50 protein-coding genes and 1 pseudogene (1 of these 51 running past the window's edge) are annotated in these 57,671 nt (G+C 45.3%); 25 read left to right on the plus strand and 26 right to left on the minus strand.

Annotation, left to right across the window (positions count from 1 at the left end; all coding sequences use genetic code 11):
- Positions 1-721: 721 nt before the first annotated feature.
- Complete coding sequence (gene mioC / locus OCU60_RS00005; RefSeq protein WP_074373992.1) at positions 722-1,177, minus strand: FMN-binding protein MioC; 456 nt, start codon at positions 1,175-1,177, stop codon at positions 722-724.
- 733 nt (positions 1,178-1,910) lie between these two features.
- Here mioC and OCU60_RS00010 point away from each other — a divergent pair.
- Positions 1,911-2,087, plus strand: a complete 177-nt coding sequence (locus tag OCU60_RS00010) for a hypothetical protein (protein WP_021021415.1) — start codon at positions 1,911-1,913, stop codon at positions 2,085-2,087.
- Between the two features lie 210 nt (positions 2,088-2,297).
- On the plus strand, positions 2,298-2,483 hold the full coding sequence (locus OCU60_RS00015) for an Hcp family type VI secretion system effector (protein WP_074373993.1): 186 nt from the start codon (positions 2,298-2,300) through the stop codon (positions 2,481-2,483).
- Positions 2,484-2,549: 66 nt separating this feature from the next.
- Here the strand turns inward: OCU60_RS00015 and OCU60_RS00020 are convergent, their stop codons facing one another.
- Positions 2,550-3,044, minus strand: coding sequence for a hypothetical protein (locus OCU60_RS00020; protein WP_074373994.1), 495 nt, complete (start codon positions 3,042-3,044; stop codon positions 2,550-2,552).
- Between the two features lie 220 nt (positions 3,045-3,264).
- On the minus strand, positions 3,265-4,179 hold the full coding sequence (locus OCU60_RS00025; protein WP_074373995.1) for a LysR family transcriptional regulator: 915 nt from the start codon (positions 4,177-4,179) through the stop codon (positions 3,265-3,267).
- 93 nt (positions 4,180-4,272) lie between these two features.
- On the opposite strand from OCU60_RS00025, the gene OCU60_RS00030 reads away from it, so the two are divergent.
- Positions 4,273-4,548, plus strand: coding sequence for a DUF1330 domain-containing protein (locus tag OCU60_RS00030; protein ID WP_074373996.1), 276 nt, complete (start codon positions 4,273-4,275; stop codon positions 4,546-4,548).
- Positions 4,549-4,627: 79 nt separating this feature from the next.
- Positions 4,628-4,777, plus strand: coding sequence for a hypothetical protein (locus OCU60_RS00035; protein ID WP_159439481.1), 150 nt, complete (start codon positions 4,628-4,630; stop codon positions 4,775-4,777).
- 26 nt (positions 4,778-4,803) lie between these two features.
- On the opposite strand, the pseudogene OCU60_RS00040 reads toward OCU60_RS00035, so the two are convergent.
- The 3 genes and pseudogenes from OCU60_RS00040 to OCU60_RS00050 form a co-directional block, all read right to left on the minus strand.
- Positions 4,804-5,825, minus strand: a pseudogene (locus OCU60_RS00040) (virulence RhuM family protein).
- A 290-nt stretch (positions 5,826-6,115) separates the two neighbouring features.
- Positions 6,116-6,973, minus strand: a complete 858-nt coding sequence (locus OCU60_RS00045; protein WP_074373997.1) for a hypothetical protein — start codon at positions 6,971-6,973, stop codon at positions 6,116-6,118.
- A 203-nt stretch (positions 6,974-7,176) separates the two neighbouring features.
- Positions 7,177-7,560, minus strand: coding sequence for a hypothetical protein (locus OCU60_RS00050; RefSeq protein WP_074373998.1), 384 nt, complete (start codon positions 7,558-7,560; stop codon positions 7,177-7,179).
- Positions 7,561-7,653: 93 nt separating this feature from the next.
- On the opposite strand from OCU60_RS00050, the gene OCU60_RS00055 reads away from it, so the two are divergent.
- A complete protein-coding gene (locus OCU60_RS00055) occupies positions 7,654-7,980 on the plus strand; it encodes a helix-turn-helix domain-containing protein (RefSeq protein ID WP_074373999.1) in 327 nt (108 codons plus the stop codon).
- Between the two features lie 224 nt (positions 7,981-8,204).
- On the opposite strand, the gene OCU60_RS00060 is transcribed toward OCU60_RS00055, so the two are convergent.
- Both OCU60_RS00060 and mobI read right to left on the minus strand, forming a co-directional pair.
- Positions 8,205-8,708 (minus strand): hypothetical protein, encoded by a 504-nt coding sequence (locus tag OCU60_RS00060; RefSeq protein WP_074374000.1) that lies wholly within the window; start codon positions 8,706-8,708, stop codon positions 8,205-8,207.
- The gene (gene mobI, locus OCU60_RS00065; RefSeq protein ID WP_074374001.1) at positions 8,701-9,273 is read right to left on the minus strand and encodes a conjugative transfer protein MobI(A/C); all 573 of its coding nucleotides are present in this window, start codon (positions 9,271-9,273) and stop codon (positions 8,701-8,703) included. The genes OCU60_RS00060 and mobI overlap by 8 nt, the downstream gene beginning before the upstream one ends.
- A 608-nt stretch (positions 9,274-9,881) precedes the next feature.
- Between mobI and dptF the strand changes: the two genes are divergently transcribed.
- The 6 genes from dptF (at position 9,882) to OCU60_RS00095 (ending at position 20,538) form a co-directional block, all read left to right on the plus strand.
- Complete coding sequence (gene dptF, locus OCU60_RS00070) at positions 9,882-11,480, plus strand: DNA phosphorothioation-dependent restriction protein DptF (RefSeq protein ID WP_074374002.1); 1,599 nt, start codon at positions 9,882-9,884, stop codon at positions 11,478-11,480.
- Positions 11,480-12,829 (plus strand): DNA phosphorothioation-dependent restriction protein DptG, encoded by a 1,350-nt coding sequence (dptG, locus tag OCU60_RS00075; protein ID WP_053304050.1) that lies wholly within the window; start codon positions 11,480-11,482, stop codon positions 12,827-12,829. The genes dptF and dptG overlap by 1 nt, the downstream gene beginning before the upstream one ends.
- Complete coding sequence (gene dptH / locus OCU60_RS00080; RefSeq protein WP_074374003.1) at positions 12,810-17,858, plus strand: DNA phosphorothioation-dependent restriction protein DptH; 5,049 nt, start codon at positions 12,810-12,812, stop codon at positions 17,856-17,858. Before dptG ends, dptH begins: the two co-directional genes overlap by 20 nt.
- Before the next feature lie 14 nt (positions 17,859-17,872).
- Positions 17,873-18,742 (plus strand): phosphorothioated DNA-binding restriction endonuclease, encoded by an 870-nt coding sequence (locus tag OCU60_RS00085; RefSeq protein WP_074374004.1) that lies wholly within the window; start codon positions 17,873-17,875, stop codon positions 18,740-18,742.
- A gap of 69 nt (positions 18,743-18,811) precedes the next feature.
- Positions 18,812-19,312, plus strand: coding sequence for a hypothetical protein (locus OCU60_RS00090; RefSeq protein WP_074374005.1), 501 nt, complete (start codon positions 18,812-18,814; stop codon positions 19,310-19,312).
- Entirely contained in the window at positions 19,312-20,538 is a 1,227-nt protein-coding gene (locus tag OCU60_RS00095; RefSeq protein ID WP_074374006.1) for a DGQHR domain-containing protein, read from the plus strand. Before OCU60_RS00090 ends, OCU60_RS00095 begins: the two co-directional genes overlap by 1 nt.
- A 59-nt stretch (positions 20,539-20,597) precedes the next feature.
- Here OCU60_RS00095 and dndE read toward each other — a convergent pair whose 3' ends face one another.
- The 5 genes from dndE to OCU60_RS00120 form a co-directional block, all read right to left on the minus strand.
- Entirely contained in the window at positions 20,598-20,957 is a 360-nt protein-coding gene (gene dndE, locus OCU60_RS00100; RefSeq protein WP_074374007.1) for a DNA sulfur modification protein DndE, read from the minus strand.
- Positions 20,957-22,975 carry a DNA sulfur modification protein DndD gene (gene dndD / locus OCU60_RS00105; protein ID WP_074374008.1) on the minus strand — a complete coding sequence of 673 codons (2,019 nt, stop codon included), beginning with the start codon at positions 22,973-22,975 and terminating at the stop codon, positions 20,957-20,959. The genes dndE and dndD overlap by 1 nt, the downstream gene beginning before the upstream one ends.
- Positions 22,976-22,983: 8 nt before the next feature.
- Entirely contained in the window at positions 22,984-24,615 is a 1,632-nt protein-coding gene (locus OCU60_RS00110; RefSeq protein WP_005491667.1) for a DNA phosphorothioation system sulfurtransferase DndC, read from the minus strand.
- A complete protein-coding gene (dndB, locus tag OCU60_RS00115; RefSeq protein WP_022591085.1) occupies positions 24,612-25,691 on the minus strand; it encodes a DNA sulfur modification protein DndB in 1,080 nt (359 codons plus the stop codon). The genes OCU60_RS00110 and dndB overlap by 4 nt, the downstream gene beginning before the upstream one ends.
- 197 nt (positions 25,692-25,888) lie before the next feature.
- A complete protein-coding gene (locus OCU60_RS00120; RefSeq protein WP_074374009.1) occupies positions 25,889-27,925 on the minus strand; it encodes a DNA phosphorothioation-associated putative methyltransferase in 2,037 nt (678 codons plus the stop codon).
- Between the two features lie 396 nt (positions 27,926-28,321).
- On the opposite strand from OCU60_RS00120, the gene OCU60_RS00125 reads away from it, so the two are divergent.
- From OCU60_RS00125 to OCU60_RS00145, 5 genes are all read left to right on the plus strand, one after another.
- Positions 28,322-28,513: a helix-turn-helix transcriptional regulator gene (locus OCU60_RS00125; RefSeq protein ID WP_074374010.1), complete on the plus strand. Its 192-nt coding sequence runs from the start codon at positions 28,322-28,324 to the stop codon at positions 28,511-28,513.
- A gap of 12 nt (positions 28,514-28,525) precedes the next feature.
- Positions 28,526-30,199 (plus strand): DUF927 domain-containing protein, encoded by a 1,674-nt coding sequence (locus tag OCU60_RS00130; RefSeq protein WP_074374011.1) that lies wholly within the window; start codon positions 28,526-28,528, stop codon positions 30,197-30,199.
- 60 nt (positions 30,200-30,259) lie between these two features.
- Complete coding sequence (locus tag OCU60_RS00135) at positions 30,260-30,595, plus strand: helix-turn-helix domain-containing protein (RefSeq protein ID WP_074374012.1); 336 nt, start codon at positions 30,260-30,262, stop codon at positions 30,593-30,595.
- Between the two features lie 163 nt (positions 30,596-30,758).
- On the plus strand, positions 30,759-30,884 hold the full coding sequence (locus OCU60_RS00140) for a hypothetical protein (protein ID WP_017055473.1): 126 nt from the start codon (positions 30,759-30,761) through the stop codon (positions 30,882-30,884).
- 153 nt (positions 30,885-31,037) lie between these two features.
- Complete coding sequence (locus OCU60_RS00145; protein WP_074374076.1) at positions 31,038-32,621, plus strand: hypothetical protein; 1,584 nt, start codon at positions 31,038-31,040, stop codon at positions 32,619-32,621.
- A gap of 53 nt (positions 32,622-32,674) precedes the next feature.
- Here OCU60_RS00145 and OCU60_RS00150 read toward each other — a convergent pair whose 3' ends face one another.
- From OCU60_RS00150 to OCU60_RS00190, 9 genes are all read right to left on the minus strand, one after another.
- Positions 32,675-33,859, minus strand: coding sequence for a site-specific integrase (locus OCU60_RS00150; protein ID WP_074374013.1), 1,185 nt, complete (start codon positions 33,857-33,859; stop codon positions 32,675-32,677).
- Between the two features lie 172 nt (positions 33,860-34,031).
- Positions 34,032-35,393, minus strand: coding sequence for a tRNA uridine-5-carboxymethylaminomethyl(34) synthesis GTPase MnmE (gene mnmE, locus OCU60_RS00155; protein ID WP_074374014.1), 1,362 nt, complete (start codon positions 35,391-35,393; stop codon positions 34,032-34,034).
- 139 nt (positions 35,394-35,532) lie between these two features.
- Positions 35,533-37,164, minus strand: a complete 1,632-nt coding sequence (gene yidC / locus OCU60_RS00160; RefSeq protein ID WP_074374015.1) for a membrane protein insertase YidC — start codon at positions 37,162-37,164, stop codon at positions 35,533-35,535.
- Between the two features lie 2 nt (positions 37,165-37,166).
- Positions 37,167-37,424 carry a membrane protein insertion efficiency factor YidD gene (gene yidD / locus OCU60_RS00165; RefSeq protein ID WP_074374016.1) on the minus strand — a complete coding sequence of 86 codons (258 nt, stop codon included), beginning with the start codon at positions 37,422-37,424 and terminating at the stop codon, positions 37,167-37,169.
- Entirely contained in the window at positions 37,391-37,747 is a 357-nt protein-coding gene (gene rnpA, locus OCU60_RS00170; RefSeq protein WP_074374017.1) for a ribonuclease P protein component, read from the minus strand. The genes yidD and rnpA overlap by 34 nt, the downstream gene beginning before the upstream one ends.
- A gap of 13 nt (positions 37,748-37,760) precedes the next feature.
- Positions 37,761-37,895, minus strand: a complete 135-nt coding sequence (gene rpmH, locus OCU60_RS00175; protein ID WP_005378825.1) for a 50S ribosomal protein L34 — start codon at positions 37,893-37,895, stop codon at positions 37,761-37,763.
- 295 nt (positions 37,896-38,190) lie between these two features.
- Complete coding sequence (locus OCU60_RS00180; protein WP_074374018.1) at positions 38,191-38,928, minus strand: amino acid ABC transporter ATP-binding protein; 738 nt, start codon at positions 38,926-38,928, stop codon at positions 38,191-38,193.
- Entirely contained in the window at positions 38,925-39,596 is a 672-nt protein-coding gene (locus OCU60_RS00185) for an amino acid ABC transporter permease (RefSeq protein ID WP_074374019.1), read from the minus strand. The genes OCU60_RS00180 and OCU60_RS00185 overlap by 4 nt, the downstream gene beginning before the upstream one ends.
- A gap of 165 nt (positions 39,597-39,761) precedes the next feature.
- On the minus strand, positions 39,762-40,511 hold the full coding sequence (locus tag OCU60_RS00190; RefSeq protein ID WP_074374020.1) for an amino acid ABC transporter substrate-binding protein: 750 nt from the start codon (positions 40,509-40,511) through the stop codon (positions 39,762-39,764).
- Between the two features lie 393 nt (positions 40,512-40,904).
- On the opposite strand from OCU60_RS00190, the gene dnaA reads away from it, so the two are divergent.
- The 4 genes from dnaA to gyrB all read left to right on the plus strand — a co-directional run bounded on the left by dnaA (position 40,905) and on the right by gyrB (position 47,061).
- On the plus strand, positions 40,905-42,308 hold the full coding sequence (gene dnaA, locus OCU60_RS00195) for a chromosomal replication initiator protein DnaA (RefSeq protein ID WP_182287973.1): 1,404 nt from the start codon (positions 40,905-40,907) through the stop codon (positions 42,306-42,308).
- A 96-nt stretch (positions 42,309-42,404) separates the two neighbouring features.
- Complete coding sequence (dnaN, locus tag OCU60_RS00200; protein WP_074374021.1) at positions 42,405-43,505, plus strand: DNA polymerase III subunit beta; 1,101 nt, start codon at positions 42,405-42,407, stop codon at positions 43,503-43,505.
- 42 nt (positions 43,506-43,547) lie between these two features.
- Entirely contained in the window at positions 43,548-44,627 is a 1,080-nt protein-coding gene (recF, locus tag OCU60_RS00205) for a DNA replication/repair protein RecF (protein ID WP_074374022.1), read from the plus strand.
- Between the two features lie 19 nt (positions 44,628-44,646).
- The gene (gyrB, locus tag OCU60_RS00210) at positions 44,647-47,061 is read left to right on the plus strand and encodes a DNA topoisomerase (ATP-hydrolyzing) subunit B (RefSeq protein WP_074374023.1); all 2,415 of its coding nucleotides are present in this window, start codon (positions 44,647-44,649) and stop codon (positions 47,059-47,061) included.
- A 57-nt stretch (positions 47,062-47,118) separates the two neighbouring features.
- Here the strand turns inward: gyrB and OCU60_RS00215 are convergent, their stop codons facing one another.
- On the minus strand, positions 47,119-47,478 hold the full coding sequence (locus OCU60_RS00215) for a hypothetical protein (protein WP_074374024.1): 360 nt from the start codon (positions 47,476-47,478) through the stop codon (positions 47,119-47,121).
- Positions 47,479-47,795: 317 nt separating this feature from the next.
- Here OCU60_RS00215 and OCU60_RS00220 point away from each other — a divergent pair, with 317 nt between their 5' ends.
- The 4 genes from OCU60_RS00220 (at position 47,796) to OCU60_RS00235 (ending at position 50,905) form a co-directional block, all read left to right on the plus strand.
- The gene (locus OCU60_RS00220; RefSeq protein ID WP_074374025.1) at positions 47,796-48,239 is read left to right on the plus strand and encodes an Hsp20 family protein; all 444 of its coding nucleotides are present in this window, start codon (positions 47,796-47,798) and stop codon (positions 48,237-48,239) included.
- A 297-nt stretch (positions 48,240-48,536) separates the two neighbouring features.
- Positions 48,537-49,538, plus strand: a complete 1,002-nt coding sequence (gene msrP / locus OCU60_RS00225) for a protein-methionine-sulfoxide reductase catalytic subunit MsrP (protein ID WP_074374026.1) — start codon at positions 48,537-48,539, stop codon at positions 49,536-49,538.
- 61 nt (positions 49,539-49,599) lie between these two features.
- Positions 49,600-50,223, plus strand: a complete 624-nt coding sequence (locus OCU60_RS00230; RefSeq protein ID WP_074374027.1) for a protein-methionine-sulfoxide reductase heme-binding subunit MsrQ — start codon at positions 49,600-49,602, stop codon at positions 50,221-50,223.
- 175 nt (positions 50,224-50,398) lie between these two features.
- The gene (locus tag OCU60_RS00235; RefSeq protein ID WP_074374028.1) at positions 50,399-50,905 is read left to right on the plus strand and encodes a GNAT family N-acetyltransferase; all 507 of its coding nucleotides are present in this window, start codon (positions 50,399-50,401) and stop codon (positions 50,903-50,905) included.
- A 91-nt stretch (positions 50,906-50,996) separates the two neighbouring features.
- Here the strand turns inward: OCU60_RS00235 and OCU60_RS00240 are convergent, their stop codons facing one another.
- Positions 50,997-52,271, minus strand: a complete 1,275-nt coding sequence (locus OCU60_RS00240) for a valine--pyruvate transaminase (RefSeq protein ID WP_074374029.1) — start codon at positions 52,269-52,271, stop codon at positions 50,997-50,999.
- Here OCU60_RS00240 and OCU60_RS00245 point away from each other — a divergent pair.
- On the plus strand, positions 52,270-52,443 hold the full coding sequence (locus OCU60_RS00245; protein WP_159439482.1) for a hypothetical protein: 174 nt from the start codon (positions 52,270-52,272) through the stop codon (positions 52,441-52,443). The genes OCU60_RS00240 and OCU60_RS00245 overlap by 2 nt on opposite strands.
- Before the next feature lie 82 nt (positions 52,444-52,525).
- Here the strand turns inward: OCU60_RS00245 and atzF are convergent, their stop codons facing one another.
- Together atzF and uca are read right to left on the minus strand one after the other, a co-directional pair.
- A complete protein-coding gene (atzF, locus tag OCU60_RS00250; protein ID WP_074374030.1) occupies positions 52,526-54,307 on the minus strand; it encodes an allophanate hydrolase in 1,782 nt (593 codons plus the stop codon).
- Positions 54,307-57,671, minus strand: the 3' portion of a protein-coding gene (gene uca / locus OCU60_RS00255) for an urea carboxylase (RefSeq protein WP_074374031.1). The gene runs 289 nt beyond the window's last position; 3,365 of the gene's 3,654 nt are visible here — the last part of the coding sequence; the start codon falls outside the window, past its right edge; its stop codon occupies positions 54,307-54,309. The genes atzF and uca overlap by 1 nt, the downstream gene beginning before the upstream one ends.

Consider the following 57,671-nt stretch of genomic DNA (forward strand, 5'->3'; position numbering starts at 1 on the left):
GAACCGACCTCAGATATTCAGATCTGTGTAAGAAATAAAAGAGCCGCATTCTACCTTTTTTATCTCCGATAGAAAATTGATTTTGTGCTTTTACACATGATCCTTGAACCTTATAAATATATAAGATCTTTATATAGATCTTTTTATTAGATCTACTATTAAGGAAGCGGATCTTTGTGGATAACGTCAAAATGATCAACATGATCATCAGCTTCAGAACGATCACTTACTGTGATCAAGCATTGATCAACCCAAGGATTAGCTGGGATCAAAAATGGTACTTATGCACAGGGTGCGGGGAGGTACTTAGTTATTATTGGGATAACTATAGCTTCTCCACTGGATCTTTCTATATTTATCCACAGATTTTTTGAAGTGAAAAGAGGTAAGAAGCGTGCGATTAACGTTTCAACCCGAAGATGCTGCTAATGTTGTTGAGCTGAACATATTGACTCTCCTTCTCGCTTTCAGGAAAAGATATCAATCGTGGTCTCACTCAACCTGCTCCCAGAGAAAATACCCTTGTTTGATATATATCAGCGGATAAAAAATAATTTAAATGAATAAAATCAATTCGTTATTTCAATAAAAGACAGCGCTACTCCTTGTGAACAATACAAAGGCTATTCCCGTCAATTTTAACGCAATTGGCTGTTATTGATGGTGTGGAAAGCTTGGGAGTTATTTCACAGGGCAGTTTGACCACCCTGTGGGTAACTACTTATGCACAATCTGATGACGAATTGAACTGTTCAATATGCTGGGTGAGCCACTCCCCGGCGGCATCTTCCGGAACCGGATGCTCAGTAATATCAATCGTATAACAGTCAGTCAGAGGCGTTGCACCGATATCAAGCAGCAGTTCGTAAGCATGTTTTCCTGCGGCGCAGAATGTGTCATAGCTGGAATCACCAATTGCGATGACAGCAAATGATAATTGGTCGGTTCTGGGAGGAGTATCCTGAATTGCCCGAATAAACGGCTGAATATTATCAGGATATTCTCCGGCACCGTGTGTCGATGTAATGATCAGCCAGATGCCTTCTGCCGGGATATCCGCTAAATCCGGTTGGTTATGGATCTCGGTTTCATGTCCTTGTTGTTGGAGTCGCTCATCAAGATGATCACCGACATATTCAGCGCTGCCTAGCGTGCTTCCCGTAATGATATGGATCATATTCATCCTCTTCACAATGGCATTTCACAAATGGAATGCTTTGATTACTTTAGATAAAGCGTATTGACACCAAATTTCATCAGAAACATGTGTCGAGATGCAAATTTTCAGCATAAGAGTAATCAAACCGAAGCGGGAAAGAAAGACACAACTTGTATATTGTGTGGATAGAATGAGACTAACCCGTGTATGAACGTGATATCCGATCATGATCATCATTTGTATACTTGTGTGTGTTTGATGTGGGTAACAATCAAAGATCACTTTGCTCAGGTTTAGTCGATCAATATCATGATCCGTTTGTCTGTATATGTTCTTATCGGATCGAATGTTCGTCGCTTTGATTTGTCCCTTATGGGCGCCAAAACCGTGAAGTCACTCGTAAGATTCGGTAACAAACCAGTTACGAAAGAATGGTTTGCTTCGATTCAATTCGGATTTTTTGTTGCTGTGACTCGTGGTAAAGGCTGGTGTCATTTAGTCTGCACGGGTGCCGGTGATTTCCGGCGTCGGGATTCGAACCCCGTATATAAGATCATAAAGGTGCATAGACGACAGCAGTAGCTGGCTTTATTATGTGGGCTTCATCATATTGAATTATGGTGGGCTGGATGAGGCTGGCTTCGGTCAGGCCGTTTCCTTTGTGGCGGCAGTTCGAACCCGTTCAGCTCACCACCTGCCGAGATTCGAACCTCTTTGGTGGTGGTATTTAACAGTCACAAAGGAGAGGAATATGTCCGATTTGAATCAATTTACGCCCTATCTGCCGCTGGTTGCCCGTGGTTATCTGATCGATCTGCTTGGCTTGTGTACCGATGCACAGACCAATCAACATGAGCTGCGCGAAGTGCTGTTGTATCTCAATAATCTGATTACCTATGATGAAATGCAGTTGCAGCAAGAGGACTAATATCGGTGGGCAAATCAAAGGAGAGCGAAGCTCTCCTTTATTATCGCTGCCCAATGGACATGTAAACATCAGAAAATATTGTTGATATTAAAGTAGTTTTATCTGAGTGGGATTTTAGTACAGAATCAAATTGCAATTAATTTTATAAGGAAGTTATAGACAGAACATCCGTTAGTTATCATATTCGATCATTTACATGGTAATGGGCACATGGCACATATAGCGTATATGACGATTAAAGGTGAGAAGCAAGGGATTATTTCCAGTGGTTGTAACACCAAAGATTCTATGGGAAATAAATATCAGGAAACTCATACTGATGAAATTACCTGGCGTCATAATGTAAGCGGAACAATGGGCTATGATAACTGGGATCAAGGTGGTTGGTTGAAATAGACAAGTTTTTGCGCCTGTTTGTTTACGTTACGGACAGATGCAAAATATGTAGCTTTAAAGGTATTATTATTGATTGGTTTCGGCTGAGCAGGTCTCTTCTGAATCATAGCCAAGATAGTAATATCCTTGCCAGAAGCTGTTTCCCTTCAGTGTCATCGAGTATTGAATTCCTTCGCTGGTTGTACAGTAATGATAACGATACTTTTTGGGCTCAGGCATATGAATAAGTCCGATTGCCAAGCCAATATCACTTTTTGAACTGACTTGATAAAAACTATAGCCATTGTCGATATTCATTTGTTTTCTGTCTTCAGTCAATGCATAACAGTTGTCAGCCGAGGTGGTTTTATTGATGACATCGCCTTGAGTGATTTGGTTGCTGTTTTCTAAGTGAATGACCGTGACTTTAACAGGTAATCTCAGTTTTGAATTTTTGATTGCCAGACATTTACCATGCATCCAGCCAATATCACGAAAATCAGAGCGATGACTGTTTTCAGATAGCATTAGATGACAGGATGTTAGTAACAAAACAGTACTGAAGCGTAATAATTGTTTCATTTTATCTTCCATTATATGACCAGTGTGGGGCATCACTTTTCAGCTTTTTAACACCATAAGATGCACCAACATCGTGTAATATTTTATTATTATTGACATTTTTCAATATAATCTGCTTCTTTTTGGGATTAAGGTTCACCTCATCTAGCCGCTTGTTTATATAGCAATACTGAACCGTGGCGGCTAAATCGGCCTCACCAAGATTTTCGCTCTAGGCCATTCAATCGATCGTTGATGTACTCGCCTTTAAAAAATAATGGCGATAAAGCTGATAGAACCGAGAAATATGAAGCGGCTTCTCGCCTTTATACTGATGTAAAAAGTAGAAATGCCACTCCCGGCCTTTGATGTCAGGCAGTACGCGGAGTAACCCATGATCAATAAAGTGAGTTCGCACAAGAAATTCAGGTAATAGAGCGATCCCCATATCATGCAATACCGCTTCAAGCCCTGTGGTTAGGGTATTTACTTTGACACAATGTTTAACTGATATGAGTTTTTTGTTCGTGCCTTGATTGTCGAAAATTTCTAATTTTTTCCGGTGCCAAGCCGTCGCAATAAATTGATGTGCCGAAAGATCCTCGATTTGTTTCGGGGAGCTATGTTGTGCAATGTAGCGGGGAGAAGCACAGAATATTTCGGATACTTTACCGACGGATAGGGCGCGGTAGTCACAGTCTTTAATATCCCCGCCAAAAATAGCAGCATCCAGCTTGTGCTCAATCAGGTCATGCCACTTCTCTGTCACGACGACTTCCGGTATTAGCTGTGGAAACTCCAAGCACAGCTGCTTGATTGCTGGCATAACGATCTCTTTTTCAGAAAAAGGCGGTACGGATACTTTAAAGTGGCCACTGGGCTGCTCTTTTTTACTGTTGATTTCGGTAAATGCCATATTCAATTGTTCACTCAACAGCTCGCTACGGATTAGCAAGGCTTCGCCTACAGCGGTGAGCACGACACCTCTGGTATTGCGTATGAGTAGTTGCTGACCAATGGCTTCCTCTAACCGTTTGATTTGCTGACTGGCAGCCGACTTGCTGATACCAAGCTTCTTTGCTGCTGCGGTATAGGAACGTTTACCTGCCACCTCGGCAAAAATGAGCAGCAAAGGGGCTAGTTTTACATTGTTCATATATATAAACACTTCGTTAAATAATTGGGTATTGTTTGATATTCGACATAAAACTAAGCTAAGTCAATCCATTCACCGTAGGAAATAAACCATATGACAAGCTTAGTGATTGTTGATTCAACCGTTATAGATAGAACAAAACTTGCAGAGTACAGCGCGCTCGCAGGGGAAACATTGGCCCCGTTCAATGGGCGATTCATCGTCAAGGGAGAAGCTGAAACATTGCATGGTGAGCCCGGGCATGTGATGAAAGCGATTATAGAATTCCCCGATAAAGAAAGTGCGAAAAACTGGTATTTCAGCGCCGCTTATCAAGCATTGATTCCACTGCGTGAGCAAGGTATTCGCAGCTGTTTTCAGCTGGTATAAAGGGCTTCAGGGGAAGCTTGAAGGAAAATAGTAACTTCATCGGAAGGGACTGTTCCAGAAGAGCAAACAGTGATGAGTTATGGAAAAACAACGACAAATAAACGCAGTTGGTTATTTGTCGTTGTTTCTTGCGATTTATCCACTTTATTTTACCGATGCAGAAAGTGACATTTCCCACAATCGCTGGTCTCGCGGGACTTATCGGAGAGCAATTTATGGTCAATTATAGAGGCGTAGCGCTATTCTTCGTTGCTGCTATTGGTCTTTTTTAAGTATTGCCTTGAGTGCAGTTATATTGGCTTGTTCACCCTCTGCTTCTTTCAAGCGGCGACGTTGCTCTGCAAAGTTATCAAACACCTGTTTGGCTTTATCATCTGCCGCTTTTCTGGAGATTTTTCCAGCGCCATTCAGAATATCCCGATCATTAAAACTTAAAAACTGGTCTAGCTTATCGGCCCAGTCTTGCAAGAACACTTGTTTGCGGCGTAGTGCCTGGTCCTCGGCAAAGTCGAGCCACATATTGACGATGCGGTTAAGCTCTTTGATTTCGTCTTCACGCAGATAGTTTTTGGCGATGGTGACACTTCATCGCCTTTATAGCTGGTTAGCCCCATATCTGGCTTACTGGCATCCACACGGCTAGCAATCAGCTCAGCGGCCGTCATATGTGTACAGGCATAATGTAGCTTGTTCTGAATGATCTGAAAGAAGCGGTTAGTTTCTTGGTTGGATGGCTCGTAATCGGCAGCCATGGTAAAGATTTCTTTGACTCGCAGATAAACACGACGCTCACTCGCCCGGATATCGCGAATGCGTTCCAGCATTTCATCAAAGTAATCTGGCACCGCAGAGTGACCAACGGGCGGATTTTTCAAGTGCTCGTCGTCCATTACAAAGCCTTTGATCAAATACTCTTGTAACATTCGAGTTGCCCATTGGCGAAACTGGGTACCACGTGTCGAGCGAACTCGGTATCCTACAGCAAGAATCACCGGGAGACTGTAGTGACGAATGTTGCGTTTTACTTCTCTACCGCCCTCTAGTTGAACTTGTAAGTAATTCTTACAAGTTGAAATTTGCTCAAGCTCCCCTTCAGAATAGACAGCCTTGATGTGCTGAGTTATTGCTTGTGAGCTCACTTGGTACAGCTCAGCCATCGCAGCTTGTGACAGCCACAAGGTGTCAGACTCAAAACGACACTCAACGCGAGTTTGACCATCAGCAGTGGTAAAGAGAACAAACTCTCCTTGAGGGGCTTGGGGAATATTATCTGTCATTCAATCAACCTATTTTCATTATCGGATACGTGATTCAATATTAACGTTGATAAAGTTAGAGACAACACAGATGATAAATAATAAATTAATAAAATCAGTTGGTTATTTGTCGTTGCGTGCCTCTTTCACTTCCCGATACAGAAAGTGAAGTTTCCCATAATAGCTGGCCTCGCGCGACGTCTTGGGGACCGATTGGGGACCAAATTGCAATTTATGGTCAAATACTTACTTCCCAAGATGACTTCCATCATAGATCAGGATGGGAAAAGTGGGAATGGTGGGAAACCGGATCAGCTTTCACCTTCTTTCTCCTCAGCAACGATAAACAAGAGTGGTTTTCCACTCTCTAGCAGGTAAGGTGCGGTGATCGTCTGTTTACCAAAGTGAATGTTCCCTTCTGCTATATAGATGAAGATCCAATCGGGTAACTTACTACTAATAGCAGCGTAAAGTGCATCAGTGGGGATGTCACTATTCTTGTCTGGCGAAATTCTAAATCTCTGGTAGTAGACGTGATGGTTGGATTCAAATGCAAAACTTTCCTGTCCATCGTTGACGAAAGATGGTGACATCGTTCTTCTCGGTTCGAAAACTTCAGCGGTGATGTAGCATAGGTCCTGGTTTGTCATACCTGCTTGGTATTTTGAACATTGGTAGTCTGCACTATGGAAGTAGAACTCTATCTTTTGTTCTGAATTGCCATTCGTGCGCTCATAGTGAATAGATTGTTCTTGAAGCACGGTTTCGATGGCTGTGTTGAAGTGGTAGAGCAACTTTTGCTGTGCGTCTCGAGCGGATGTCGCTTCTTGTATAGGCATCCAAGCAATAATGCTGTTTCGCGAAGCGGTATCAGGCTGTTCCAGTAATGACGTTAGCAAACCAAGGCCCAGTCCTTCACTTAACTCAAGTCCCACACCTACTGAAGACGTGAGCAACAATGTATTTCCTGCGGCAGCTTTCGCGAGCTTAAATGCTTCAAAGTCTCTCATTGGAATGACTTTGTCTTCTGTTTGGTAGAGCCCACCTGCATGAGCAATGTTATGAGCACGGCTGTGGCTGTTGTCATATTGGATAGGACTTGATGTAGAGGCACATCCAGTGAGCAAAATTAGTAACGATAACTGAGTGAACCTAGCCTTCGGTTTCATGAGAAATTTCCTTTTCAAAACAATCTGATTTTGCAGTTATTTATCGGTTGGTCACCAAGTTGACTCATTGTGGATAAGCAGGAGATATCTTTTGATCATTAAACTCATCAGTTATTGATCGGAGGCTTTTGCTATGGATCGTGGATCATTTTGTTATTACGATCCTTTCCTGTCGGGGCGAGGGTGATCATCACCTACCCATATCAATCATTCTTCCAGCCATAAGCATTACCTGCGATATCAAAGTGCCTGTTCTTCATCAACAAACCAGTGCTTGGGTTGATGCGTCGAGGAGTTCGCTTGGTGCAGGACGAGTCATTGAGCGGAATGTTCTGTTGGTGCAAATGCCAGACATGAATGAAGAAATAGGTGAGGGCGGCGGCAGTGGCGAATAGCCAGTTTATATAAAAGAGTACAAACCAAAATAACAACGCGATGTACTTATTTTTGTGGATAACATCCAGTGGCTTATGTAGCCAAATAATGCTTGGGAAGGCCATCAACATCACTCCCCAGCTTTGATATACAGTCACTAACGCACCAAGACAAAAAACGCAAAATAGTGCGAACTTTTTTAGTGTTTTCATCTTAGTCTCCATTTCGTGCTTAGTTTTCCTAAGTATACAGGTATAATTAAAACTTAGAAAATCTAAGCATCGTAGGTTGATGATGATTCTCACTTGTCTAAAACAAATCCATTTCCACAGCGCCTTAAACAGGCAAGAAATCGCGTTGGTATCAGCCAGAGGGAGCTTGGTATCCGTTTGGGTATGGACCCAAGTTCAGCGAGTGGCCGTATGAATCATTATGAAAAAGGGCGTCATATGCCCGATATCGGTACGCTACAAAAGCTTGCTCAGGAGCTCGGTGTGCCTGTTGCGTATTTCTTTTCAGATTCCGACAGCTCAGCAGAACTGGCATGTTTGATTGAAAAGCTCAGTGAAACTAAAAAGCAGGCGCTTATTGAGCAGCTCAGGCAGGAGCTCGATAACATCGACCAGCAATAAAGTTATCGCTCTCGTCCGGAATACCAAAATACTCCACCGACTGCGGCGACTGTCAGTAATAAACCACCCAGCCAAATCCAAAGCTCCATAAAACCTCCATTAATTTTGTTTCTCTTTAGCTTAGTATTGCTAAGCCTCTACTACCTTAATTTTACCACCTATTTTGCAAATGCAAGCCCAAGCGACAAAGCTCCACACCAAGCGATGTGGAGCAAGCAAATACATTAAGTGTTGTATTTCTTAGTGGCTTTAGTGAGTTCTTTAATGGCTTCGGCCAGTGTGGTTATACGGATGACACGTTGATCCAGCTTTTCTAACTCATCGAGCAAATGCAAATACAGCGGGATCTCCCAGGGCATTGCGTTTGAAAAACGTCTCAATACCCCTTCGGATACTTCTTTTTCTTCAAGCTCTTCGTCTGGATAGCGATGAAGAATGAGGCGATACCATGTGATCTCTGGTAAGCCTTTTGATTTTTTGACTTTGAATTTGTAGCGTATTGGATATTTCACTTTGTACTTAGCTGTCAGAGCTTTGCACAGCTTTTCCAATCGTGCTTCAAGGTCTTTGGCCGCAACCATTAGTATCTTTGATTCATCGGCGACAAATAGAGGTAAATCTTTTATTACTTCTGGCTGTGGTGATTGTTCTGGCAGTGCAATATCAAAATCTGACAGGTCTAGCTCTTCGCAATAGTTTGTGATGCCAACGGCAGGTTCTTTAGTCATGTAGCACCTCCATTTTTTTGAAGTGTTTATGTAGCTTGTGAAGTCGTTTTGTACAGGTTTGGGCCTTCTTCTTGATGGCTAGAATTTCATGGCGTATTTCACGGACGAGAGCAAAGCCATCTTCGGTGTAGTCGATAAGATCCGACTCCCACTCCTTATTGGCCTTTGAAAACCGTCCCTTTGGGTAGCGAAAACCTTTGCCTTTGCGGATATGTGTAGAGCGAACGCGGTACTTTTTATTGTGTCGCTGCGCCATTTGGTTCTCACTCATATACCAGTTATGGTGCCATGCGGCCTCGAACGCGTTGTCACGGTTGCGGACTCGACAGGCGAAATGACCGGGGTTTATGTCTCTATAAGAGCGGTGGATGTGCCAGAAATTGTTGGCGTAGCAACTTGCTAAAAACTCCAGCAGATAAGGCTCTTGATCAGTAAAGCGTTCGACTTGTGCCAGAGCATTGAGTGATTGTGAAAGTGCTAGCTCGAAAGCTTGCTTCTCTTCGGTTGGTTTGCACTGCTGTGCCATTTTATGCCAGCGATAAGCTGCACTGTTCTCATCTAACATCGTTAGGTTACTCCATGGTTTTGCTTGTTCGTCACCAATTACCGTAACCCAGACGTCCTTTAGCTATAGCACGCGAAGCTGCCCATTTTGGGCGCTAGTATTTGCCCTATATCCCAGCAGCTAAAGCTGCAATAGCAGCGTATCCTTCCCTGGGAGCCAAGCACCTCCTTTCCAGATCTCTATCTTTGTGGGAGGTCTAAGCTAATAATCCATGACTTGTTAATGACGGTTGTTGGGATGCTGTTACTCACAGTCCAGTATTTGTGGGAGATGGCTTAAGATTGTTGTTTGTTCTGGGATTTGATGAGTGGTAATCCAATTATTGTGGGGTGTTGGAGGATTTTATTGCTGATGCCCCATGGACTTTCACATGTGAAAGCCCATGGGGCTGCACGCGGTGTGCTGTTAGCAAGAGTGCTTTTGGGTTGCTTTTCGGTAAGTAAAGAGAAGTGGTACATGAAAAAATAGATTGAAAAGCTATCCTTAGATAGCATTTCATCGGTTTTTGTCCATTATGAAGGCACTCTATATTCGTATTGAAATCACAGTAATACAGTACATTTTTTAGTAATATGTAACCTATTGATTATTTGAAGGAATAATGACCGTTGAAATTTGCACAAGCTCTCAGCATTCTCTCAAAGTCTTCACCGTATGCGGTCAGTACTGAGAGAGAGCAGAATCAAGATTACCTCGCTGAATACAAGCGCTACATCTACATCAAGACAGATATAGAAGCGGATTTTAAGAAAGCTCTCTTATCGGCCAAGCCCAATCAAATCATCTTCCTATGCGGAAGTAGCGGTGATGGCAAATCCGAGATCTTGACGCAGTACAGCCAAAAGCACAAAGTGACTCATGACTTCCATTTGGATGCAACGCACAGCTTTAATCCGAGTCAGACTGCCATTCAAGCTCTCGATCAGCGCTTCTCCGAGTTCAAGCAAAGCAACAAACCACTCGTTGTGGGTATCAATGTGGGTATGTTGGGTAACTACGCAGAAGAAGGCTCTGAAGGACATAGCGACATCAAAAAGGTGGTTAGAGACTTTCTCTCCCGCAAGCTTTCGAAAATTCCAGAGCAGTACGTGTTCTTGGATTTTGAAGACTATCCAAAATTCACCTTCGATGCAGAGGGTAGTGCATCAGACTTTGCTGAGCAGTTTCTGAAAAGACTGACTGCGCAGACGCTTGATAACCCGTTTTATGTGCTTTACGACAATGAGCGTAAATCTGGAGGACATAATCGCCTGACCGCTAATTATGCGCTGCTGAGTCGGCCAGCAGTTCAGGAATCCCTGATTGGATTACTACTCAAAGCTCGCCTTATCAAAGATCAGTTCCTCACGGCTCGAGCGTTACTGGATTTCACTTTCCAGTTGCTTGCAGCTGATGGCTACTTGTTCGACAACTTGTTTTCAGGCAGCGATAACGAGCTGCTATCCCGCATTCAGGGTTTTGACCCAAGTAATCTGCACACGCGTAAAGTCGATGAGTTTGTGCTTCAGCATGGGCTGGGCATTGAAGATGAGCGGTTCAGTGCATTTAGGTCAAAAATTAACGAGCTTGGTTTTTACGAGTTAACCGAAGCAACGTCTTTCCTTCGCCTTTTCTATTTGCTTCGGGGTGACAACGAGCTCAGCAATGAGTTTGTAACGCCTATCCAAAACGAGTTTACAAACAATCTGGTAGAAACATATGCATCTGTTTGGATGTTACATCGTGATTTCGATGGTTCAGGAAAGATGCGTAAAGAGCTTGGTAGTTTCTATAAGGAAACCCTGATCTCAGCGCTTCACCGCTATTGCAACCGTCATGCACCAACACTCGATAAAGACGAGTATTTAGTCTCTGAGCTTAATGGCTACAAAACGGCGGTGTCTCTTGAAGTTAAGCCAGATTTTTCAGCAATACAAAACAACGTACTCGAAAAAATAGGCACCTTCAATGCGTATTTGAAAGTCGGTGATAAGTCGCTTAAGCCAATGCCGATTAGTGTCAGGCTGCTAGAGCTGCTCGTGAAAATTGGTCAAGGGTACCGCCCTAACAAGCATGACAAAAATGCAGTGCTTTTACTTGATGAAGCACTGGAGCAGATGCTGACAGTCGCTAAGCAAAAAGAGACCTTGTTTATCCTGAAGGGTGATAAGCGCTACAAAATCGTGAAAGAAGAAAGTGACTATTTTGAAGTGAGTGGTATGCGCTAATGACGACCGATAATTTTACATTACCGATAAAGGCTGGTTTGCCACAAACTGCTGCCGACAAGTTCCAAAACAAGAACATCTTGAACAGTTACATCCCCATTCGAACCAAAGGCAACGACTTTGATTGGTCTTCTGTTGTGGGGTTGGTGCTTCGCGGATTACTTCGTAAAAAAATCGAAAAGTATACCTACCTAGATTTCGCAGCGGATTGTAAAGCCAACTTACAAAGCAAACTGGGCGAGGAAGATTTTTGGGAAGTACTGGAAGATATGTATTTTGCCAACCGAGACATCTTCTCGGTAAGCCCAGAATTTTTGTTGTTTAAGAGTCAGAAAAGTGAGTGCAAAGCAGGCGATCTACGTGTGGCATCTCTCTTTATCAACCTGTTAAATGGTCGACAAATTGAGCAGTTTGATGCCAACTTGAACTTCATCGAACAAGAGCTGTTAGAAACCCTGCGTTCCAAAACCAAACCAGATACCGACAAATCACTACGTGCTTCGGAAGCGCCCTATTTGCCATACATGGCCGAGGCATTTAAACGTGATCTCGAATTTTTAACCACGTATCCCAAATACCTGCTGGATGAGTTTGAACAATTCTTGGCATTTTACGGGTTTGCTTACACGGCTCAGCTCAGTCTATCGCTATCTGATTGGAAAACCGGTGAAGCCCCCAAAGCAAAACCGCTCTATTTCATCATGGATCATGAACGCGCCAGCGGTGAGCGAATTCATGTGAAAAAGCACGGCTACAAGCTCTTTAGTGAGTCTTCTTTCAAGCTGTTTCCTGTCCTTTCTATGTTGGAAAACATCCAGCCCAATCCGGACGAAACGAAGAAGCCTTTATGGCAGCTGGCGAGAGATATCGAAAACTCGCAAAGAAGCGACCTGGCTGATCAAATTAAAAACTATGCGCTGATGTTCCGAGCCAACCGCAAACTGGACACTGATATTCCTAGGGACGCAGTAACGGCCATTGATTGGCTGGAATACGCGTTAAAGCTAGCAGAAGAGCAGTTCCGGGACCCGAAAACAGACCGACCAGCCATTATCAAAAAGTACATGACTGAGGTTGAGAAGAATATGGCCGCTGACTTTGTGCAAGCCCGCGGTCGCTCAGGCCGAGTGCTTGTCCTTACGCAGGACCATATTATTTTGCTGACCAACCTGGTGGTGGGCAAAGAAGAGAAGCTCCGCTTCCATGAGCTAGTTCTCGGCTTTCAGGATAGGGGAATATTTGTTGATAAGCAGACAGAGCAAGAGCTTATCAAGTTCTATGAACGAATTGGTAACGTTGAACGCATGAGTGATAGTGGAGATGCAGTGTATGTGCGCAAAACAATTTGAATCGTTTCTGGTTGAGCAGTTTTTACTGCATGCGGAAGGAAACATACGCGCAGGCTATCGCTACCAGTTTAACTCACCTGATCACGGTAACAGCCAGCGTTTGTTTGATGCGTTACTCCGTCGTAAGGACGGTGAGATTATAGTTAGTAACAAGGTGGCGTTGAGCTACGTGAGCGTCCAAGGCTGCAAAGTGGTTCCTGTGCTTCATGGCGAAGAAGACGGAGAAAGCGGGTTTACCGAGAACTATATTTCTCACCTGCGTGATGAAATCGCAAGCCAAGAAGGTGCTCTGAAGGGCTGTGCGCTGGTGGTCATTCACAACAGCCGCCTTGATACCCTTATCAACTCAGCGGAAGACTTGGGGCAGCCTGGGCAAGTTTGGAGCCCTGAGAACATCAAAGTCGCACTTAGCGGTTTTATTGAACAAACTGACAAATCCCGAGATGTATCACTTTGCCTGCTGGATGACCAGTTTGACGCGATCCTAGAAGATGGCGCTACCATGTTTGGCTTCGAATCGCTGTACAAAGCGGTCGAAGATGGCGAGCTTTGTTTTAGCGAACTCGGGATGTTCGATGATCCTTTTGTCGCGGAGCTATCTGGTAATCGAAAGCAGATCAAACAACGGCTGGAAGAGAACCGCGCGCTTTACCAAGAGTTGTCGTTTGAAGTCGAGCACTTTGGTCAGCAACTCGAAGAAAGACTGAAAGGCTTTAGCAGCAAGTTTATCAAAGAACATTTTTCTGACGATGGTTGGAAAGATGTGGAGTTTGAAACTTATCGAGAAGAGATCAAAAAGAACAAGATTCAGCACCTTAAGCATGAAGGTGAAGAAGAGACCAATGATGCGCAAGTCATTGGTCGCTACCCAAAAGAAACCAAAGCGGGCTTGCGTGACCGTCACCTGATCATTGCCCTTGAGGAAGGACAAAGTGAGTTTGAACTTAAACTGAGCTTTTCTGGCACCAGCGATTTAAGCAAAGAACAGTTTAAAGTCTCGCCAGCGAATGCACTAGGCAAGCAAGAGGTCATCAGTACGCGCCTAACCAGTAAAGGAGCAAACGCCACTCTAGCGGCCAGTTATGCTAATGAGCCTCTGTTTTTCACGCTAGCATTGAAGCGTGACAATACCTCTGAAAATCATAACTTCCGTTGCTTGGTCGTCAGAAAAGGCGAGTTTGACCTCGAGGCATTTAAAAACATTTTCGTCGTTGAGCCTTCGAAAAAACGCCTTACCTTAAAAACAGAAGAGAACAGCCTGGTTATCAACCCCGCGCTAACTGTAAGCCGAAGCCTAGATGATGTTGGTGAAGTGGTTGACCGCGCAGAATTTGGTGTTGTCGATTTTGAATCTTTGGCTAACGAGTCAGAAGATATCGGTTTTGCGGTGAAATCAGGTGATAACGCACTGGCATTTCGCATAGAGGGTGAGACGGTAGAAAGCAGCTTGTCCTTTCCACTGCTGCTTAACCAATCGCGCTTCCATAAGTTGTTTGATGATGACGTGTTTGGCGAGCTTTACCCGAGTAAAGATGTTGTCGCGATTGATAATAGCGAATTTCGCGTTATGGAGCCGCGCATTAGCTTAATTCGTTGGGAAGAACGTTTCGTTCAGCAAAAGCAAGTCTATCTGGCTGAATCCAAAAGCATATCGTTGGAAGAGTTAAGGTCTATTGATGACAATCTCCACTCTGCATACCAAGCACTGTTTGACTATCTAGCAAGCCGAAAGACAACGATTTCGCTGGTGTCGTGGGGGCCTCAATTTACCGCACTCGTGAAAGCGACCGTGGATGCATTCCTTGATTATTTCAATGCGATCCCAACTGGCGGCATGCTCACCAAAGAGCAAAAGCTGGTGACGCAAATCGGTTTGGTTCGCGAGAATGGCGAAGAATACTACTCGCCTTTTCATCCACTAGTGCTGGCGTACTACTTAAATCTTTGCAATGAGATGCAAAAAGATGACAGCTTTGCTGACTTGCCAACGGTCACATTCAATCGCTTGGGTCCAAGCGGCTTGCTGCCGTATGTCTATCACCCCAAGCATGAATTTGCTTACAACCAGCAAGTGACCGAAAACGGATTCTGGGTTAAAAGTGTTCCGCATCAGAAAAGTTGTCTGAAGTTCGTTCGCAAGCTTGTTAAAGAGAAGATCAACGAGTTCCAGAAAGCGTTTCGCCACTTGTTTACCGGCTCAGAGAAGAGTGTGCTGGTGAATGCCGTAAATCAAGATCGTGCAGAGGAGCTATTCCTCGGTTTGGTCGACTATGTAAAAGACAACCTAGATAAAGCGGCGTCAATCCATGTCAACCTCTACGATGATGCGCTGGTTTTTAACGCATTTGATCAGTTTGCAGAAACGTCTAACTACGAAGAGCTAAAGTCTTGGCTGGAGTTGGACCGCGGAAAAGTGCGTGAAAACGCCGACACCATTATCGATATTCTTCGTACCCGCCTAACTTACAGCAAATTCACTAATGCCCACAGCGAACGCGAAGGGCAAGCTTACTCGCACCTGTCATTTTTCAGAAACAACGACAACGTGAAGTTAACGACCTTGAGCGTTGACGACATGCCGAGCGGTATTGCGTGTGATGGTCTGTTAACGGGCGACGCCTCCAAGAGTGATGAAGGCTCATACTTCACTGCATTTGGTTTGCAAAACGTTCAATACCGTAACCAACCGCACCTAGAAATGGCGAAGTATGTTGGTTCGTTAATGGAGCCAGCATTAAAGCCAAGCACGCAATACACGGGTGCCAATGCTCCTGCGCTTGCGGTCAGTGAAGACTTTAAATCGCTGCTAGAGCGCTCTTATGACAGCTCCATTTGGACCACCATCATCGACCCTAAAGTGACGCTGGACTTCTTCCACGCCAATCAAGATGTCGTGCTTATCCATTATTCCGATCAGTACACCAGCTCTGCCAGTTACGATGCCATTACGGTAACCGCTCAGCGTGGATTGTTCGAAAGGGTGGTGGCGCAAAGTGGCGGTGGTCAAATCAACGAGTTCAATGCCTTCAACGGTGATTGGCTGCTGAAGATGATGACCTGCAACGACACCATTCGCAAAGAGCGCACTGGCATTATCGGTGCCTATAAATTTGCGACGTGTCTGGTGCACCAATCTGATATCACCTGGGTGCCGCTCTCTGTGGGTGAGATGATTCGTGTTGCTGGGAACATCGGTCTTAAAATGAACGACAGTGATTTCTCGCGCAACGTGCAGGGATATAAAAAAGGCGCGATTTCAGATGATGTATTGCTGGTGGGCTTTAAAGAAGGCAACCTTTATCTGCTTCCTGTTGAAGTGAAAGCAGGCTCCACGCCAGACTACAACAAAGCAGTACAGCAAGCCAATGAGCTTCGCCGCTATCTAACAGAGCTTTTGAGTGACGAGACACTGGCTTCGAAGCTATACCGAGGCTTGTTTATCCGCCAGGTGTTGATGCAAATCGACAAATACCGTCTCTACAACGTATTCAGCAATGACTATTTTGAAGATCTGTTGGCTGAGAAAGAAGTTTGGCTACGCGGAAACTACACCATCGCAGAACTTGAAAACTATCCAACCGGTTTAGTGGTGAGTCACCTTGAAAGTGGCAGCTGTTTTGAACCTGACTACAACATGCAAGATGGTGTGTTGAAGGTCGATCTTCCGATGTCGTTACTGCCTTCACTGGTGCAACACCCGCTTCAAGTGTTAATGAGCGAGAAGGACATTGCCAAGATCTGCCATGTGCCGGCGGAGTATATGTTGGTGGGGCAGACAGCTTTAAAAAAAGGAGAGTCGCCCGTCCCATTAGACGTTATGGTCGATAAGCCAGAGAATTTAAAACCGAACCTCCAAACTGAGGTTCCGTCAAAGTTAGCTGCAGAGCCAACCGCAGATTATGCGAGCGAATGCCGAGTGGAGATTGGCCAGAATACACTTACTGGCCAAAAAGTTTTCTGGGAGTACGGGCATAAAGATCTAGCAAACCGCCACCTGATCATTTTTGGTAGCTCAGGGCAGGGTAAGACCTACTGTATCCAAGGCTTGTTGATGAGCTTGGCAGATGCTCAAATTCGATCGCTGGTGATTGATTATACAAACGGCTTCTTGCCGAATCACCTTGAGCCGGAGTTTATTGAACGAACAAATCCTAAATCCAATATTCTTTGTAATGAGCCATTCGGCATGTCGCCATTCAGAGCTCAAAAGCAAGATTTTGGTGGGATTTTCATCGAAGAGAAGCCTCACATGGTTGCTGGAAGGGTTGCCTCTGTTTTTAACAAGGTATATTCGACTATTGGTGAGCGCCAGATTGCGGTACTTAATGAAGTGATAGAATTTGGTGTTCAGCGGTATGGCAGTGCTTACAGTTTGCAAAACATGTTGGATGACCTAAACGAGGAAGAAACCGCTGGCCCTGCGCTTGCAAGCAAGCTGGCTCCTTTGGTCAAATCCAACTTGTTTTCATCTGACAGTGATAAAAGTTGGAAAGAGGTGTTCGAGAGCGAAGCACACAACTCAACAATCATGCAGCTTGCGTCGCTTAACCACGATATTTCAATGCTCTGTACTGAGTTTTTGCTTTGGGATTTATATTCCTACGCTTGTAGCTACGGTAGTAAGGAAAACCCGTTACCTATCGTATTAGATGAAGTGCAGAACCTCGATCATCGCCTTGAGAGCCCTTTAGGTAAAATGTTAACGGAAGGGCGCAAGTTTGGGGTATCTCTGATTCTGGCGACTCAAACGCTAAGTATGTTGCGTAAAGATGAGCAAGATCGTTTGTTCCAGGCGTCTCACAAGCTGTTTTTTGCACCAGCAAAAACAGAGACAAAAACGTACGCGAAAATTCTTGAACTGAGCATGCCAGGTACAAAGCAGGCTGAGTGGGAAAAGCAACTAGGAGACCTATCCAAAGGACAGTGTTTATCAGTTGGCTACCATTTGGATAACGGTCAGTTGAAGATGAGTGTTAAGAAAGTGAAGGTTTCTTCCATGTCATCCCGTCTGAACCGCTCTGAAGCTTGAAACGAGGTAAGTCAATGGAGCTTTCTGAAAAAATTCAGTTAATTTCACGCTGGCGGCGAGGGGACCAAAGGGCCCCTCATAAGCCTTTGATGTTGTTATACGCACTGTCTCAATATAAGCAAGGTCACGAGCGCTTGTTCCAGTTTGAGAGTGAAGTAGATAACCAGGTTAAAGAGCTGCTGGTTCAGTACGGTCCTTCACGAAAGGCTTATCACCCTGAGTACCCTTTTTGGCGATTAGCCAACGAGCAAGCTCCATTCTGGGAAATCAAAAATGGTGAAGAGTGTATTCCCCGTAAGAGTAATACCGATCCTAAAAAGTCAGAACTCATTAAATATAACGTAATGGCAGGCTTTGACGCTTCCTCATATCAGAGCTTAATTTCTAATCCAGAAATGATAGAAAAGATTGCTTCTAAGCTAATTCAAGACAACTTCCCTGATACGTTGCAAGAAGAGTTGTTTGTTCGTTTTGGTTTTGAGGTTGATACTTCAACTAAGCAACGAGACCCCAATTTCCGGACAAATGTTCTTCGCGCTTACAACTATCGATGTGCAGTGTGTGGTTTTGATTTGGCTCTTGATACTATTCCAGTGGGCATTGAAGCAGCGCATATAAAGTGGAAGCAGTTTTTTGGTCCATGCGAAGTTTCAAATGGTATTGCTCTATGTAGCATTCATCATAAAGCCCTCGATCGAGGGGTTATTACTTTTAATAGTGATCTCAAAGTACAGGTATCTCCAGCTGCTACTGGTGGAACTATGGTTGAACGATTGATTTGGGACTATGAAAGTAAGCAAATAGTTTTACCGAGGGATGCTTCCCTATATCCATCTGAAGATGCTATTAGTTGGCATCTTCGGGAAGTATTTAAACAAATTTAATACGGGCAACATGTATAGATTAGTTTTCTGCAATATGATTAGTGTTAATAAAAATTTTGGGTGTATCTAATGGTTAAGGTTCGGAAAAACTCGTGGCCTAGAATAGTTAAGGATTTATATTCTCGGTTGGGTAATGCGCTAAAGAGTATTACTTTTATTGCTTTTTTTCTTATTGGTGTGATTGTTATAGGTGGTATAGGAGTGTGGCTTCCGTACGGCCTTGATGGTACTTCAGATAAGGTGTTCTTTGAGGCTCAGAATGTTCTTACCTTTTACTTGGCTATATTAGGGACGCTTTCTATTGAAGGGGTTATATCAAAAAGTAAAAATACTGATTTGGCAGCTCTAGGTCTTATTATTGGTGTTATATCACTTATCTTGGGTATTTATGGTTATTACAATTATCCTACAGGCTCTGTTTGGCAGATAAATTTAGGTGCATTTATAACGTTAACGATATTTCTTTTTTCGACGGTAAATGATGAAAAGTTTGATGTACAAGAGGAAATAATTTCTGATGCAACTGGCTATGAAGAAGCAGATAAAGATTTGATTAAGGATAAAAAGTAATGAAGTTACCAATTAAAGTACCGGCTATAAAAGTAAGTCAACCTTTAGGTGACTTTTTTGTTGTATCTCTTAGTGCTGAATTTTTGTTGAAAACTTGTTACACAATCAAGGCGGAGATACTTCAAGACAACGATGAAAGTAACTCTGTTACTCATTTTGGGAAGTTTGTGAGTGGTTTAGTGGGTAATCAGCGAGATAGAGCACCTTCTCGGTTAAAAGAAATTAAGCGTTATACTGAAACTGTTGATGCTAGCTTCCCTAACTCAATAATTCTTGGTGCAAATTATGATCCGGATGGGCGTTTAATAACAAATGTTGATGAGCGCTGGGAGGTAGAAAAGATTTCTGATGAATTCTACTATCTCGTAATACCATCCATGAATAAGATAGCTTCAATTATTGATGGGCAGCATCGAGTATTTGGATTTGAGGAATCAAGCGCTAAGAGTACAGAACTAGTATGTTCTGTATACTTAGATCTTCCACTTGCATATCATGCAAGGATTTTCACTAATATAAATATGAATCAAAGAAGAGTGGATAAGAACTTAGCATACAATTTATTCCAGTTTGATATGGAACAAGGTGAACCTAATAGTTGGTCTCCTGAAACGCTGGCTGTATACTTTGTACGAGTTCTTTCTAGTGATAATGGTTCACCACTGAAAGGAAAAATTAAATTAGGTACATTAAATAGTAGCGCTAGTACAACCATATCAATGGCATCGATAATTGATGGGATCCTTTCTTTAATTACTAGTAACCCCAAAAATGATAGAGAATTACTGCATACCAAATCAATTAAAGACGGACGAGATAGAAGTATGCTCCTAAATATTAATTCTAAATCCCCTTTACGGAACTTATACTTGAGTGAAAAAGATAAAACTCTTTATGAAATTATTTTTAACTATTTATCAGCGTTAACAGAGACTCATTGGCACTATGAGTCATTTAAAAAAACACTAGGTATTAGTGCAAGTTTTGATTTTCTTAAGGAGCTTTGCGAAGTTGAATCAGTTGATAACTTGACGAGGGAGTATTTTAATCGTGTTTTATATAAATCTAAGAATATAGATTTCGATAGCGAATTTTTTGGTGTACAGACTAAGTTACGGACAAGGATGAGAAATACTTTACTACTAGCTTCAGGCGTTAAAACTATAAATCAGCTACCAATCAAACCTAGCGATCGTAAAAAATATGAAGAATTATTATTAGGTTAAGCGCGAAGAACAAACAATACAAATGACGTATTGTTTGTTCCCTTACTTTTTAGGAAAGTTTAGTCGTTGTTATGTAAAGAAGAAGAAAGCTGTGTCAGTTGCCTATAATTACGCAAAGATGCGGCTCCATCTTCAACGTGTGCTGCCCAAGCTTGCTGATATGCTTTGGTATCAAGCTCTGGGTAGTACATTTTCAATACTAACTCAGTAACATCACTAGTCTCACCAAGCCAAGTGTACTTATCTAGTACAAGTGAGCCATCTAACTTGGCTTCCTGACCTTGGTATCGAAAATCACTTTCAATTGAACGGAAGAAAGCAATACGTGCCGATACGTTTGGAGTGATGCCAGTATAGCCCTTCAACTTTTTAAGCTGCTCTTCAGTCGATCGGGTCAGGTTCATACGATTAGGTAGCATTACACGGCCTCCTTAGTTGTTTCTCTCCAGAAGTAACCTTCCTTCAAGGTTGAAGACTTAGTTGTACCGTCAAAACAGATTTCGTAAGTGCGAGCAATATCGTCTTGAATAAGGCTGGTGTAGTTTCTATCGATCTCGGTATCCGTTGATAGAATCACAACTTGGTGGCTGGCGGTAGGGAAGTAATTTTCTACCAGTTTATCACGGTGGTGCGAGTCTAAGCGCCCTAGTGGTGTATCAATAATAACTGGCAGCTTACGACCAGATGTACGGCCTAGTGCTTCCAGAATCGAGATTGCGTAGATCTGTTTTTCGCCCGCAGACATTGCTTTGCGATTGATCTTGCTACCGTGTTCATCGACTAGTTCAACATCAAATGACGCAGGGTTAATTGAAGCGGATAGCTGCAAATCTTCTTTACGAGCTAGCTTCTTGTAGGACTTGACGAACTCGTTTTCTAACTGCTTGACGCGAGCTTTAGTTAGTTGCTCACCAAATTTCTCAAGCAACAAGATTGAGTTTTGGGCATTGCTAATACTCTGATCTTTATTGGATTGATCTTTATTCTTATCGTGTAGCTTCTGAATTTGACGAGCTGTCTCTAGTGCTTGGCGCAATTCACGTTTTGCTTCTTCGAGCAAAGCATGGTATTCGATAATCAGCTTTTCTTTTTTCTTATCTAATGCGCGGACGTCCGCAAAAAGCTCTTGCACCTGCTCTTGCTCAGGAGCTCGTGCAATATTGTTTGAGGCGTTATCGATCTCTTCTTCTACTTTTTTAAGTCGTGTTCTTGCATTCTCAAAGCGGGTGAAAGAAGCGGAGGACAGGTGAGTTACTTGATATTCTATCGTTGTGGCCTGTCGGTCAGAGATATCAAGGAGTACTTCTTTGTTGTGAACGTCTCCAAGATGTTCTTCAAGACTGTCAGTAATCGCTTCTAATGCGGCTGGCGCTGAACTGCTAAGGTTAAACGATAATTTTGCTCGGAGAGTTTCAAGGAACGAATCCAGTTCATGGCCAAAGTTTTGCTTTTGCTTAACACTTTGTTCTTGTTTAATTAATCCTAGGAGAGAGCTCATTGCATTAGGTGCTAGTGCGAATGGAAGACTTGTCTCCATCTCCATGCGGATTTGCTTTTCAAGCTCTACTTTTTCTTTAAGTAAGCTATCTACTTTTTGTTGCTCATCTTCTCGAGTTTTAGCCCAAGCGCCGCCGTTTTGAGATAACTTATTCTCTAGACTAAGAATATCGCGTGATACGAGCTCAATTTGTGCATCAACGATGTCCGCTTCACCACGAAGTTTCTCTGCATTGCGCTCGTGACTGATACGTTGCTCATCAAGAGAATCCATTTCCTCTTTTAGAGATTGGCTTAGTGCACTAGACCCCTGTTTCTTCAAGAAGATATTTAAGTCACTCTTGAGCTTTGCGATAACATCTAAGCCCAATAGTCGACGGACTGCGGTCTTTAGCACTGTGCCTGACTCATCTTCCGCAAGCTCAGCGATTTTTTCACCGTCGAAGAAGAATAGGTCAGCGATGCCTGTTGGGATCAATTCGTTGAGGAAACCCTGACACTGCTCGTAGTTGAGCTCTGGGATTTGGATGCCATCTTTCTCAAGACACAGGCTATCTTTCTTACCGCGTTTCCAGCCGCGAATCACTTTATAAGTGTTTTCTTCGCCGTTTTGGCTGTATTTAAACTCAAGCTCAATCGATGCGTTATCTTGCACACCACCATGACCTACACCCTTGTGAATAAGCTCAGATAGAGCTTCAACATATTCGCCATTGGAAAGGACTTGGCTAAAAGATTGACGCCCAAATAGAGCTAAACGTACAGCGGTTAGGATCGACGTTTTACCAGCACCGTTAAGGCCACCAAACAGAATAATTGGTCGTTCGGTTCCTTCAATAGGGCCATTTTTACTCAGACGAGCAGGAGCAGGGCGCAAGTCGATTTCATGTACGCCACGGAACACTCGAAAGTTGTTTAGAGTTAGTTTTGTAATTAACATTTCAGTATTTAAAACTCTTTTTGAAGCTGCTTATCTAGCTCTGCAAGTTGGTCGTTGTAGCGCTCGATCTCTTTTTGGTGAATATCAAACTCAGCTTTACTCTGTAGTGAAGCATGTTTTTGTTTGATTTCTTCTAAGCTTCCCCAATCTCGTTTTAATAGCGATGCGATTTTATTGGAAATGCCACTACGACGGCTTAAGCCTTCCATCGAGACTTCTAGCTCGATAAGCTTCATGATCATCTCTGGTGCAATATCAAAGTTGTCACAAAGCTCATGGATAAGTTGAGCGTCATCTTTACCAAAGCTTGCGTTATCGTCATATACCCAATCAAGGTCGTAACCGTAAACTTCTTTGAAAATTTTAGGTAGAGAATCGTCCCAATCTGGCTCATTTGGATCGTGAATCCACTCTTGGCGAATAGCATGAAGTTCAGGTACTGTGATCAGCTCAATCTCTCTTCCTTCAGCTTTAAACTTCTTATCCAGCTCAAGTAACTCGCGCAACCATTGTCGACGATACTTGAGCCAGTAAGGTCCGGGGACGTGCTTACGCTCTGTTGCAATGTCTTCGCCTTCTTTTGCGTATTGGTAGCTAACTTTACCTGTGCGACGTTTATGGTTTCGGTACTCTTCTTTGTTCGCTGGGTCGGTTGTCATGGATAACTTATTGCGGAACTCAAGAAGAGGAGCCATCCACTCTTCACCGTTTTGGATAAGGCTTTCCATTGCACGGTCTTTGGTTACGACAGTACATGTCCAGCAACCAAAGCGAGAGTTACCACAAGACGGTGTTGTCTCATCAATGACCATTGGACATTCGCCTTGACCAGAGGAGTCTTTGTAGAGGTTCCACAGCACAAGATTTTTGCCGCCCCATGGGTTTTCCCATTCAAGATCATATTTATCGATCCAAATGTTTTTAGGCCCGTAAGGTGTTTGTTTCGTTTCTAAATGACAAAGACGCAGTAATTTCCATACATCGTCAACACCCCATGTATCGATGGGAGTAAAAATGAACGCATTCGCAAGTGTTGTATGGCGGGCTAATCGTGAGCCGTCAATTTTGTGTTTCGCGATGACCTGCGCGCGTGATGCACTCTCTTGGCTACGAGAGCCAAGTACAACAATCACTTCGTCAAACTGTGAGACTTTAGACTTGATAAAGTCACTCACAGGGTCAATCTTCATTCGCTCTGTACACCAACGGAAAGAGCGTGTTGGCGCTGGGTAGCCTTTACCAAGCAAGTTGGCCCAAAACGTTTGATTGTCTTTAGGGACGACTTTATGGCAAGTGATTGGTAGGTTATCGCGCTTTGCGCCTTTCTCTATAGCGGCTAACGAGTCTTTGATGTGGTTAACGACGACGGGTGTTTCAACTAGTGTGTCTGAAGATACAACAAAGACAGGCTTGTGGCGGTCTTTGGGTTCCAAACCAAGCAGTGCCAAGTAAACCAACGACATAACTGCTGATGAGTCTTTACCACCACTGTAACCAATTACCCATGGACGTTTATCCGCACAGTAAACACGCTGAACGTCAGCAATATAGTGGCTTAATTTGTTATTAGCGAAGTCTTCTGCATTGATAAAGTCTTCGTACTCGGCTAGGTCTTCTGCCAATTGTAGCTCGTGTATCATGATAACTGCTTCTCTAGAGCTTTTTCTTCAGGGGTTAGTGGTAACCCAAGTTCAATTTTTAATGCGTTGGCGGTAAGTTGGATATTTGTCGTCGACTTACTCAATTTTCCGTGGTTCATGCTTCGTTTAATCCACTCTGGGTTGGTTTTTAACCAGTTTACGTTTGCCAACTGTTGTAGTTTCTGTTTCCAATTGTTTGGCTCCTGGCAAAGGAGGTGCTTACCCAAAACACCAATGGCATGTAAGCCAACACCATGTGCATGAATGTACTCTTGTCTTAGTTGTGCAGGTGATACTTCTTTGTCTATTACCATCTGCCAATCTTTTATATGGCGAGTAACTTCAGCCCAAAACTCAGCAGCAAGTTTTTTTTCGTCTTCGTTGAAGCCGTCTTTTGGCCCTTTACTCAACAGTGCTCGGGTAGATTGTTTGATGCTACTTAATGTGAAAAGTTTATTTGATTTTGGGCTGATGCTGGATTTCTCCATTTCAGTCAGACCTACGAATGGTTTTACTTTGGTCGCTAATTCACGAGCGAGTTCTGAACTTTCATCTCTGTGGTCGTAAAGCGTACCCAGAGATGGACTTGGTTTGACGGCATACTTGTTTAGATCAGCAAACATTTGTTGGCTTCTATCTAACCCTTCATCGATAAAGAACAAGACAGGAATATTGTCTTGGCCCAGATCGGGATTTTCTTTTAGAGCTTCTTCGATTGCTTTACGCCTATGCTGACCATCATTGATCAGAATTTGAGCGTCCATAGGGATTTGAAGTGTTCCCAAATTCGGAGCGCCTTGATGATCGTGAAAAGAAATATTGACTCCAACTGAAGCCGTTAATGCCGAAAATACATACTCTTTCGGGTTGTCGAGCAAGTACTTCACCATTTCAGGGATCCGAGTTTTGTTAAGCGTTCTTTGAGCTCGCAACTCTGGAGGGACATCATCTTCGTTGTAGCTGAATATCTTAGGGATAATCCGAAGAGGGCATGTCGCAATGTAAAATGGACGACCTGCTTGAATGCCTCTGACAGCGGGAAAAGAGTAGCAATAGCCGGAATCTTGATTTTGCATAGTTGGCTCGAAGGTTATGTTATTTGTCCATGACATTTAATATAGATGGTGTGTCATTTTTTGACAAATCTAATCTTTGAGTTTGTGATATTGTGTGTTTGTTATGTTTTATTATTGGTGAATATGACAAACCAAGTCGGACATTCTACAGGTATCAGGATCAGATTTCTATGGGGTGCTTGGCTTTTAAACTCTTTTTACGAAAGCGAGTGTGCCCTTAAGGTAAAGCCTTTGATTTCCTTGTTATGCTTTCCAAGCAAGACCTCAAATTCAGCGCGAACCATGTGGCTTTCTTCGGTTGGTTCAAAATCTAATAAGGTGGCTAAGCGTTTATCAAAGCTCAGTTGCTTTTTGTAGTTCTCGTGTTCGGGGGGCATGTAAAGATGCTTGTTTAACAGAGGCGGTCTACGCTTTTCATTCACATAATCAAAGAAGTCGATATCTTGTTCTGCCATTTTTATTTTTATGCGCTCAACTAAAAACGGCACGGAATGCTCGAAGTTATCATAAGCGGTTAAGGTGAGTTTACCTGACGTGATATGGATTTTGACAAGATCTATTTCTTCATCCAGTTCCCCGTACATTTGTAAACCTGCCCCCACGTATACACGTAGCAGCAAAGGTAAATCATCAATATAGTCTCGGTGTAGGATGATGGAATGCCCTTCATTCAATAAACTTGCGGGTAGTTGTTGGTGGGCCTTTTCACATTGCGTATTGATTAAGCTTGTATCGGCTATCGCAAACAGTAACTCCGCAGCTAGGTTAAGTGCGGTTTTATAATCATCAAATAGAGCTTTGATATCGCGTTTGAGTGATTCTGGTTGCTGCGTGTAAGGCTTTCTCTTTTCAAATAGCCCCATAGCAAAGTAAAGCAAAAGGTCTTCTTTGCGACGCTTTTCTGCGTTTTCGAACTCTTTGGTATCGAACATTTCTTGCAGTAAACCAAACACTTTTTTATGCGAACCAATTAGACTTCTCACTTCTTCAGAACGGTTAAATTCGTCATTCGCCGGTACCCGGCCAAGTTCCAGACATACGTTCCAAAAATCATCAAACAGAGTGCTGTTTTGGCTAATGACCAACTTGGCTTTATCTTTACTCTCTATAGGCTGAGGCGATGTCAGTTGATGCCAAGTATGGTGCCGCTGGTACTTACTTTGGAGGTAACGTTGTTCTTCTAGCTTATCTTTGAATATGTAGAAGATGCCCGGTGCAACGGCAATCGCGTCTTCTTGCAAAGAACGTTCTAGGTACCCTTTGAATTCTGATTGTGCGTAGTATTTTTGGAATGTATTTCTTGTCGTAATCACCCCATCTTTATAGGGCTGAAACTGCGCAATGTACGAATCATTAGCCAGCATGACAGAGACGACCAGAATTTTGTTTGCGAGCTCCCAAGCGCTCAATAGTGCTTCAAGACGTTCATCTTGGTCTTCGATAACATTTAGGACAAACCCCAAGTTCACAATGTCCGAATTGATTTTATCGTTATCAGGCGAAAAAACCGGGTCCCAGCCCAATACATCGAGCCCGTGTGCTTCAAGCTCTCTCAGATCGTCCCCTCGGCCACATCCGTAATCGAAAATAGAAAACCGTCCATCTAGGTAACCTTGCTTCGCCAATGTCTTCATTGGGCTTGATAGCTCATGGCGTACAATGGCGGTTTTGTGGCGATCTATCCCAGGCTCTTGTTGAGTATCACTCAATGCATCCGGTTCGGCTTTCAGTATCCTCCCATCGACCAACTGGTATCCCTTTTTTTGGATCAAATTTAACCACGACTGTTTGAAGCCAATAGTGCGGGTGTTCTCGTATAGGCCTGCCTCCTCCCCTTCTTTAGTAAGCGCGGTGAAGAGCTCATAATGGTCACTGCTCGGCAGAATCATCGTCTCTTTTCGATGCAGGATCGGTGGATTTTCTGAAGAGCGATAACACGTCACTTTATGACTAAGTTTGCTCAGATCTACATTCAGGCTTTGCTCTAATGCTGGGTAGGAATCGGTATAAAAAGTTGGGTAGTTCAACAACGATAAACGGAATTCCTTTTTAAACAGCTTAATGAGGTTCCATTGGTTGTCCGGTAAGTTCACTGCTTGTGCAACCGCCGGTACGAACTTTTTTAGTGCGGGAGGGAGTTCGCTCATCGCGTCTTTATGCAGGTACACCGCGTCGGGAAGCTGTTTTCCGATATGAATTTGTTTTACAAGTTGCTTAAATGATTGAAAGTCCATCTTTTAGTAGCAATTCCAGTTTGTAGAGCCAAATAGATATTTTAGCTTTATTGTTAACGGGTTCGCCCAACCAATCAGACATGTTTGACAGTAATTATAAAAAACTCCACTTTCACATGTGAAAGTGAGTCTCTAATCACTATGCGTTAACCATGGTGAGCAGCTTAACGCATTAGCGGGTGACTTAACGCATAGCGATTTGTGGCTTGATGATTAACGGTGAAGCAGCGCCGAATCGTATTACTGCATCATTATCTGATCTTAATTTCCCTCTAGGGGCGCTCTGGCTTCAAGTTATCTGCTCTAGTTGCCCAAAATGGGCCTGAGCAGCGCGCGCCTTTTCTTAGCCTATACCAGAAAATACCTCCTGCAAGTTAATAAGCTACAGGAGTATCTATGAACGTTCATAACCAATCAAATCAGTTACTAAGTTATCAAGAAGTCTGCCAGTTGACGCAGCTGTCACAAGCGACCATTCGCCGTTATGTGAGAAATGGCTCCTTTCCTTCTCCAGTGAACTTATCGCCTGGTGCTCGAAGTGTGAGATTTCGTGTTGAAGACGTGCAGAAGTGGCTTTTGAGTCTTTGATAGGGAGGTCATATGAAGTTTCGTCATCATCATGATCAACTACAGTATTTCTGCCGTGAGCGAGGCTGGCGTTCGTTGAGCTCTTCGGTCAAGGTTCTTGCTAGAACGCGTTCACCTGATCGGAAGTCAGGGTTCAGTGCTTGCATTGAAATCATCAATATGGACAGGCAGACGATTCGAATGATAGTGCCTGCCAGAAAGATCATGGGAGGGACCAACTATCAATTAAGAGATGAATTATTCGATACCGGTTTTTGGCTGGAGCCAGAGCAAACTGCATGGAATATGGTCCAGCGCTATTTGCGGGAAGAGATCAAAGCGGCGGAAACGGCCTTTTGTGTTACAAGAACAGGTTGGCATGACAAGGTGTTCGTTACTCCGGAGAAAAGTTTTGGACGGTCAGATGAGTCCTACTATTTTTCTGGTGGGATGGCTGATTCACTCTGTTTGGCAGAAGGGAGCTTAGCGGAATGGCAAAGTGAAGTCGGTTCATTGTTGGTCGGTAACCCCTTGCTCATATTTTCTATTGGAGTTGCGTTGGCCGCACCGCTTCTCAAGCCAGTAGGGATGGAAAGTGCGGCATTCCATATCATGGGGCCGTCTTCGTCGGGGAAATCTGTCACATCGTTTGTTGCGGCGTCTGTTTATGCTGATAAGTCTTATATCAAGTCTTGGAAAACAACCGCTAACGGTATTGAGGCGGTTGCATCGGAACATCATGACATGCTGCTTGTGTTAGATGAGCTAGGGTTGTGCTCTGCGGAAGAAGCCAGTTCTGCGGCTTATCAAATCGTCAACGGATGTGGGAAGTTGCGAGCAACGGAGACAGGCGGCTTGGCGAATATTGCCAATTGGCGGACGTTGACCTTGAGTAATGGAGAGATTGGCCTGACAGAGCTGATGGAGTCCTCAGGTTATCAAGTGAAAGCAGGTCAGCTCATTCGAGTAATCGAAATTCCTGCCGAAGAGCGCTTTGGCTGTTTTGCGGATCTACACCGCTTTTCCTCACCATCTCAGTTTGCCGAGCACTTAGAAAAGCAGACTCAAAAGTACTTTGGCACTTTGTTCACGGCTTGGATGACGCTTATTTCAGATAAGCCCGATCTGGAAGTCGTTTTACAGCGTGAAATCGAAACGCTGAGGCAGCATTGGTCTAAAAGCAATTATTCCGGCCAGGTTCATCGGGTCTTGAAGCGCTTTGTCCTGGTTGGTGTTGCGTTGTCTGTTGCATCACGAAACCAGTTAGTGCCATGGTCTGAAGAAGAGTCGCTGTATTCCGTATATAGCGTTTTTAGCCGCTGGTTATCTCACAGAGGGCACCAGCATAATCAAGAAACGTATGAGGTGTTAAGTGCTTTGAAACAAGCCATTAGCCATTGGGAAAATAAGCTTCCTGAATTCTGTACGAGCAGATCTTCAAAGTTTGGTTACTGGCGGCAGGATGGTGATGACGTCCAGTGGCTTATCCACAAACAAGAGTTTGTTAAGCAGCTACGACTGCGGCGTCAATACAAGAGTCAATTGAGCCCTTTGATTCACAAAGGGTGGTTTGAAACCAATGAAGATCGTAGAGGAACACTTCGGATTATCGAGAAGAGAAACGGTACTGAGTTTGATCATCGTTTTTTCGCCTTCTGGCCGGAAAAGATCCTCTCTGAGTTGAAGGAGATGGGTATTGATGAATAGTGTACCTCCCAGTTTTCCCACTCTTCCCAGAGACATTCCAATGGGTGAGGAGGGGATACGATGACAACCAACGAGCAAGTTCTTCTTCAATCCATTCTCGCCAAAATAGATCGTGTTGAGCGCGCTGTTCTGGAGCAGCGTTTGCAGCAACGAAAGGTGGAGCTCCTTGGAAAGGACATTCTAACCGTTGATGAATGTGCAGCCTTGCTGGGTTTATCAACCAACCAGCTTTATAAGCTAACGAGCTCGGCAGAGATCCCTTACTTTAAGCTTGGCAAACACCTCAGATTTGAGCGTCAAGCAATCATGGACTGGGTAGAGAAAATGCGAGTTTCATCTCGCTACGAGATCGAAAAAAGGGCAGCAAACTATGTCGCCACCACTTCTCGTAAGTAGTACCTTCATAGCAGCGGCCTTAGGCCGCTGAATCCCTTTGAAAATTAACGTCGCCAAAAAGCCCGGTGTTACCAATGATCCTTTTGATTAGATTTGTACTGTCAGTGCAGAGTTTGTTTTGCGCTTGATGCGAGTAAATCAACATCATTAAAGGAGTAACATCATGTCAAAAGGTTCAAGTAAATCAGGTGGCCGTCCTCAATCATCACATCCAGGACCAGGTGGAAATTGGCCGTCCACGACAGGTCAAAAATCAGGTGGTGGTCGTGGAAATGCTAAAGGTAAGTAATTGATATTTGGTTTGGAGTTAATATGTACGAAAACCAGATTCAATGTGCAGAGTGCTTGTGCACTCTGTACTTTACTGGAGAAAATGGGGCGTGGGGGATCACTGGTGAGCTGTGTTATGACTGTCAGAAGGAGAAAGACTTGATAGATGGATATGATGATGACGATGACTAGGCATTCCTTCCCAACTCTTGGTGAAGCGGTAAAGTTTGTCTTCAACAGTACAGGCTTGTTGGCACAGAAACACAGTCAATCAGTGATACTGGATGACGAAGCAAAGAAAAAAAATATCCAAACTAAGCTAAACAGATTAGCCAAGGAAGATGGTGATCTTGATAAAACCCTTGAGGAGCTTGAGGTTTACTTAATTGGCTTGGTGTATGAAGCGACTCAAGACTCACGGGTTAGTGAAGCACTTCTAGCAAGCGTGAGAGATTTGTATCAGTCCTACAGAGCCACGTTAAGTGATGAAGGTACCTATCTTTCAAGAAAGGAAACGATCAAATGGCTTATTGAATACCGTTTGGCTGATCTTGTTATTAAGTCTGCGCATAAATATGCGTTGATGTATGGTGCAGCTGTGAGCAGTTTAAAAGCACCTTGCGAAATTGATTGGTGGTTGCCCACATTTTTGGGAGAGCATGTTTGCTGGCCGTTAGAAAAAGCTTGGCGTTGGATTTATCAAGAATGCGGAACGAATCAAAGTCGATTTCATAATCCTTCAGATTTAGATGGAAGGGCGAGCCAAAATTTGGAAAACGTATCTCGTTGGTTTAACCGAGGACGATTACCCAGTTGGGGAGAGCTACAGAAGAACTTTGAGTATTCGGTTGAGCAACTGGCAAGTTGCGGTGACAAGCGACATGGCAGAAAACTGAGTGCCGAAGATGTTCATCGCTTCACATGTATTCTGTTTCTTGCTCGACTATCGACTGATATTTTTCAGCAGATAAATTCTGCTTTCGGGAGCAGCTTTATTCAACGCTTGGTTGTTCAAATGAAAGCTCAAAACCGTAGAATGGTTAAGTTCAATCAAGAGCTTAAAAAACTGATTTCCGTTGAGTTGTTTGAGATTGGTCCCTTAACTCCACAGCAACACTACGAGTTTTGGTTTCAAAAAGTGGATTTGTACTGGAGGCAGTATGCTCAGCATCTAGCCCAGGACGCAAGTATATTTCAATCGATATTGATAGAGCGAAAAGGCTCTCCGTTTTCACTATCAGAAGTTAAAAGGCTTAGGTGGCGATTTGATGCTTATTTTCTTGCCATGTGTCTAAGGGGGCATCACAAACAAATAGATTCAGATAAGAAAAGCTTTATGCTGAAGTACATGGATGGCGGAAGGCGGAGAAAGTCATCAACCTTATCACTCACGGATATTCAAGACTATCAGCGCAGTATCGATGACGCTGGACATGGTGATACTTTGCACTGGATGGTTGAATGGATGTTCGCTACATATTTTTACCGAAAAGACGATCATCGTTCAGCCTTAGGGCACTATAAAAAAGCGTTTGAGCTTTCCAAGCATAGCGTGGGTCGGGATACGTATCTACTCGTGAACCAATTTGCTGAGTGTTGTGCAAAAAATGACAAATGGCGCGAGTTTAAGAAGTTAGTCGCTTGGGCTTGCCATCAGAAGGTAGAGATTCGCTGGCATAGAGGATTTGATGAGTCCGAAGATGCTGTGAAGGGAGCCTTTGAAATGTTAAAAATCGCTAATTATCCAATCCTATGACTTCAAATTAAGGTGATAGTGAGCAATGTCACCATCACCAGAATAAACGAGTCTTAGGCCGCTGAATCCTTTCCAGAAGAAGCAAAAATATCGGGGAATGTGAGCATGGCTTCCATCCTACGTTGTTCTATGATGTCAGCGTAGATCTCGGTTGTCTTGAGTTCGCTGTGGCCGAGCAGTTTCGATACTGCGTATATATTGATTCCTCGGCTAAGCTGAATTACAGCAAAGGTATGACGACCAGCATGGAATGTAACGTGCTTACTTATTCCAGCAGCCAGAGCCCATCTAAGCAGTTCTACATTTATATAAGAAGAGTATTTCAATCCCTTGAATACGCGCTCGTGAGAGGCTTTGGGGCTACCCAAAAGTGATTCTGCTGACTTTGGTATGTCTAAATACTGAAGGCTCTTAGCATCGCCGTGAGAGAGTTTGACCTGGTCGAAGATAATTCGTTTGTGATTATTGAATGTCTCTATTTCTGACCAAGTAAGTCGATGGATATCGCACCAACGCATCCCCGTTGCACATGAGAACAAAAACGCACGTTTAAGGACTGGGTAGCGACATTCTGTGTGAGCTAACGCGTTGACCTCATCCAGTGTTAAATAAACCCGCTTAGTCGTTTTCGCTTTGATACTGGTCACTTGTGCAAGCGGGTTATCACGAATAATACCTTCTCGATGAGCTTCGTTGATCGCCGCACGAACTTTATTGAAGTAGGAGCTTTGTGTATTGCGAGATAACGCGGTATCACTTTTGGTTTTCGCTTCATTGGTTAGGTAATACTTAAACCCATCTAACCAGTCTTTATCCAGCTCATCAAAACTAAGATCATGTTTTCCGCAGTAGAACAGCAGGTGCTTACGAGCTGAAAGCCAGATCGAGTGGTTGGAGGTTGAGGTGGTTTGTTCTTTGATGTCAATTTGCCGTTGAAAGTAATCAATGAAGCTAGCTGAACGCTTGGTTCGATCCTCAAAACCATGCTTTTGGGATTGCCACTCAACCAGTCGTTTACTCTTAATGGTTTCGGCGAGAAGCATATGTTCTTTGTTGTGTTGGCGCTGGGTGGGTGTTTTAGGTTTGTCGTGAACGTACAGGTCTAAGGTTTCGTAGCTGCGCTTACGTTTATTTTGGTGTCCACCTTGCGTATTTGTGGTGTAGCCATAGTCATAAACTAAGCGTAGTGAGCGTGTGCCGTCAGTTCTAAGTGTTCGTTTTTCAATGGAAATTTTCATTTTAGCCCCCAATTGGTCCCCAATACGGCATTTATCATGTCATTGGGGGCCAACTGGGGACTAGATTTGGCAATTAACGGCAATAGATGGAAACAAACGGCAAATGACGATCTAATAAAATCAGTGTGTTATCTACCGTTGCTTGCTGTTATTTTCCGTTATTTGCCCACTTTCACTTCCCGATACAGAAACTCGAAAAGATTCGTCCGAGTAAATCGTCGGAACTAAATTCTCCGGTGATCTCGTTGAGATGCTGCTGGGTGATGCGCAGTTCTTCAGCGAGAATCTCTCCAGCCATGTAGCCTTCAAGTTGTTGTTGGCCAATGGTTAGGTGTTCGGCGGCTTTGTCCAACGCATCTAAGTGGCGGCGGCGCGCCATGAAACTGCCTTCTTGGCTGCCGGTGAATCCCATGCAGTCTTTCAGGTGGCTTCTTAGTGCTTCGACTCCGTCACCGGTTTTGGCTGAGAGCCGGATCAGTGTGGGGACGTTGACGTGACAAATCCCCATCTCTTCATTGGTTTGATCGGCTTTATTTCGGATCACGGTCATGCCGATGCTTTCCGGGAGACGATCAACGAAATCCGGCCAGATTTCTTTCGGATCGGTGGCATCGGTTGTGGTGCCATCGACCATAAATAAGACGCGATCGGCTTGTTTGATTTCATCCCAAGCGCGTTCAATCCCGATTCGTTCGACTTCGTCAGAGGCTTCTCGTAGCCCGGCGGTGTCGATAATGTGCAGTGGCATTCCGTCAATGTGAATGTGCTCTCTCAGAACGTCACGGGTGGTCCCTGCGATGTCCGTGACAATCGCTGACTCTTTACCGGAGAGTGCATTGAGTAGGCTTGATTTACCCGCATTTGGCCGACCGGCGATGACCACCTTCATTCCTTCACGCATGATTGCGCCTTGGCTGGCTTCTCGTCGAACCATGTTCAGATTATCAATAATTGTTTGCAGATCACCTGAGACTTTGCCGTCAGCCAGAAAGTCGATCTCTTCTTCGGGGAAGTCGATTGCAGCTTCGACATAAATTCGCAGATGAATCAATGATTCAACCAAGGTATGAATGCGGGTAGAGAATTGTCCTTGCAGGGATTGCAGTGCTGATTTGGCTGCCTGTTCGGAACTGGCGTCGATCAAATCGGCAATCGCTTCTGCCTGGGCTAAATCCAGTTTGTCATTGAGAAACGCCCGCTCTGAAAACTCTCCGGGACGTGCAGCCCGAACGCCGGGAATGGTCAGAATCCGTCGGATTAACATATCCATGACGACGGGACCGCCGTGGCCTTGTAACTCAAGAACGTCTTCACCGGTAAACGAATGGGGGTTGGGGAAAAACAGGGCAATACCTTGATCTAACTGGGTGCCGTCTTCATCCTGAAAAGGCAGGTATTCTGCATATCGGGCGCGGAGGGGTTTTCCCGTTACGGCTTTGGCAACCTCTGTTGCTTTTGAGCCGGATACACGAATAATGCCGACACCACCACGGCCTGTCGGTGTTGCTTGTGCAACGATTGTGTCTGTAGTCATAGTGATTTTGTCTGTTCAGTCAAAAAGGCGGTATCCATGATGGATTATGTGATCATAATGGATAGTATGATGCGCATTGTAATCAGCTGCTAATAAAAAGGCGACCCTTTGGCCGCCTCTTTGCGCAGTGTTCAGGTTTCTACTTCTTCTTCGTGTGTAAACCCTTCTTCTCCAGCGATTTGTAGATCACCATTTGCTGGATCAGGGTCACGATGTTTGATACCAACCAGTACAGTACCAGACCTGATGGGAAGAACAGGAAGAAGACCGTAAATGCGACTGGCATAAATGTCATAATCTTCTGTTGCATCGGATCGGTAACCGTTGTCGGGCTCATTCTCTGCAACATAAACATACTCGCACCCATCAACAGTGGCAGGATGTAGTACGGGTCTTGCGCAGACAAATCGTGAATCCAACCAAAGAACGGCTGGTGGCGGAGCTCAACAGATTCCATCAGGGCCCAGTAGAGCGAGATGAAGATTGGCATTTGCAGAACAATCGGGAAACAGCCGCCCAGCGGGTTCACTTTTTCCTCTTTATATAACGCCATCATTTCCTGACTCATGCGTTGGCGATCATCACCAATGCGTTCGCGCATTGCTTGCAACTTCGGTTGCAGCATCCGCATTTTTGCCATGGAAGTGTACTGAGCTTTGGTCAGTGGGTACATGACACCACGAACGATAAAGGTCAGACAGATAATTGCGATACCCCAGTTCGAGACGATGCCTTGAATAAAGGAAAGCATGCTATGCAGTGGTTTAGCGATAAACCATAACCAGCCGTAATCTACCACAAGATCCAGATTTGGCGCGGTTGCGGCCATTTGGTCTTGTAATTTAGGGCCAACCCATAGCGTTGCATCGAAGTCTGTACTTTCACCTGTTGCGATGGTCCGGTTTGGCTCTCTAATCCCGATATCACCAAGATTACGGTTGATCATCACCCGAGAAAATAATTTAGTCTCCGGTGACTGACGTGGAATCCATGCCGCAGCGAAATAGTGTTGGATCATGGCTGCCCAGCCTTGACCATTATTCAAAGTTTCATTGAGCGCATGATCTTTCATGTCACTGAAACTGAATTTTTTGTAGCGGGTATCTTCTGTAGAGTAAGCACCACCATGATATGTTGACATGGCAAAGCTACTACCGGATGCTTCCAGAGTCTGACGAAGATGAGCATACATGCCGACAGTCGCATTTTGGCCGGACTGGTTATTGACGTTGAAATCAACATCAATCGCATAGCTGTTACGTTTCAGGATAAATGTTTTGGTGTAGGTGATGCCATTCGCCTGATAAGTAAATGGGATGCGAATTTCATCTTGACCATCTGCCAGTTGATAATGATTTTGGGCAACCTGGTAAGTCGGGCGGCCATCTCTTTTATCGATCCCCTGCGGACCAATCAGACCACTTTGAGCAATAAACTGAAAATCACTGTTCTTTTTCAGCAGCGCAAAAGGCTGCTCGGAATTCAGTTCTTTGGAGTATTTATTCAGTTTTGCAGAAATGACGTCACCGCCCACAGTATTGATGGAAAGGGTGAGAACGTCCGTTTTCACGGTCACTATCTTTCCTGCAACATCCTGAGTTGATACCGGTTCAAACTCATCAGAGCTTTGAGGAGCAGTAGGAACTGAACTACTTGATTGTGTCTGCTCAACCGCAGTTGGTGCCGGATTCTGTGCTACTTGCCATTTCTGGAACAGTAAGAAAGAAACCAGCGCCAAAGCGATTAACAGGATATTACGTTGAGAATCCATCGTTATTTATCTCTGTCTTGTCTTGGGTTAGGTGGAACGGGGTCATAGCCCCCTTCATTCAGAGGGTGGCATTTTAATAGACGTTTGCCTGATAACCAACATCCTTTTACAAAACCGTGAGCTTTCAATGCTTCTATCGCATATCGAGAGCAGGTCGGTGTAAATCGGCAACGTGGTCCTAACAGAGGGCTAATCAGCCATCTGTATAGATAAATCAGTCCGATGACTAACCACGATAAGGGCGAGACAGGCGTTGCCATAGTTTATCAAACAGCTTTGTTATTTCGTCATTGCTGAGTTCCTGAGCGCTTTTTTTCGCAATCACGACAAAGTCTTTGTGCGGTAATTCGTGCTGCTTCAGGCGAAAACTTTCTCGGGCAAGCCGTTTAAAACGATTGCGCCCAACGGCAGTTTTTATCTGTTTTTTCGGAACGGCCAATCCCAATCTTGGATGAGATAAAGCGTTTTTACGGGCAATGATGGTAAAATGAGGCGAGCCAGCACTACGAGCTTGCTGGAATACATATCGGTAGTGTTCGGGAGTTAACAAACGTAACTCCCGACGAAAAGCGTAATTGTTCAAAATAAGTCAGGGATTATTTTGACAGGCGTGCACGGCCTTTCGCACGTCGTGCATTAATTACTTTACGACCGTTCTTAGTTGCCATACGAGCACGGAAACCGTGAGTACGTTTGCGCTTCAGAACTGTAGGTTGAAAAGTGCGTTTCATTGTTTTTACCTTACTGATCAGTAGTTTCTAGGTTCTTGTTAAACCCGGCGTTGGGTTCTGTCTGCCTCTTTTTCAAGAGGGAAAAATCCGACGCCTTGCAACAAAGAGGCGGAATTGTAATCACTGCCACCGATGGTGTCAATAATTGGAGAAAGGAAGCGCCTGAATCTCTGGCTTATAAACTGCTTTTATCTCGGTTTGCTGACCGGTAATAAAAGCAAATCGGCAGGATATCGCGCTTCATTTCAATTTGGTCGGGCGATTATACGTTGTACGGATAAAATCTCAAGGATCCTTATTCGATCCCGACCTGATTTAAGAATTTTTTCAAGCGAATATCCTGTGGATTATCGAATATATCCTGTGGAGATCCTTGTTCAACAATTTTGCCCTCTGCCATAAAGATCACGCGATCCGCGACTTCTTTGGCAAATTGCATCTCATGGGTGACCACCAGCATGGTTTGATGAACCCGGGCCAGTTTTTTCATTAAGCTCAGTACTTCGCCCACCAACTCTGGATCGAGCGCCGATGTCGGTTCATCGAATAGGAGGAGTTCCGGCTCCTGAGCCATTGCCCGGCCAATTCCCACGCGCTGTTGCTGACCACCGGAAAGTGATGCCGGATACTGATCGCTTTTATCCCCAAGTCCGATGTCATTGAGAATTTGCTGAGCACGCTCATACGCCTGATCTTTTTTCCAGCCCCGGACGGTGATCAACCCTTCCGCGATGTTCTGTTTTGCTGTCAGGTGCGCAAAGAGTGCATAGTTTTGAAATACGAATCCGGTTTTACGTCGGAGTGTCAGTACATCATTTTTATTCGGATTGGTACTATCGACACTCACATCTCCGATGGTAATTGCGCCTTGGTCGGCACTCTCAAGAAAATTCACACAGCGCAGCAGTGTCGATTTTCCGGTGCCGCTCGATCCGATGATGACAATGATTTCACCTTGATTAATGTCAAGATCAATCCCTTTGAGAACTTCACTCTCTCCGAAACGTTTATGAATATTGGTTAACTTGATCATCTCATATACGCCTTATTGAGTTTGTGTTCTGCCCAGCTCTGAACTCGGGTCAGGATAATGGTGATTCCCCAGTAAATGAAAGAGACGGCGAGGAAAGCTTCAAAATAATGAAAGCTGGAAGATGCTTCCATTTGTGCTTTCGCCATGATTTCAGCAACCCCGAGCGTAAATGCCAGTGAGGTTGATTTAATCATGTCGATGAAATAGTTCATCAGCGAAGGTAAAGCGATCCGTGTGGCTTGCGGCAGGATAATACGACGCATTGATTGAGTGGTTGTCATACCGATCGACAGGCTTGCTTCCATCTGACTTCGGTCCACACCAATGATTGCCGCGCGAATGGTTTCCGCCATGTAAGCTGCAAAGTGGAGCGCCAAACCGAGAATCGCTGCACTGTAAGCATCCATCCCTGTCATGATCGGGAATACTTGCGGTAATCCATAATAAAGGAGGAATAGCTGGACTAGCAGCGGCGTGCCTCGAAAATAGCTAATATAAAGTTGGCAAATCTGATCGAGTACTGGGATACGGAAGACCCGGATATTTGCGATGATCACCGATAAAATGATGGAAAGTATCATGCCCCAACAGGCTAACTCTATTGTAATGCCGAGATACTTAAGCAGGATTGGCATCAGCTCCAGCATATATTGAAAATCAAAACCCATAATGTGTGTCTTCTTTTTATCAGGGAATCAGCAACAGACAGAGGTCAGTGATTCCGGAATATTGGTGTTAATGCATTGGTGTGTTCAAAAATAAACCCACTGTGCTGGTTCAGACAGTGGGTTTATATGATGTCATGATTCATTATGAATCATGCCGATGGTTCATTATCTTTTTGTAATGTCTGTATTGAACCATTTTTCTGAAATCTGGCTCAGCGTTCCGTCAGCGCGCATATCTGCGAGTGCTTTGTTGACTTCACCCTGAAGCTTCTTACCACTCTTATTATTGAGGAAAGGCCAGGCATTCTCAATCGTTTCGAATGGTTTTCCTGCCAATTGGAGTGGTAATCCCGATTTTTGAATGACTTCCAGAATAGAAAGACGATCCATAACAAAAGCATCGATTCGACCCAAAGCAACATCTTGTTCAAAGCTTGAGTCATAAGTTTTGATGTTGATTTGCTGATCTTTATCGTGCTGACGTAATAGTTGTTCAAAGTTCGAACCTAAGTTAACGGCAACGGTTTTGCCTTTCAGGTCATCCAGGCCATGAATGGTATTGTTACCTTTGCGTACCGCTATCTGCGCGCCATCAATCACATATGGGTCTGAAAAGAGATATTTTTGTTTGCGGGCATCCGTGATGGTGATCTGGTTTGAGATCGTATCGACTCGCCCTGTTTCTAACAGACCAAACAGACCCGAGAAGCTTGCGGTCACAAATTTCACTTGATAGTCGTTGCGTTTGCCTATTTCTTTCCATAGATCAACTTCAAATCCTTGTAGTTCATCTTTTTTTACAAACGTGAACGGGAAGTAACGGCCAGACATACCGACTTTTACTTCTGTTGCTGCATGGACATTGATTGTTGTCAATGTGAGAGCCGCAATTGCAGCAATAAACCATTTTTTCATGTTGAGCTCCAAAATCTTTCGGGCGCTTATTTTAATGACATATAGGACAACAAAAGAAATAACCATAAGTTATGGTTCATAACCGATAATAACAATATGAATTTAAACTCATATTGTTGTCTCTTGTAACGATCTTTATCGGGGGCCGACGACGGCTATATTTTACAAAAGGTGATTGTACCCTTTTGGGGATAACTTTGTAAGATCGACGTTTTGTGCATAGACATGTGGGTAAAGTAGGGACATTTAGGGGGGATCCAAGAATAAATTGGCCAAAAAGTGTGAATAACTTGGATCTAGTTTACAGGATTGACGATCAATGACTGGCGATCTTGAAGATCAACAGGTAGAATTGCCAGTCTTTATCGATCATCTAATCGGAGTGAGGGAACAGTGTCATCTTCTCTTTGGTTGCAATGTTTGCAACAGCTTCAGGAAGAGCTTCCTGCGACAGAGTTCAGTATGTGGGTTCGACCGCTGCAAGCCGAGCTCAATGACAATACTCTCACTTTATTCGCCCCCAACCGTTTTGTGCTTGATTGGGTACGGGATAAGTATCTCAATAGTATCAATCGCCTTCTCAACGAGTATTGTGGGAGTGATATTCCAAGTTTACGCTTCGAAATTGGCAATCGTCCGGTTGCTGAGCAAAAACGCGCGCCGGTACGTACACCGGCAGATGTTGCTGCCGAGTCTTCAGCGCCTGCCCGACTACAAGCCAGAAAACCCATTCATAAAACGTGGGATGATGAGTCGGCACCGATCGAGATTAACTACCGGTCGAATATGAACCCGAAGCACAAGTTCAATAACTTTGTCGAAGGTAAATCGAACCAGTTGGGTCTCGCAGCGGCAAAACAAGTTTCCGATAATCCGGGAGCAGCCTATAACCCGCTCTTTTTATACGGTGGTACCGGCTTAGGTAAAACGCATCTGTTACATGCAGTTGGCAATGCCATCGTTGATCATAACCCACAAGCAAAAGTGGTTTATATGCATTCTGAGCGGTTTGTGCAGGATATGGTAAAAGCACTGCAAAATAATGCTATAGAAGAATTCAAGCGCTACTATCGTAGTGTCGATGCCCTGTTGATCGATGATATTCAGTTTTTTGCCAATAAAGAGCGTTCTCAAGAAGAATTTTTCCATACCTTCAATGCGTTGCTTGAAGGGAACCAACAAATCATTCTGACATCAGATCGTTATCCGAAAGAGATTCACGGTGTAGAAGATCGTCTTAAATCCCGTTTTGGCTGGGGTTTAACGGTCGCAATCGAGCCCCCTGAATTGGAAACTCGTGTCGCCATTTTGATGAAGAAAGCGGAAGATCACCAGATTCATCTGGCTGATGAAGTCGCTTTCTTTATTGCCAAACGACTTCGCTCGAATGTCCGTGAGCTTGAAGGTGCTCTCAATCGTGTCATTGCCAATGCTAATTTTACCGGCCGGCCGATTACGATTGATTTTGTTCGTGAAGCGTTACGTGATTTGTTGGCTTTACAGGAAAAATTGGTCACGATTGATAATATCCAGAAAACTGTGGCTGAGTATTATAAAATCAAAGTTGCAGATTTACTGTCGAAGCGTCGTTCACGTTCGGTTGCCCGGCCTCGTCAATTAGCGATGGCATTGGCGAAGGAGCTGACCAACCATAGCTTGCCAGAAATCGGTGATGCGTTTGGCGGACGCGATCATACGACGGTTCTTCATGCTTGTCGCAAGATAGAGCAGTTAAGAGAAGAAAGTCATGATATCAAGGAAGATTATTCCAATCTGATTCGGACGCTCTCTTCCTGATGTCTATCCAAAATAAATAGTCATACAGAACAAATAGCACGGTGTCGTCGATCTCCGACCTGATTCGGTGGCGTGACATATAATAAAGAGCGAACTATGAAATTTACCATTGAACGTAGCCATTTGATTAAACCGCTTCAGCAAGTATCCGGAACGGTTGGTGGACGGACAACATTGCCGATTCTCGGTAATCTGTTGTTGGCGGTTGAAGGTGATACCCTCATGCTGACGGCCACTGATCTGGAAGTTGAATTGGTTGGTAAAATTGTTCTGGAAGGTGATGTGGAACCTGGCCGTGTGACGGTGCCTGCCCGCAAACTACTCGACATTTGTCGCGGACTTCCTGATGATGCAATGATCGCTGTTTTGTTAGACGGTGATCGATTACAGATTCGTTCCGGTCGCAGCCGTTTTTCTTTGGCTACGCTACCTGCAAAAGATTTCCCGAATATTGAAGACTGGCAGAGTGAATTATCACTCACTTTGTCACAGGCTGACTTACGTGGACTGATCGAAAAAACGCAATTCTCGATGGCCAATCAGGATGTCCGCTACTATCTCAACGGGATGTTGTTTGATATCGAAGAGACAACATTGCGTTCTGTGGCAACCGATGGTCACCGGATGGCTGTTGCTCAAGTGGCATTACCGGAGCCATTGGCTGCACAACAAATTATTGTGCCGCGTAAAGGAGTTCTGGAACTGGTTAAGTTGCTCGATATGCCGGAACAGCCGGTTATCGTGCAAATTGGTAGTGCCAACGTCCGCATTGAAGTAAATCAGTTTATTTTTACCTCAAAATTGATCGACGGTCGTTTTCCTGATTATCGCCGAGTGTTGCCGCAGAGTACCAATAAGGTTCTGGTGGCTGCTTGTGATATCTTGCGTCATGCGTTTTCTCGCGCTGCGATTTTGTCGAATGAAAAATTCCGGGGTGTTCGCCTGAATATTGATGGCGGTGATATGCGGATTACCGCGAATAATCCGGAGCAGGAAGAAGCGGAAGAATTGTTGGATGTTCATTTTGAAGGTGAGCCGATTGAGATTGGCTTTAACGTTAGTTACGTACTGGATGTCCTCAATACATTGAAGTGCGATAATGTCCGAATGTCGATGTCAGACTCGAATGCCAGTGCTTTGATCGAAAATGTCGAAGACGATAGTGCGATGTACGTCGTCATGCCGATCCGGTTATAAGTCTGAGCAGACAATGAATGCATTCGAACGATAGATTGAAGTATGCCACTTTCGCGCTTAATGATTCAGCAATTTAGGAATATCAAAGCCTGTGATATCTCATTATCATCAGGCTTTAACTTTCTTATCGGGGCGAACGGAAGCGGTAAAACCAGCGTACTTGAAGCGATTTACATGCTGGGCCACGGACGTTCGTTTAAAAGTAGTTTAACAGGCAGAGTGATCCAAAATGAGTGTCAGGAGCTGTTTGTTCATGGCCGTTTTTTGAACCCCGACCAAATTGAGATACCGATTGGCATTAATAAGCAGCGCGATGGCTCGGTTGAGGTTAAAATAGGCGGTCAGGCCGGACAAAAATTGGCTCAGCTGGCGCAGGTATTACCCCTGCAATTGATTCATCCTGAAGGCTTTGAATTGCTTACGGATGGTCCGAAACAGCGACGGGCATATCTTGACTGGGGAATCTTTCATTCCGTCGTGGCCTTTTTTGAGGCTTGGGGACGTTTCCGTCGTTTAAATAAACAACGTAATGCGTTACTGAAAACCGCGACGGACTATCGAGAACTCAAGTATTGGGATGCGGAACTGTCGCACTTGGCTGAACAGATTGATGCATGGCGTGCCGATTATGTGGCGCAAATCAAGCCAGTGGCAGAAGCGTTGTGTCAGTCATTTTTACCGGAATTTGAAATCCAGTTACAATACTATCGTGGCTGGGAAAAAGAGACGTTATATCAAACGCTTCTCGAAAGAAATTTTGAACGCGATAAAATGTTGGGTTACACATTCAGTGGGCCGAATAAAGCGGATTTAAGAATAAAAGTGAACGGTACACCGGTTGAGGATGTTTTGTCGCGCGGTCAGCTTAAGTTGATGGTTTGTGCCCTACGGGTCGCACAAGGACAACACTTAACATCCTTAACGGGTAAGCAATGTATTTATCTCATTGATGATTTTGCTTCCGAGCTGGACAGTGAGCGCCGTAAAAGGTTAGCAGACTGTTTAAAAGCGACCGGAGCGCAAGTTTTTGTAAGCTCTATTACCCGAGAACAGGTGGATGACATGTGTATGTCAGACAGCAAATTGTTCCATATGGAACAAGGCCGGATAGAGCAAGGATAAAAAATAAAGAGAGTAACTCATGTCGAATAATTACGATTCATCGAGTATTAAAGTACTGAAAGGTCTGGACGCCGTCAGAAAACGTCCGGGAATGTACATCGGCGACACGGATGATGGTACGGGTCTGCACCACATGGTCTTTGAGGTGGTAGATAACTCAATTGATGAAGCGTTAGCGGGTTACTGTAAAGACATCATCGTGACGATTCACGAAGATAACTCCGTCTCAGTCAGTGATGACGGTCGTGGTATTCCGACTGAGCTTCACGAGGAAGAAAATGTTTCTGCGGCAGAGGTTATCATGACAGTGCTGCACGCGGGCGGGAAGTTTGACGATAACTCGTACAAAGTTTCCGGTGGTTTGCACGGTGTGGGTATCTCGGTCGTGAACGCTTTGTCTGAAAAGGTTGCCCTGACAATTTATCGTGGTGGCCACATTTATACTCAGACCTATCGTCACGGTGTGCCACAGTCGCCATTGGCTGCCGTCGGAGACACCGAAAAATCCGGAACTATGGTTCGGTTTTGGCCGAGTAGTGGCACATTTACCAATATTGAATTCCATTATGAAATTCTTGCCAAGCGTCTGCGTGAGCTGTCTTTCCTTAACTCCGGTGTTTCAATCAAGCTCATTGATGAACGTGATAGCAAACAGGATCACTTCATGTATGAAGGTGGTATTCAGGAATTCGTATCGCACCTGAACCGCAATAAAACGCCGATCCATGACCGAATCTTCCACTTTAATCAGGAGCGGGAAGATGGCATTACGGTTGAAGTTGCAATGCAATGGAATGATAGTTTTCAGGAAAGTATTTTCTGCTTTACCAATAACATTCCTCAACGCGATGGCGGGACACACATGGCTGGTTTCCGGGCCGCATTGACTCGGACGCTGAACACGTTCATGGACAAAGAAGGCTTCAGCAAAAAAGAGAAAACTGCAACATCCGGTGATGATGCCCGTGAAGGGTTGACGGCGGTTATCTCAGTGAAAGTGCCGGATCCTAAATTCTCCAGCCAGACTAAAGACAAACTGGTTTCTTCGGAAGTAAAATCTGCGGTTGAAACCACAATGGGTGAAAAATTATCAGAATTTCTGATTGAGAACCCGAATGAAGCAAAAATTGTTTGTTCGAAAATTATCGATGCTGCTCGTGCCCGTGAAGCGGCTCGTAAAGCGCGCGATATGACGCGTCGTAAAGGTGCGCTAGACCTCGCAGGTCTGCCGGGCAAACTGGCAGACTGTCAGGAAAAAGACCCAGCTCTTTCTGAACTGTATATTGTGGAGGGTGATTCGGCTGGTGGCTCTGCCAAACAAGGTCGAAACCGGAAAAATCAGGCTATTTTGCCGCTGAAAGGTAAGATCCTCAACGTTGAAAAAGCCCGTTTTGACAAAATGCTATCGTCTCAGGAAGTGGCAACATTGATTACCGCATTAGGTTGCGGCATTGGCCGTGACGAATATAATCCGGACAAACTGCGTTATCACAATATCATCATCATGACCGATGCCGACGTCGATGGGTCGCACATCCGTACGTTGCTGTTGACCTTTTTCTATCGTCAAATGCCGGAGTTGATTGAGCGTGGTTATATCTATATTGCTCAGCCGCCTTTGTATAAAGTCAAAAAAGGTAAACAAGAGCAGTATATTAAAGATGAAGATTCAATGACCCAGTATCAGATTTCTCTGGCGTTGGATGGGGCTTCATTCCACGTGAATCCTGATGCACCACCATTGTCTGGCGGGTCTCTGGAAGGGTTGGTTCAGCGTTATAATTCAGCGATAAAACTCATTGAACGGATGAGCCGCCGTTATCCATATGCTTTGGTCTGTGAGTTTATTTATATGGCTCGTCTGACCGAAACGGATTGTACCGATCACGATAAAGTTGAAGCTTGGACCCAACGATTAGTTGAACAGCTCAATGCCAAAGAAGTCGGTGCAAGTCAGTACAGTTATAAGATTGAACAAAATCAAGAGACTGGACTCGTTTCTCCGAAAATCACGGTTCGTACTCATGGCGTGACTTACGAATATATGCTGAGTGTCGATCTGCTGAATTCGAAAGAATACGGCTCATTGGCGGCCTTATCTGAAGAACTGAACGGGCTGATCGAGGAAGGCGCTTATATTCAGCGGGGCGAACGCACGCAATTGGTGAATAGCTTTGCCGAAGCCATTCAATGGCTGATGAAAGAGTCGCGTCGAGGCTTGGCGGTACAACGATACAAAGGTCTGGGAGAAATGAACCCTGATCAGTTGTGGGAAACCACCATGGATCCGGAAACGCGCCGCATGATGCAGGTGACGATTGATGATGCAGTCGGTGCCGACGAGTTGTTTACAACCCTGATGGGTGACCAAGTTGAACCGCGTCGTGCCTTCATCGAAGACAATGCGCTGAAAGTTGCCAACCTGGACGTTTAATTTTTTAAAAAGGGTCCCATATAGGGACCCTCAATTTATGTTGCTATTTTTTTAACGCTATGGGTAAATTGATATCTGATAGACCCATTCATATCCGTCAGCGCTACATTGTGGTGAATTACCACCTGATGTCCCTGTAGTTATATAAACTTGTTTACCTGTTGTTAATGCTGCTAGTGCAAGAGAGAACATTTGTTTTCTCTGATCTGAAACCGTCCCTTCACTAATAATAAAAAATGGGTTTGGGTTCTCCTGTGTACTATTTCCACAGGTATGCCATTTTGTATTTTTAAACTGAACTAATGTCTTATCTCCATCGGTTACTTTTATTTCGGTAATTCTATCTACCTGACTCCAAGCCATTGCTCCCTGACAATAGCAAAATACAAATATAGTAAGTAATATTTTTTTGAACATTGAGTCCAACTCCAGAAATGAATGAAAATTAGATTATTATTATTTATATTAATAAATAAAACTATATTAGTAATCAACTTTCTTATAAGAAAGATATCACTCTCCATTTTTTTCATATTTTTACTTGAAACTCGGCAAAACACCCATATATCTATGAATGAAGAGGATGCCATATCGGGCCTCTGAACCGGAAAACCACCTTGCTCTGATGAGAAGGTAAGTTAACCAAAGTACAACCGTTCGCTCTCTGGGTCGTCTGAACAGAAAGTTGAACATTCAAATTCATGAAACTATTGCTTCATAGAGAGGATAGAAATATGAGAACTGTCGATTTCACACCTTTATACCGTAATGCCATTGGCTTTGATCGTCTGTTTAATTTAATGGAAACCGCCAACGCAAAAAATGGCTCTTCAGGTTACCCCCCATACAATATCGAGCAAAAAGACGAAAATCAGTATCGGATTACGATGGCTGTTGCTGGATTTGCTGAGCAGGACCTTGAGATCACCCAACAGGAAAATACCCTGATTGTCCAAGGTGAACGTCAACCTGAAGATGAGAAAAAGTACATTTATCAAGGTATTGCAGAGCGCAACTTTGAACGTAAGTTCCAGTTGGCAGATTATGTTAAAGTGGTGGGTGCTACCATGGAAAATGGTCTGCTGCATGTTGATTTGGAACGTGAAATTCCAGAAGCGATGCAGCCACGCAAAATTGCGATTAACGGTAAAAACTTAATCGAAAGCAAAGAATCATGATTTGCTCGCAAATCGGTTAGGGAAAGTTGTGAAAGAGCGCCTTATGGCGCTCTTTTTGATCGCCCTTGATTCACCGCCACCGGATTGAGCACTCGAATAACCGATTGGTGGTTCACACATCGCGAAAAAAGCTTCAACCTGATGTAATAAATTGCAGTTTTATCCGTCTAATCACTATAAAACAGTGAACACTCGTGAATTTATCATCTTCGTCTTGGCTAAAATAACCATTGCACGATACCCTTTGGTAAAGGCGAAATCATAACCAACGCTTATCAGAGCATGGAAGGATAGATTATGTTGATCAGGAAAAAACCACAGCTGACGGAAGCTGATGTGACACCGGAAGCCATTTATCGTTCTCGCCGGAAATTTATGCAAGGTTCACTTGCGCTTGGAGCCAGCGTCTTACTCCCATCACTGAATGTGCTGGCCAAACCCAGTCAGGAAGCCGGAGAGTTTCAACCGAATACACCTCAATGGCTCAAACAGCAATTGAGAGATGCGCAAGCCAATCAGCAAATCATCAATGAACCGTTAACGCCCTATAAGAATGTCACGCAGTACAATAATTTTTATGAGTTTGGCTACGGCAAGAGTGATCCGGCCGATGAGAGCGGGGATTTTCAGCCATTTCCGTGGCAAGTCCAAATTGGCGGTGAAGTCGCTAAAGCCGGTACCTATCATTTAGAAGATTTACTCAAAGGTATCACGCTGGAAGAACGAATTTATCGGCTGCGCTGTGTTGAAGCCTGGTCGATGGTGATTCCTTGGATTGGATTCCCTTTATCAACGTTACTCAAACGATTTGAACCGACCAGTAAAGCGAAATATGTCGCTTTTACGACGCTAGAGCGCCCGGAACAAATGCCGGGACAGAACAGTTTATTTAGCTCTATTGACTGGCCGTATGTTGAAGGGTTACGGATCGATGAAGCGATGCATCCCCTGACCATGATTGCGGTTGGGTTGTATGGTAAAACCCTGCCGAATCAAAGTGGCGCGCCATTTCGCTTGGTTGTGCCATGGAAATATGGTTTCAAAAGTATCAAATCGATCGTCAAAATCGAGCTGACGGAAAAACAGCCACCAACGACATGGAGCCAATTAGCCCCCCATGAATACGGGTTTTATGCCAATGTGAACCCACAGGTCGATCACCCGCGTTGGAGTCAGAAAGAAGAGCGGCGTTTGCCTTCGGGGTTATTAAGCCCGAACATTATTCCGACACGACGATTTAATGGCTATGATGAAGTTGCGTCTTTGTATCAGGGGATGGATTTAGCCCGTTACTACTGATTTTAGTCCGTGAGCGCTGTGGTCGGCTTTGATTGCCGGAGACGCAAGTAAGGAGAAACAAATGCCGGTTACTTTACGTCGTATCGTGATTTTTATACTCGGCTGTACACCGTTATCACTCTTGGTCTGGGGTGTCTTCACTCAGAATTTAGGGGGTGATCCGGCGAAAACGATTGTGCTGGAAACCGGGCTTTGGACATTACGTTTTCTGCTGATCACGTTAATGGCTTCACCGTTTGCCCGCTATCTGAAATGGCGTTGGTTAATGCCCCATCGACGAATGTTGGGGCTGTTTGCGCTGTTTTATGGGGTATTACATCTGTTGGCTTATTACCAGTTTATTTTGGGTGGTAATCTGGCTTTCTTTGGCTCGGAATTGGTGAAACGACCTTATATTCTGGTTGGTGCACCGGCATTGCTGATTTTGATAGCTTTGGGCATTACGTCCACCAAAGGCTGGATGAAACGGCTCGGGAGACGTTGGCAAACTTTGCACCGTCTGGTTTATGTGGCGTTAATTCTGGGTTGGGTTCACCTGTTCTGGCAAGTCCGATCCAGTTATTACGAAGCCGCGTTTTATGGTGTGATTGGCGTGATATTACTGAGTTTCCGCTTGCCACTGCTATGGCGCTTTTGTCAGTCTCGTTTACGTCGTCGGGGCAGTGCGCCCGTCAAGCCGCATTAAGCACCTGCCCTGGACGGATGAATGCCCGATTGAGTCCCGGCAGAGCCCCATCAATACCGGGCGGCATCGTGGTGATTGATCTTGCGGTCTGATCTTTTTCTGATGGGACCAAACTCTTTCTGATAGTTTTGATACAATCAGTCGGTCAGCAAGCAGTTTGATCAACGGAGTTGAAATGAAAGCACAGGAAGTCGCCACATACTATCTTGAAATGCACGCGTTGACGGCGTTGAATGAAAAGCCCAAACCGGAAGGGTTTGAGGTCATTGAAGCGCAAGTGAAGAATTACCGTTTTAATCGGTATCTTTATCAGTTAGTCGGTGAGCCGTGGCAGTGGTGGGATAAACTCGCGCTTTCTGATCAGGAATGGCAGATATATGCGGAATCGCCACACCTGAGAACTTGGTTTGCTTTAAGTCAGGGAAGTATTGCCGGTTATTACGAACTCAAGCAGCAGGCTGACGGGAATATTGAAATTGCTTACTTTGGGCTTGCGCCTGATTTTATGGGGCATGGTTTTGGCGGTTATTTACTGACTCATGCTCTTCAGTCTGCATGGCACTGGGGTAATCCGCAGCGGGTCTGGGTTCACACCTGCACGCTTGACCACGAACATGCGTTGGCAAACTATCAGGCGCGGGGGATGTCAGTTTATAAAACAGAGACTGAACAAACGTCTTAGCAGCGTCAACCTGAACCTCCGATATCGCCATGGCTATCAATCGGGACCAAACCGTCTTGCCATGATGGTCCCAATCAACCTGACGATATCTCTAGGTTAAGTCTTTATTGACTGAAACACCTTCCCGATATGCTTTGGCAACTTCTTCTGCGATGATGGCAATGCCTTTCTGCATCTGCTGGTCGTCTTGTACATAATTCATTCGTAAGCACTGGTGGTCATGTTGCCACTCTTGTTGCTGGCCGATGAAGAAATATTCACCGGGGATAATCAGTACACCCCGATCTTTCAGGCGTTGATAGAGTTCCATCGTGGTGATCGGGAGTTCGTCGAACCATAACCAGAGGAAAATCGCGCCTTCCGGTTTGTGGATCCGAAAACGCGGATCAGGAATCGCCTGTTGGAGCCGCTTGATAGCGTATTGGGATTTTTGCCGGTAAAACGGTTGGATCACATCTGCGCTGAGGCGTAGTAGATCGCCTTGTTCAATCATATGATTGGCGATTGCCGGACCAATACTGCTGGGGGAAAGATTAATAATGCCGCTAAGATTGCTCATTGCTTGGGTGACTGCTTCATTGGCAATCACAATGCCGCAGCGGACGCCCGGTAAACCGAGTTTCGACAGACTCATGCACAGAATGGTGTTGTCATTCCAGAACGGGGTGACATCTTCAAAAATAATATTCGGAAATGGCAACCCATAAGCATTATCGATGATCAGTGGAATATGATGCTGACGGGCTAATTGGTCCAGCCTGAGGACTTCTTCATCCGTCAGCACATTGCCGGTTGGGTTGGTCGGACGGGACGCACAGATCGCGGCAATCGAGTCGTCCACTTGCAGCTGTTCGAAATCGACATGATATTTAAACAGACCATGCTCAAGCATTTCGATTTCTGGCCGGTAAGAGATAAACATATCCTCATGAATACCGGCATCCCCGTAACCAATATATTCCGGAGCCAGCGGCAGCAGGATTTTCTTATGTGAACCGTCCGGTTGTTTCCCGGCCAGTAGGTTGAACAGATGAAAAAAGCTGCTTTGGCTGCCATTGGTCAGACTAATGTTTTTTTCCGTAATCGCCCAACCGAGGTTTTCTCTGAGCAGCGCCGCCAGTGAGCGCAGAAAGGTATTTTTCCCTTGCGGACCATCGTAGTTTGCCATTGCGGCAACCAGTTCGCCGCTATCAAGTAGCGACTGACTCGCCTGATGAAAATAATCGAGCATGGTTGGAATGGCGGCTGGGTTTCCGCCGCCCAGCATAATGGCACCCGGTGTGCGGAGGCCAGTATTCAGATCATCCATGAGCCGAGTGATACCTGAATAGCGGTTAAATTTTTCACCAAACGAAGAGAACGGCATGACTGAGTTACCTGATATTTTTATAGGAAAGAATCGCTTTTCGTTGCCGGAAATGATGCCGGTGCATCAGTATGGTGCTGGCATCTCCACCATCAATTTCGCTATGGCCATCAATTTCGTTAGGACCATTGATTTCACAAGCACACAATACTTTAACCGTAATGATTTTTAATTGAAAAGCAACTCTTACCTGTTTATTTCTCTCCAGCACCGAGTCGGGGCTTTCAGGGTGTGCCGATTAACTGCATTGAGGCTTACGCTTGATTTGAGCGTGCATCGAGATAATGTCGCCAGCCGCCAAAGTGGCTAATCTCTGTTGCATGACTGAGGCCGATGGGTTCGCAGATGAATCCTTTGACCCAGAGTCCGTCAGCCAGCTCAACGGTTCCTAAACCGAGCGGATGTGGAATCTGGTCGAGCAGGGCACCGATTGCTTCTATCGGCACAGACCAGACTTCAACGTCAATCATGGTGCCTTCGGTTTCATTGCGGATGAGGCCGGGACGTTGCGGCGGATCGCCAGCCAGCGCATACAAGCGGTAGCTTGCCGCTGTTTGAGTGCGTTGTTTGAGGGTCGCCCCAACGCTGGTGAGCTGGTGGTTGAGGGGCAACCCCTGCATATGAGCCCCACAGACCAGCAGGTCAAGGTGTGAACTCTGAGGCGGATAGAGACCACTGGCCCCGACGGGTAAACGAATGCGTTGTTGCCATTCACAGGCCAGATCCATCAGGATTCTGTCGGAGAATGCGGGGCCGAACAGCGTAAAGCCGAACGGCATTGCTGCGTCGGTAAATCCACCCGGGATTGCGATTGCACTGTAATCAAGCAGATTCATGAAGTTGGTGTAGTAACCGAGATTGCTGTTGAGTGTCACCGGATCCTGATTGACGGCTTCAATCGTATAGGTGGTCCCTGCGGTCGGTGTGAGCACAACATCCACATCATCTAGCAGGGCATCACAGGTCACTTGGTAATCCCGCAGTTGATAGAACCCTTGGAAGGTTTCAACGGCTGACAACTGTTCTGCCTGACCGATGATGGTTTGAATCACCGGCAGACAACGTGAGGCATCCTGTTCGAAAAACGGTTGAATGGCCGCATAACGCTCAGCAACCCACGGCCCCTGATACAGTAGTCTGGCCGCAGCGAGAAACGGAGATAGATCAAAGGGAACCAGTTCTGCACCAAGCGCTGTCAGCTTCTCGATGACTTGTTCGAAACCGAGCTGATAAGCCTGATTGCCGAAAAAATTCAATTGTTCCGCTTGCGGCACACCGATTCGTAACCCCTGAAACGTGGTTTTCGGCGCTGAATGGAGAGGATGAACATCCGGGCGGGCGTAGCTGTCCTGACGATCATAGCTCGCTGCGACTTGATGCAGCAGCGCCAGATCTTCACCATGAGCGGTAAAGAAAGTAACACAGTCGAGGCTGCGACAGGCTGGCACCACGCCACGACAACTGAGCAGCCCTTTGGTGGGTTTGAGCCCGTAAATATGATTGAAAGCAGCCGGTACCCGACCGGAACCTGCGGTATCTGTACCTAACGCAAACAGAACCTGACCGGTGGCTACAGCCACAGCACTGCCTGCACTTGAGCCGCCGGAAATATATTCGGGATTGAAGCTGTTGGTGGTTGCTCCCCACGGACTGCGGGTTCCGACCAGTCCGGTTGCAAACTGATCGAGATTGGTTTTCCCGAGCGGAATCGCACCGGCAGCAATCAGGCGTTCGACCACAAAAGCAGAGTCTTCCGGATGGTAGCGATACGCTTCACACCCGGCAGTGGTCGCGAGACCGGCCAGATCGATATTGTCTTTGATGGCGAAAGGAACACCGTACAGTGGGAGATCATCGATATCATAGGCTGACAACGCATCGAGGTATTGATCGAGTTGTGTTGCAGTGAGTGTACTGATCCAGGCATGATGTGAGTCAGCCTGAGCCAGCTTCAGTTGTTGGTGTAAAAAAGGACGTACCGAGCGTTCTCCGCAGCGGTACGCCGCCTGTAATTGTGTGATGGTGAGGATGGTCATCAGTTCGCTTCCTTACTGCTTGAAACAGAATGAGTCGTTAAACTGGCTGAATCAGCCGTACGAATGGTTAAAATGGGCTGGCCTGCCTGAATCGGTGACCCCGCAGTGTGGCAAATGGTTTCAACCGTACCGCTGATCGGTGAGGCGACTTCCAGCTCCATTTTCATCGCTTCGAGGACAGCAATCGTCTCGCCTGTTGCCACGGTTTGGCCGGGTTGGACCTGTATTTGCCAGATATTACCGGTGACGTGACTTTCCACCGCTTCACAGCCTTCATCGAGTACCCAGTGTTCAGACGTGGTGTCTAACGTGACATCTTCCGCAACAAAATTCGCCTGACCGCTGTCGGCCCAGCGCTGTCTTTCGGCTTCGAAAGCCGCCTGCTGACGGGATTTGCACTGCGCTATCGTATCGGCATTGTTGTCGATCAGCGTTTGATACGTTGCTAGTGAAAAGGTAGTTGTTTCTATCTTTAACGGATATTGTCCGCGCGGATGTTGGCGACGAATGGTTTGTAACTCATCAGCACTGACCGGATAAAAGCGAATCTGATCAAAAAATTGCAACAGCCAAGGCTGTTGGAAATAAGGGGTGGTTCGGTAGCGGTTCCACATTTGTAGGGTTCGTCCGACAAACTGGTAACCTCCCGGACCTTCCATTCCATACACACACAGATACGATCCACCAATACCGACCGCGTTTTCCGGTGTCCAGGTGCGGGCCGGATTGTATTTGGTGGTTACCAGTCGATGGCGCGGATCCAGCGGTGTTGCGACCGGAGCACCGAGATAAACATCGCCCAGTCCCATGACCAGATAGCTGGCATCAAAGACGATCTGTTTGACGTCATCAACGGACTTAAGGCCGTTAATCCGGCGAATAAATTCAATATTATCCGGACACCACGGTGCATCCTTCCTGACGACTTCTTCGTATTTACGAATCGCCAGCCGGGTCGCTTCATCATCCCAAGAAAGAGGCAGGTGAACGATCCGCGCCGGGACGGTTAATTGATCAATGTCACCAAGTTGTTGCTCTAATTCGATCAGCGTGTCGAGCAGTTGTTGGCGTGGCAGATGCAGGTTGTCATAGTGAATCTGAAGGGAGCGAATTCCCGGTGTCAGCTCGTGAACACCGGAGAGTTGACACTGTTCCAGCTTGAGCATGAGCGCGTGCACGCGAAAACGCAGACGGATATCCAATATCTGAGGCCCGTATTCCACCAGCAGGAAATCTTCACCGCACTGGCGGTAGATGACCTGCTGCTGATTGGCTGATGCCGGAATTTTAGCCACAACCGGGGTGTCTGGCGGTACGGGTGTCAATGAATAAGGTTCAACCTGACACTGGCGGATCTGAGCATGTTGTCGCCGTTCGGCATCTTCTGCTTCGGTCAGAGTGACCGGCACAAAGTGAACCTTATCTCCCGCTTTGAGCTGACCGATTTTCCATAAATCGGCTTTGATCACGGTGGCCGGGCAGACGAATCCACCTAGACTGGGGCCGTCTGGTCCCAGAATGACCGGCATATCACCGGTAAAATCGATGGTGCCGATCGCATAAGCATTGTCGTGAATGTTTGACGGGTGCAACCCTGCTTCTCCGCCGTCCGGGCGCGCCCAGTCTGGTTTCGGGCCGACTAAACGGACACCGGTCCGGCTGGAGTTGAAATGCACCGTCCAACTGGCAGCAAAGAATGCCTGAATATCATCATCCGTGAAAAAATCGGGTGCACCATGCGGGCCATACATAACATGAATCTGCCAGCTATCGGACAGTACCGGCAGTGCCGCCGGATGTACCGTGGCTTTTTCCGGTGTGCTGACGGACGGCGACGGATCGAGTTGCAGCACATCGCCGCTGCGTAGGGCGCGTCCGGTATGACCGCCGAACTGACCTAAGGTAAATGTTGATTTGCTGCCGAGGTAATCCGGACACTGAAAACCACCGGCAACGGCCAGATAACTCCGGGCTCCGGGACCGGTAATCTTACCGAGCCGTAAGGTTTGTCCGGCATTCACTTGAGTGACCATCCCCATTGGCAGCGGTTGATCATCCAGCGTGGCCTGAATTGTCGCACCGGTCAGGACAATCTGTTTCTTCATGTTGAACCGCAGGGTCGGACCGGTCACAATAATTTCCAGTCCGGCACAATGGTCATCATTGTGCAGCAACTGATTTGCCAGCCGAAAGCTGAGGGAATCCATCGGCCCCGATGGCGGTACCCCTACATGCCAGTACCCCTGACGCCCCGGGTAGTCCTGAATCGTGGTCTGGGTGCCGCCATTGAGAATATCGACGGTATGCGGTTGATAAACGAAGTGATCCAGACTGCGGGTCAGCATCTGACCGTCTTGGAACCGTGGCGTCTGAATCAGTTGTTGTAGATAACACTGATTATGGGTCGGGCCATACAGACTGATCTGACTGAGGGCTTGTGTCATTCGGGCCAGCGCCTGAGCACGGTTTGCACCGTGGACGATGATTTTTGCCAGCATCGGATCAAAGTACGGGGAGACTTCTACACCGGCTTCGATCCAGTGTTCGATACGGACACCCGGCAGTTGCGGCCACTCGACGTGACTGATTAAACCGGCACTGGGTTGGAAGTTTTTATTCGGGTCTTCAGCATAAAGGCGCACCTGAATCGCATGACCGTCAGGCTGTTGGTCGTGCTGCCATGCTGATAAGTCGAGGGTGCCTGCGCCTTGCTGCACCATCCATTCGACCAGATCGATGCCGAAGACTTCCTCTGTGACACCATGTTCGACCTGTAAACGGGTATTCACTTCCAGAAAATAGAACTGTTCACTTTGCTGATCAAGGACGAATTCAACGGTTCCGGCACTGCGGTAGTTGACAGCGGCTGCCAGCCGAATCGCGGTCTGGCGCAGCGCCTGACGTGTGGTCTCGCTCAGATTGGGTGCCGGGGTTTCTTCGATGACTTTCTGGTTGCGGCGTTGTGCCGAGCAGTCCCGTTCACCGAGCGCGATCACCTGTCCTTGTCCGTCGCCGAAAATCTGAACTTCAATATGGCGGGCCTGTTCGATAAATTTTTCTAAAAAAATACCGCTGTGACTGAAATTGTTCTCGCTGAGTCGTCGGACTGAGTCTAGCGACTGGGCCAGCTCTGCGGCATGATTACAGCGCTGCATCCCGATCCCGCCGCCTCCGGCGGTACTTTTGAGCATCACCGGATAGCCGATCTGTTCGGCCTGTGTTTGGGCATCTTCGAGATGGCTGATGAGATCACTGCCCGGCAGCAGCGGCACATCCGCTTGTGAGGCAATCGCCCGGGCGGCATGTTTCAGACCAAAGGTCGTCATTTGCTCCGGTGTCGGGCCGAGAAAAGTGATACCGGACT

Origin of the sequence: Vibrio spartinae (assembly GCF_024347135.1) — a bacterium.
Lineage (GTDB): Bacteria > Pseudomonadota > Gammaproteobacteria > Enterobacterales > Vibrionaceae > Vibrio > Vibrio spartinae.

Coding starts and splice junctions, on each gene's coding strand:
- mioC (WP_074373992.1), bottom strand. CDS start 1,177: ATGATCCATATCATTACGGGAAGCACGCTAGGCAGCGCTGAATATGTC.
- OCU60_RS00010 (WP_021021415.1), top strand. CDS start 1,911: ATGTCCGATTTGAATCAATTTACGCCCTATCTGCCGCTGGTTGCCCGT.
- OCU60_RS00015 (WP_074373993.1), top strand. CDS start 2,298: ATGGCACATATAGCGTATATGACGATTAAAGGTGAGAAGCAAGGGATT.
- OCU60_RS00020 (WP_074373994.1), bottom strand. CDS start 3,044: ATGAAACAATTATTACGCTTCAGTACTGTTTTGTTACTAACATCCTGT.
- OCU60_RS00025 (WP_074373995.1), bottom strand. CDS start 4,179: ATGAACAATGTAAAACTAGCCCCTTTGCTGCTCATTTTTGCCGAGGTG.
- OCU60_RS00030 (WP_074373996.1), top strand. CDS start 4,273: ATGACAAGCTTAGTGATTGTTGATTCAACCGTTATAGATAGAACAAAA.
- OCU60_RS00035 (WP_159439481.1), top strand. CDS start 4,628: ATGGAAAAACAACGACAAATAAACGCAGTTGGTTATTTGTCGTTGTTT.
- OCU60_RS00045 (WP_074373997.1), bottom strand. CDS start 6,973: ATGAAACCGAAGGCTAGGTTCACTCAGTTATCGTTACTAATTTTGCTC.
- OCU60_RS00050 (WP_074373998.1), bottom strand. CDS start 7,560: ATGAAAACACTAAAAAAGTTCGCACTATTTTGCGTTTTTTGTCTTGGT.
- OCU60_RS00060 (WP_074374000.1), bottom strand. CDS start 8,708: ATGACTAAAGAACCTGCCGTTGGCATCACAAACTATTGCGAAGAGCTA.
- mobI (WP_074374001.1), bottom strand. CDS start 9,273: ATGTTAGATGAGAACAGTGCAGCTTATCGCTGGCATAAAATGGCACAG.
- dptG (WP_053304050.1), top strand. CDS start 11,480: ATGACGACCGATAATTTTACATTACCGATAAAGGCTGGTTTGCCACAA.
- dptH (WP_074374003.1), top strand. CDS start 12,810: ATGTGCGCAAAACAATTTGAATCGTTTCTGGTTGAGCAGTTTTTACTG.
- OCU60_RS00085 (WP_074374004.1), top strand. CDS start 17,873: ATGGAGCTTTCTGAAAAAATTCAGTTAATTTCACGCTGGCGGCGAGGG.
- OCU60_RS00090 (WP_074374005.1), top strand. CDS start 18,812: ATGGTTAAGGTTCGGAAAAACTCGTGGCCTAGAATAGTTAAGGATTTA.
- OCU60_RS00095 (WP_074374006.1), top strand. CDS start 19,312: ATGAAGTTACCAATTAAAGTACCGGCTATAAAAGTAAGTCAACCTTTA.
- dndE (WP_074374007.1), bottom strand. CDS start 20,957: ATGCTACCTAATCGTATGAACCTGACCCGATCGACTGAAGAGCAGCTT.
- dndD (WP_074374008.1), bottom strand. CDS start 22,975: ATGTTAATTACAAAACTAACTCTAAACAACTTTCGAGTGTTCCGTGGC.
- OCU60_RS00110 (WP_005491667.1), bottom strand. CDS start 24,615: ATGATACACGAGCTACAATTGGCAGAAGACCTAGCCGAGTACGAAGAC.
- dndB (WP_022591085.1), bottom strand. CDS start 25,691: ATGCAAAATCAAGATTCCGGCTATTGCTACTCTTTTCCCGCTGTCAGA.
- OCU60_RS00120 (WP_074374009.1), bottom strand. CDS start 27,925: ATGGACTTTCAATCATTTAAGCAACTTGTAAAACAAATTCATATCGGA.
- OCU60_RS00125 (WP_074374010.1), top strand. CDS start 28,322: ATGAACGTTCATAACCAATCAAATCAGTTACTAAGTTATCAAGAAGTC.
- OCU60_RS00130 (WP_074374011.1), top strand. CDS start 28,526: ATGAAGTTTCGTCATCATCATGATCAACTACAGTATTTCTGCCGTGAG.
- OCU60_RS00135 (WP_074374012.1), top strand. CDS start 30,260: ATGACAACCAACGAGCAAGTTCTTCTTCAATCCATTCTCGCCAAAATA.
- OCU60_RS00140 (WP_017055473.1), top strand. CDS start 30,759: ATGTCAAAAGGTTCAAGTAAATCAGGTGGCCGTCCTCAATCATCACAT.
- OCU60_RS00145 (WP_074374076.1), top strand. CDS start 31,038: ATGATGATGACGATGACTAGGCATTCCTTCCCAACTCTTGGTGAAGCG.
- OCU60_RS00150 (WP_074374013.1), bottom strand. CDS start 33,859: ATGAAAATTTCCATTGAAAAACGAACACTTAGAACTGACGGCACACGC.
- mnmE (WP_074374014.1), bottom strand. CDS start 35,393: ATGACTACAGACACAATCGTTGCACAAGCAACACCGACAGGCCGTGGT.
- yidC (WP_074374015.1), bottom strand. CDS start 37,164: ATGGATTCTCAACGTAATATCCTGTTAATCGCTTTGGCGCTGGTTTCT.
- yidD (WP_074374016.1), bottom strand. CDS start 37,424: ATGGCAACGCCTGTCTCGCCCTTATCGTGGTTAGTCATCGGACTGATT.
- rpmH (WP_005378825.1), bottom strand. CDS start 37,895: ATGAAACGCACTTTTCAACCTACAGTTCTGAAGCGCAAACGTACTCAC.
- OCU60_RS00180 (WP_074374018.1), bottom strand. CDS start 38,928: ATGATCAAGTTAACCAATATTCATAAACGTTTCGGAGAGAGTGAAGTT.
- OCU60_RS00185 (WP_074374019.1), bottom strand. CDS start 39,596: ATGGGTTTTGATTTTCAATATATGCTGGAGCTGATGCCAATCCTGCTT.
- OCU60_RS00190 (WP_074374020.1), bottom strand. CDS start 40,511: ATGAAAAAATGGTTTATTGCTGCAATTGCGGCTCTCACATTGACAACA.
- dnaN (WP_074374021.1), top strand. CDS start 42,405: ATGAAATTTACCATTGAACGTAGCCATTTGATTAAACCGCTTCAGCAA.
- recF (WP_074374022.1), top strand. CDS start 43,548: ATGCCACTTTCGCGCTTAATGATTCAGCAATTTAGGAATATCAAAGCC.
- gyrB (WP_074374023.1), top strand. CDS start 44,647: ATGTCGAATAATTACGATTCATCGAGTATTAAAGTACTGAAAGGTCTG.
- OCU60_RS00215 (WP_074374024.1), bottom strand. CDS start 47,478: ATGTTCAAAAAAATATTACTTACTATATTTGTATTTTGCTATTGTCAG.
- OCU60_RS00220 (WP_074374025.1), top strand. CDS start 47,796: ATGAGAACTGTCGATTTCACACCTTTATACCGTAATGCCATTGGCTTT.
- msrP (WP_074374026.1), top strand. CDS start 48,537: ATGTTGATCAGGAAAAAACCACAGCTGACGGAAGCTGATGTGACACCG.
- OCU60_RS00230 (WP_074374027.1), top strand. CDS start 49,600: ATGCCGGTTACTTTACGTCGTATCGTGATTTTTATACTCGGCTGTACA.
- OCU60_RS00235 (WP_074374028.1), top strand. CDS start 50,399: ATGAAAGCACAGGAAGTCGCCACATACTATCTTGAAATGCACGCGTTG.
- OCU60_RS00245 (WP_159439482.1), top strand. CDS start 52,270: ATGACTGAGTTACCTGATATTTTTATAGGAAAGAATCGCTTTTCGTTG.
- OCU60_RS00240 (WP_074374029.1), bottom strand. CDS start 52,271: ATGCCGTTCTCTTCGTTTGGTGAAAAATTTAACCGCTATTCAGGTATC.
- atzF (WP_074374030.1), bottom strand. CDS start 54,307: ATGACCATCCTCACCATCACACAATTACAGGCGGCGTACCGCTGCGGA.